Source organism: Streptococcus sp. HMSC074B11, assembly GCF_001808705.1.
Taxonomy (GTDB): domain Bacteria; phylum Bacillota; class Bacilli; order Lactobacillales; family Streptococcaceae; genus Streptococcus.
Window position 1 is genome coordinate 1 of sequence record NZ_KV794218.1, and the last position, 53859, is coordinate 53859.

Annotated in this window: 49 protein-coding genes, 1 tRNA gene, 1 other RNA gene and 5 pseudogenes; 50 read left to right on the forward strand and 6 right to left on the reverse strand. The window is 39.9% G+C overall.

What is annotated here, in order from left to right:
* The first annotated feature begins 34 nt into the window (after positions 1–34).
* From HMPREF2619_RS00005 to HMPREF2619_RS00020, 3 genes are all read left to right on the forward strand, one after another.
* Positions 35–108: transfer RNA gene (locus HMPREF2619_RS00005), tRNA-Asn, on the forward strand.
* Positions 109–1424: 1316 nt separating this feature from the next.
* Positions 1425–1661 (forward strand): sigma(X)-activator ComW, encoded by a 237-nt coding sequence (gene comW, locus HMPREF2619_RS00015; protein WP_070457893.1) that lies wholly within the window; start codon positions 1425–1427, stop codon positions 1659–1661.
* Between the two features lie 231 nt (positions 1662–1892).
* Positions 1893–3179 carry an adenylosuccinate synthase gene (locus tag HMPREF2619_RS00020; protein WP_070458011.1) on the forward strand — a complete coding sequence of 429 codons (1287 nt, stop codon included), beginning with the start codon at positions 1893–1895 and terminating at the stop codon, positions 3177–3179.
* A gap of 443 nt (positions 3180–3622) precedes the next feature.
* Here the strand turns inward: HMPREF2619_RS00020 and HMPREF2619_RS00025 are convergent, their stop codons facing one another.
* On the reverse strand, positions 3623–4162 hold the full coding sequence (locus HMPREF2619_RS00025; RefSeq protein WP_070457897.1) for a hypothetical protein: 540 nt from the start codon (positions 4160–4162) through the stop codon (positions 3623–3625).
* A 303-nt stretch (positions 4163–4465) separates the two neighbouring features.
* Here HMPREF2619_RS00025 and tadA point away from each other — a divergent pair, with 303 nt between their 5' ends.
* The 14 genes and pseudogenes from tadA (at position 4466) to HMPREF2619_RS00090 (ending at position 13768) form a co-directional block, all read left to right on the forward strand.
* The gene (tadA, locus tag HMPREF2619_RS00030) at positions 4466–4933 is read left to right on the forward strand and encodes a tRNA adenosine(34) deaminase TadA (RefSeq protein ID WP_070457900.1); all 468 of its coding nucleotides are present in this window, start codon (positions 4466–4468) and stop codon (positions 4931–4933) included.
* A gap of 32 nt (positions 4934–4965) precedes the next feature.
* Positions 4966–5063, forward strand: an RNA gene (gene ffs, locus HMPREF2619_RS00035) — signal recognition particle sRNA small type.
* 214 nt (positions 5064–5277) lie between these two features.
* A complete protein-coding gene (locus tag HMPREF2619_RS00040) occupies positions 5278–5721 on the forward strand; it encodes a dUTP diphosphatase (protein ID WP_000701981.1) in 444 nt (147 codons plus the stop codon).
* A gap of 1 nt (position 5722) precedes the next feature.
* A complete protein-coding gene (locus tag HMPREF2619_RS00045; RefSeq protein ID WP_070457903.1) occupies positions 5723–6262 on the forward strand; it encodes a histidine phosphatase family protein in 540 nt (179 codons plus the stop codon).
* A gap of 10 nt (positions 6263–6272) precedes the next feature.
* Positions 6273–6434, forward strand: a pseudogene (locus HMPREF2619_RS11085) (DNA repair protein RadA); the annotation flags it as partial.
* Positions 6430–6732, forward strand: a pseudogene (locus tag HMPREF2619_RS00050) (isochorismatase family protein); the annotation flags it as partial. The pseudogenes HMPREF2619_RS11085 and HMPREF2619_RS00050, both read left to right, overlap by 5 nt.
* 18 nt (positions 6733–6750) lie before the next feature.
* Positions 6751–7266 (forward strand): histidine phosphatase family protein, encoded by a 516-nt coding sequence (locus HMPREF2619_RS00055; RefSeq protein WP_070457906.1) that lies wholly within the window; start codon positions 6751–6753, stop codon positions 7264–7266.
* A gap of 10 nt (positions 7267–7276) precedes the next feature.
* Positions 7277–8641 (forward strand): DNA repair protein RadA, encoded by a 1365-nt coding sequence (gene radA / locus HMPREF2619_RS00060; protein ID WP_148130343.1) that lies wholly within the window; start codon positions 7277–7279, stop codon positions 8639–8641.
* Between the two features lie 71 nt (positions 8642–8712).
* Positions 8713–9408 (forward strand): TIGR00266 family protein, encoded by a 696-nt coding sequence (locus HMPREF2619_RS00065; RefSeq protein ID WP_070457909.1) that lies wholly within the window; start codon positions 8713–8715, stop codon positions 9406–9408.
* A 147-nt stretch (positions 9409–9555) separates the two neighbouring features.
* Positions 9556–10050, forward strand: coding sequence for a beta-class carbonic anhydrase (locus HMPREF2619_RS00070; protein ID WP_006147430.1), 495 nt, complete (start codon positions 9556–9558; stop codon positions 10048–10050).
* 216 nt (positions 10051–10266) lie between these two features.
* Positions 10267–11235: a ribose-phosphate diphosphokinase gene (locus tag HMPREF2619_RS00075; RefSeq protein WP_070457912.1), complete on the forward strand. Its 969-nt coding sequence runs from the start codon at positions 10267–10269 to the stop codon at positions 11233–11235.
* Positions 11236–11534: 299 nt separating this feature from the next.
* Positions 11535–12305, forward strand: coding sequence for an LPKTxAVK-anchored surface protein (locus tag HMPREF2619_RS00080; protein WP_070457915.1), 771 nt, complete (start codon positions 11535–11537; stop codon positions 12303–12305).
* Between the two features lie 74 nt (positions 12306–12379).
* On the forward strand, positions 12380–13195 hold the full coding sequence (srtB, locus tag HMPREF2619_RS00085) for a class B sortase, LPKTxAVK-specific (protein ID WP_070457918.1): 816 nt from the start codon (positions 12380–12382) through the stop codon (positions 13193–13195).
* A 135-nt stretch (positions 13196–13330) separates the two neighbouring features.
* Positions 13331–13768, forward strand: a complete 438-nt coding sequence (locus HMPREF2619_RS00090) for a CoA-binding protein (protein ID WP_070457923.1) — start codon at positions 13331–13333, stop codon at positions 13766–13768.
* 171 nt (positions 13769–13939) lie between these two features.
* On the opposite strand, the gene HMPREF2619_RS00095 is transcribed toward HMPREF2619_RS00090, so the two are convergent.
* The 3 genes from HMPREF2619_RS00095 to HMPREF2619_RS00105 form a co-directional block, all read right to left on the reverse strand.
* The gene (locus HMPREF2619_RS00095) at positions 13940–14950 is read right to left on the reverse strand and encodes a YeiH family protein (RefSeq protein WP_070457926.1); all 1011 of its coding nucleotides are present in this window, start codon (positions 14948–14950) and stop codon (positions 13940–13942) included.
* Positions 14951–15453: 503 nt separating this feature from the next.
* Positions 15454–15789 carry a type II toxin-antitoxin system RelE/ParE family toxin gene (locus tag HMPREF2619_RS00100; RefSeq protein WP_070457930.1) on the reverse strand — a complete coding sequence of 112 codons (336 nt, stop codon included), beginning with the start codon at positions 15787–15789 and terminating at the stop codon, positions 15454–15456.
* Positions 15779–16063, reverse strand: coding sequence for a type II toxin-antitoxin system RelB/ParD family antitoxin (locus HMPREF2619_RS00105; RefSeq protein ID WP_070457933.1), 285 nt, complete (start codon positions 16061–16063; stop codon positions 15779–15781). Before HMPREF2619_RS00105 ends, HMPREF2619_RS00100 begins: the two co-directional genes overlap by 11 nt.
* Before the next feature lie 692 nt (positions 16064–16755).
* Between HMPREF2619_RS00105 and HMPREF2619_RS00115 the strand changes: the two genes are divergently transcribed.
* The 26 genes and pseudogenes from HMPREF2619_RS00115 (at position 16756) to purB (ending at position 42592) form a co-directional block, all read left to right on the forward strand.
* Positions 16756–17925 carry a pyridoxal phosphate-dependent aminotransferase gene (locus HMPREF2619_RS00115; protein WP_070457939.1) on the forward strand — a complete coding sequence of 390 codons (1170 nt, stop codon included), beginning with the start codon at positions 16756–16758 and terminating at the stop codon, positions 17923–17925.
* On the forward strand, positions 17922–18692 hold the full coding sequence (recO, locus tag HMPREF2619_RS00120) for a DNA repair protein RecO (protein ID WP_070457941.1): 771 nt from the start codon (positions 17922–17924) through the stop codon (positions 18690–18692). Before HMPREF2619_RS00115 ends, recO begins: the two co-directional genes overlap by 4 nt.
* Positions 18689–19681: a phosphate acyltransferase PlsX gene (gene plsX / locus HMPREF2619_RS00125; protein ID WP_049530048.1), complete on the forward strand. Its 993-nt coding sequence runs from the start codon at positions 18689–18691 to the stop codon at positions 19679–19681. The genes recO and plsX overlap by 4 nt, the downstream gene beginning before the upstream one ends.
* 5 nt (positions 19682–19686) lie before the next feature.
* A complete protein-coding gene (locus HMPREF2619_RS00130; protein ID WP_000130002.1) occupies positions 19687–19923 on the forward strand; it encodes an acyl carrier protein in 237 nt (78 codons plus the stop codon).
* Positions 19924–20383: 460 nt separating this feature from the next.
* On the forward strand, positions 20384–20578 hold the full coding sequence (locus HMPREF2619_RS00135) for a class IIb bacteriocin, lactobin A/cerein 7B family (RefSeq protein ID WP_045762497.1): 195 nt from the start codon (positions 20384–20386) through the stop codon (positions 20576–20578).
* A gap of 27 nt (positions 20579–20605) precedes the next feature.
* Complete coding sequence (locus HMPREF2619_RS00140) at positions 20606–20806, forward strand: hypothetical protein (RefSeq protein ID WP_045762498.1); 201 nt, start codon at positions 20606–20608, stop codon at positions 20804–20806.
* An 8-nt stretch (positions 20807–20814) separates the two neighbouring features.
* Positions 20815–20982 carry a class IIb bacteriocin, lactobin A/cerein 7B family gene (locus HMPREF2619_RS00145; RefSeq protein ID WP_186821470.1) on the forward strand — a complete coding sequence of 56 codons (168 nt, stop codon included), beginning with the start codon at positions 20815–20817 and terminating at the stop codon, positions 20980–20982.
* A 3-nt stretch (positions 20983–20985) separates the two neighbouring features.
* A pseudogene (locus tag HMPREF2619_RS11530) lies at positions 20986–21188 on the forward strand (bacteriocin immunity protein).
* Positions 21189–21268: 80 nt separating this feature from the next.
* A complete protein-coding gene (locus HMPREF2619_RS00150) occupies positions 21269–21469 on the forward strand; it encodes a hypothetical protein (protein WP_070457948.1) in 201 nt (66 codons plus the stop codon).
* A 32-nt stretch (positions 21470–21501) separates the two neighbouring features.
* Positions 21502–21678, forward strand: coding sequence for a hypothetical protein (locus HMPREF2619_RS11305; protein ID WP_186821471.1), 177 nt, complete (start codon positions 21502–21504; stop codon positions 21676–21678).
* Positions 21679–21888: 210 nt separating this feature from the next.
* The gene (locus HMPREF2619_RS11310) at positions 21889–22044 is read left to right on the forward strand and encodes a hypothetical protein (protein ID WP_186821472.1); all 156 of its coding nucleotides are present in this window, start codon (positions 21889–21891) and stop codon (positions 22042–22044) included.
* Between the two features lie 223 nt (positions 22045–22267).
* Positions 22268–24421 carry a peptide cleavage/export ABC transporter ComA gene (gene comA / locus HMPREF2619_RS00155; protein ID WP_070457951.1) on the forward strand — a complete coding sequence of 718 codons (2154 nt, stop codon included), beginning with the start codon at positions 22268–22270 and terminating at the stop codon, positions 24419–24421.
* A 12-nt stretch (positions 24422–24433) separates the two neighbouring features.
* Positions 24434–25774 (forward strand): bacteriocin secretion accessory protein, encoded by a 1341-nt coding sequence (locus HMPREF2619_RS00160; protein ID WP_001190313.1) that lies wholly within the window; start codon positions 24434–24436, stop codon positions 25772–25774.
* Between the two features lie 168 nt (positions 25775–25942).
* The gene (gene purC, locus HMPREF2619_RS00165) at positions 25943–26650 is read left to right on the forward strand and encodes a phosphoribosylaminoimidazolesuccinocarboxamide synthase (RefSeq protein WP_070457953.1); all 708 of its coding nucleotides are present in this window, start codon (positions 25943–25945) and stop codon (positions 26648–26650) included.
* A gap of 63 nt (positions 26651–26713) precedes the next feature.
* Positions 26714–30439 (forward strand): phosphoribosylformylglycinamidine synthase, encoded by a 3726-nt coding sequence (locus HMPREF2619_RS00170; RefSeq protein ID WP_070457956.1) that lies wholly within the window; start codon positions 26714–26716, stop codon positions 30437–30439.
* Positions 30440–30607: 168 nt separating this feature from the next.
* On the forward strand, positions 30608–32050 hold the full coding sequence (purF, locus tag HMPREF2619_RS00175) for an amidophosphoribosyltransferase (protein ID WP_070457959.1): 1443 nt from the start codon (positions 30608–30610) through the stop codon (positions 32048–32050).
* A gap of 40 nt (positions 32051–32090) precedes the next feature.
* Positions 32091–33113: a phosphoribosylformylglycinamidine cyclo-ligase gene (gene purM / locus HMPREF2619_RS00180; RefSeq protein WP_070457961.1), complete on the forward strand. Its 1023-nt coding sequence runs from the start codon at positions 32091–32093 to the stop codon at positions 33111–33113.
* Positions 33113–33682 (forward strand): phosphoribosylglycinamide formyltransferase, encoded by a 570-nt coding sequence (gene purN, locus HMPREF2619_RS00185; RefSeq protein WP_070457964.1) that lies wholly within the window; start codon positions 33113–33115, stop codon positions 33680–33682. Before purM ends, purN begins: the two co-directional genes overlap by 1 nt.
* Positions 33683–34379: 697 nt before the next feature.
* The gene (gene purH, locus HMPREF2619_RS00195; RefSeq protein ID WP_070457970.1) at positions 34380–35927 is read left to right on the forward strand and encodes a bifunctional phosphoribosylaminoimidazolecarboxamide formyltransferase/IMP cyclohydrolase; all 1548 of its coding nucleotides are present in this window, start codon (positions 34380–34382) and stop codon (positions 35925–35927) included.
* A gap of 121 nt (positions 35928–36048) precedes the next feature.
* Positions 36049–37314 carry a phosphoribosylamine--glycine ligase gene (gene purD / locus HMPREF2619_RS00200; RefSeq protein ID WP_070457973.1) on the forward strand — a complete coding sequence of 422 codons (1266 nt, stop codon included), beginning with the start codon at positions 36049–36051 and terminating at the stop codon, positions 37312–37314.
* 60 nt (positions 37315–37374) lie between these two features.
* Positions 37375–37491 (forward strand): annotated as a pseudogene (locus HMPREF2619_RS11725) (phosphoribosylaminoimidazole carboxylase).
* Positions 37492–37521: 30 nt separating this feature from the next.
* Entirely contained in the window at positions 37522–38013 is a 492-nt protein-coding gene (gene purE, locus HMPREF2619_RS00205; protein WP_070457976.1) for a 5-(carboxyamino)imidazole ribonucleotide mutase, read from the forward strand.
* Positions 38000–39079 (forward strand): 5-(carboxyamino)imidazole ribonucleotide synthase, encoded by a 1080-nt coding sequence (gene purK, locus HMPREF2619_RS00210; protein ID WP_070457979.1) that lies wholly within the window; start codon positions 38000–38002, stop codon positions 39077–39079. Before purE ends, purK begins: the two co-directional genes overlap by 14 nt.
* 82 nt (positions 39080–39161) lie before the next feature.
* A complete protein-coding gene (locus tag HMPREF2619_RS00215; RefSeq protein WP_070457982.1) occupies positions 39162–40301 on the forward strand; it encodes a DUF262 domain-containing protein in 1140 nt (379 codons plus the stop codon).
* Positions 40298–41260, forward strand: a complete 963-nt coding sequence (locus HMPREF2619_RS00220; RefSeq protein WP_070457985.1) for a hypothetical protein — start codon at positions 40298–40300, stop codon at positions 41258–41260. Before HMPREF2619_RS00215 ends, HMPREF2619_RS00220 begins: the two co-directional genes overlap by 4 nt.
* 33 nt (positions 41261–41293) lie before the next feature.
* Positions 41294–42592, forward strand: coding sequence for an adenylosuccinate lyase (gene purB, locus HMPREF2619_RS00225; RefSeq protein ID WP_070457989.1), 1299 nt, complete (start codon positions 41294–41296; stop codon positions 42590–42592).
* A 46-nt stretch (positions 42593–42638) separates the two neighbouring features.
* Here the strand turns inward: purB and strH are convergent, their stop codons facing one another.
* A complete protein-coding gene (gene strH, locus HMPREF2619_RS00230; RefSeq protein WP_070457992.1) occupies positions 42639–46505 on the reverse strand; it encodes an LPXTG-anchored beta-N-acetylhexosaminidase StrH in 3867 nt (1288 codons plus the stop codon).
* A 271-nt stretch (positions 46506–46776) separates the two neighbouring features.
* Positions 46777–47493 (reverse strand): GntR family transcriptional regulator, encoded by a 717-nt coding sequence (locus tag HMPREF2619_RS00235; protein WP_070457995.1) that lies wholly within the window; start codon positions 47491–47493, stop codon positions 46777–46779.
* Positions 47494–47826: 333 nt separating this feature from the next.
* On the opposite strand from HMPREF2619_RS00235, the gene HMPREF2619_RS00240 reads away from it, so the two are divergent.
* The 7 genes and pseudogenes from HMPREF2619_RS00240 to HMPREF2619_RS00270 form a co-directional block, all read left to right on the forward strand.
* Complete coding sequence (locus HMPREF2619_RS00240) at positions 47827–49614, forward strand: glycoside hydrolase family 35 protein (protein WP_070457998.1); 1788 nt, start codon at positions 47827–47829, stop codon at positions 49612–49614.
* Positions 49611–50087: a PTS sugar transporter subunit IIB gene (locus tag HMPREF2619_RS00245; protein WP_070458000.1), complete on the forward strand. Its 477-nt coding sequence runs from the start codon at positions 49611–49613 to the stop codon at positions 50085–50087. Before HMPREF2619_RS00240 ends, HMPREF2619_RS00245 begins: the two co-directional genes overlap by 4 nt.
* Before the next feature lie 26 nt (positions 50088–50113).
* The gene (locus HMPREF2619_RS00250; protein WP_070458003.1) at positions 50114–51019 is read left to right on the forward strand and encodes a PTS mannose/fructose/sorbose/N-acetylgalactosamine transporter subunit IIC; all 906 of its coding nucleotides are present in this window, start codon (positions 50114–50116) and stop codon (positions 51017–51019) included.
* Complete coding sequence (locus tag HMPREF2619_RS00255; RefSeq protein ID WP_000185293.1) at positions 51006–51827, forward strand: PTS system mannose/fructose/sorbose family transporter subunit IID; 822 nt, start codon at positions 51006–51008, stop codon at positions 51825–51827. The genes HMPREF2619_RS00250 and HMPREF2619_RS00255 overlap by 14 nt, the downstream gene beginning before the upstream one ends.
* 3 nt (positions 51828–51830) lie before the next feature.
* On the forward strand, positions 51831–52235 hold the full coding sequence (locus tag HMPREF2619_RS00260; RefSeq protein ID WP_083279558.1) for a PTS sugar transporter subunit IIA: 405 nt from the start codon (positions 51831–51833) through the stop codon (positions 52233–52235).
* Between the two features lie 219 nt (positions 52236–52454).
* Entirely contained in the window at positions 52455–53621 is a 1167-nt protein-coding gene (locus HMPREF2619_RS00265) for an SIS domain-containing protein (protein WP_070458007.1), read from the forward strand.
* 10 nt (positions 53622–53631) lie between these two features.
* Positions 53632–53859 (forward strand): annotated as a pseudogene (locus tag HMPREF2619_RS00270) (tagatose-bisphosphate aldolase); the annotation flags it as partial.

Below are 53859 nucleotides of genomic sequence, written 5' to 3' on the forward strand. Positions count from 1 at the left end.
CCCCCTGTGAGATAAGGAAGTCGCTTAGCTTTAATCCGCCATAGCTCAGTTGGTAGTAGCGCATGACTGTTAATCATGATGTCGTAGGTTCGAGTCCTACTGGCGGAGTATGTAGACGTTCCGAGGAACGTCTTTTTTTTATCTTTCAGGGGTCATCTTGATCCTTTTTAATTTTGCTCTTTATTAATATTTAGTATCTTTTATAAGTTTGTTAGATTTGAGTTTTTTTAAGTAATTTTTATTCCTTTTAATAGGTCTTAAAAGATTTTCTAGGCATTCTATTTCTTTTATCAGCGATAGCTGATAAATAATGTTCAGAAATATTAGTAAAATCTATTTATTTCGGTTGTCCATTTTGTCTTAATAAGCCATTAGAATGTTCATTGAGCCCCCGTTGACCAGGACAATCTGGACCCGCAAAGAAAATATCAATGTCATGCGCATTGGAAATAGATTTCCAATTAGAAAATAATCAAAAGTTATAGACTTAAAAAGGTAGCTAGGGACTTGAGACAACCATTGATTAATAGAAGTCTCAATATCACTTGCTTTCTGTCCATTGGTTTTCAGTACGATGATGGTTTTGAACAGCGTTCTACTAAGGTAATAACTGCACTTTTGTGTTTTTCTCCCACAATTGTATCCCTTTTTAGATAACCGAATTCCGTCTTAAAATCGGGATAACTGTTTGCTCTCTAACGTAAATCTCTACGAAACGCTTGTTTTCCTTGTTTTTCGCTATGATCATTTGCTTTTCTGGAGGTCCTCTTTCTTAAAAATACCACGGTCTGCTAGTCGATAGAGAGTTCTCATAGAACAAGAAATCCTATCTAGATGAGCTCTGTTAATGATATCAAGGCTCCAGCTTCTAAATGAGTTTGAATAAAGTTTTTTTCTGCTTGCGAAAGACTTGTTTTATTCCTGCCACAGCGATTCTTATTGAATTTATATCGCTTATAGTAATCATAAGCAGAGTGCCCCTCTTTCAGATAGTTGATGACATTGTTGATTGTCTGTTTTGATCTTCCTAGTGAGTTCGCAATATCTAAAACTTTTATGTTTTCTTGAAAGTAAGCCTTTATCATTACGAGTTCGTTTGTGGTAAGATGTATATAGGTTATTTATGTTAGTTCCTATCAGACAAATGTGGTAGTTTATCTGAGCCTAACAAAAATGGCTTTTTCTGTCTAGTTTAATTTTACAAATTAGAATTATAAAGTATACTAGCATAATTCCTACAGTATTTTTTTCATTACAGAAATTTTAGATCTTTTTTTGAAATGTAGGATTGTCCACCTGATTTGTTAATTTTTTTATCTGTTATTTATTTGAATATTCATTATAGTACATGATAGAAGTATCTTCCCAGGTTCTTCTATTTTTTTGTTATACTCATTTTATCAATAGAAATGGAGTTAAATAAAATGATTGAACAGATTTATGAACAATATCTTGATTTTTATGATGTTATTGAAAAAGAATATAGTTATTTAGTAGATAATGATTTAGAATGGGAAGTTTTTCATCTTCGATTTTTACTCTATTATTTAGCTCGGTACAAGTTTGATATTATGCATCCTTTATTTTCTTACCACTATAGAGTTTGCTACCGTTTGTACATTGAACAGCTATTGATTTCAAATGACTGGGTTGGGGGATAATTTATAATTTTCATATTTCCGAACGATTTTATAGTTTTTTCTTTTCATAATATAAATTTACAATATTTTTTTAATATTAATTTTCTAATTTTCTCTAATTCCCTAATGTTTCTGGTCTTTGGTCTTGAAAAAATTGAGAATCTTTATTATAATAAATTGTAAGATATAATTGTAGGTGAGATTCCTGCCATGTATGTGAGAAAGGAAGAGCCTAAGGGCTCAGACAAGATTATGACTTCAGTTGTTGTTGTAGGTACCCAGTGGGGTGATGAAGGTAAAGGGAAGATTACAGACTTCCTTTCAGCTAATGCAGAAGTGATTGCGCGTTACCAAGGTGGTGATAATGCTGGTCACACAATTGTGATTGATGGAAAGAAATTTAAGTTGCACTTGATTCCTTCTGGAATTTTCTTCCCTGAAAAAATTTCTGTCATTGGGAATGGGATGGTTGTAAATCCTAAGTCACTTGTGAAAGAGTTGAGCTATCTTCATGATGAAGGTGTTACAACAGATAATCTACGTATTTCTGATCGTGCGCATGTTATTTTGCCGTACCACATCGAGTTAGACCGTCTGCAAGAAGAAGCTAAGGGTGAAAATAAGATTGGTACTACTATCAAGGGTATCGGACCAGCTTATATGGATAAGGCTGCTCGTGTTGGAATCCGTATTGCGGATCTTTTAGATAAAGATATTTTCCGTGAGCGATTAGAACGTAACCTTGCTGAGAAGAATCGTTTGTTTGAAAAATTGTACGATAGTAACCCTATTTCAATTGATGATATTTTTGAAGAATATTATGAGTATGGTCAACAAATTAAGCAATATGTCACAGATACTTCTGTTATTTTAAATGATGCGCTTGATAATGGCAAACGTGTCCTATTTGAAGGTGCCCAAGGTGTCATGCTAGATATTGACCAAGGTACTTATCCATTTGTTACGTCATCAAACCCTGTTGCTGGTGGTGTGACGATCGGTTCAGGTGTTGGTCCAAGCAAGATTGACAAGGTTGTAGGTGTATGTAAGGCCTATACAAGTCGTGTAGGAGATGGGCCTTTCCCAACTGAATTGTTTGATGAAGTGGGAGAACGCATTCGTGAAGTAGGTCATGAGTATGGTACGACAACAGGTCGTCCACGTCGTGTAGGTTGGTTTGACTCAGTTGTGATGCGTCATAGTCGCCGTGTTTCTGGAATTACGAATCTTTCTTTGAACTCTATCGATGTTTTGAGTGGTTTGGATACAGTTAAAATCTGTGTAGCTTATGATCTTGATGGTCAACGTATTGACTACTATCCAGCTAGTCTTGAACAATTGAAACGTTGTAAACCTATTTATGAAGAATTACCTGGTTGGTCAGAAGATATCACTGGAGTACGTACTTTGGAAGACCTTCCTGAAAATGCACGTAACTATGTTCGTCGTGTTAGCGAATTGGTTGGCGTTCGTATCTCTACTTTTTCAGTAGGTCCTGGTCGTGAACAAACAAATATTTTAGAAAGTGTTTGGTCATAAGAGATTTTTTAAGATTTGTTTAAGATAGTTCAGCTATACTATAGACAGTTACAAGAAGACCTCCTAACTTGTTGTAACAAATATCCTAAACTTTTCTTTTTCATAATAATCTCCCTATAAAGTCACCGCATTCGGTGGCTTTTTTTTTCAGTTGAAGAAAAAAACAGTGGGTATTAAGTCTCTAGATTAAGTCTTGATTTGGTAGCCCCAGATCTACGAGTTTTCAACATTTGGGTAAATTGCTTAAAGTTGTGAATTGAGAAAAGAAGTTTTGGTAAAAGAAGCTTTTTGAATTCTCAAATACCAACAAATCGTTCAATTTGCCATCACATCAAAGGCGCATAACTAAGAAAAAATGAGGTTGGGATTTCTGATCCCAGCCTCTTCAGTGAACTATTTTCTTGAGAATTTGTAAGTTAGACAAACTTGAATTTTTTTCTGAATCAGCTTACTTGATTATCTGATTTATCACTTTGAAATTGCTGTATTTCGTGCATAAAAGCATCTGCCTTTAGTTTAGCTGTGATGATACTGACACTTTTTAGCTTATTTATTTTTTTCCCATGTAATGCTACACAAATAGGATTTCTAATTTTTATGCTTAACTTTACGCAATTAAAAGGACGCTTTTTAATGGTTATTTGTTCGATATCTTGAAGTCCAAATTGATAATGTAATAGGCTGTGGCCTCTACTGCTATAGGTATAATACTGAACAATATTGTTTTTATAAATTTCTAATTTTACTCCATTTATGAAGAGATAATACCCCATAAACCATATAAGGAGGGAAGCATAAATCAGCGCTACTGCCATAACAATCTTGTCTGCAAAATCAGTATTGTAAGTCATCAGACGCTTCAGAATCCAGAGAATCATAACAGATATAGATATCATGGATGGTCCCCCTACTCTATTAAATGTATCTTTATATGGAAACATCAAGGTAAGTTTTGGTTCATCCTGTAAACATTCTAATTTCATTATTTACCCTTTCATCTTGTTTATTATTTAAATCTCAGTTTTTTCTTTTTTTGGAGAGTTATAATTAAAAATGTTCTAACAGAATTGGATATTCTGTGTCAATTGTTTCCATTACTCTCAGTTCATGATTTCTAATTTTACTCTTAATTTTGCCAGTATTATACTCTTTTTATAATATTATTTCTACTAACTAGAGATTGAATAATATCTAAAGTTAGTTACTGCAAATATTATAGAGCTCTTTTTTTGTCTAGGAAAACATGCTATAATGATAGAATTGATAAGCGTGAAAAGAGAGAAGCTATGGATTATACAGTTGAAGAAAAAGAAGTTTTTATGAGAGAGGCCTTAAAGGAGGCGGAGATTGCTTTAGAGCATGATGAAATTCCAATTGGTTGTGTAATTGTAAAGGATGGAGAAATCATTGGTCGGGGGCACAATGCACGTGAGGAGTTGCAACGTGCGGTTATGCATGCGGAGATTATGGCCATAGAGAATGCTAATGTAAGGGAAGAGAGCTGGCGTTTGTTGGATTGCACACTTTTTGTTACTATAGAGCCCTGCGTTATGTGTAGTGGGGCGATTGGGCTAGCTCGCATCCCAAAGGTGGTCTATGGAGCTAAAAACCAGAAATTTGGTGCAGCTGGAAGTCTGTATGATATTTTGACAGATGAGCGCCTCAATCATCGTGTAGAGGTTGAAACAGGGATTTTAGAGAGTGAATGTGCAGGCATTATGCAGGAATTTTTCAGAAATCGACGGAAAAAATAATTTCTCTTTTAAAATCTTTGGAAATGTGGTATAATAACTAATGGAGCAACAGTTCTGCGTGAAGCGGGTCAGGGGAGGAATCCAGCAGCCCTAAGCGATGTGAATTGTGTGCTCTTTTTTTGTGCTTTAAAGAAAATAGTTTAAGTATGGCGAAATAGGAATGAGTTTGTTAATAAAAGAGAAAATAAGGGGCATTTGAAATATATTTAAATTTTTTTGTATGATTTTATTGTTTGCTTTTTGATAGGACACTTTTCTTTTTTCATATAGAGGATTTTTCGTGCTTTTTTCGAATAAATAAGATAAAATAGCCTAGAATAAACGATAATAGAAAAGAGAAGATTATGAAAATTCGTGGTTTTGAACTAGTTTCTAGTTTTACAGATGAAAATTTGCTACCAAAGCGTGAGACAGCGCATGCGGCTGGTTATGATTTAAAGGTTGCGGAGCGTACAGTCATTGCACCAGGAGAAATCGTCCTCGTCCCAACGGGTGTTAAGGCTTATATGCAGCCGACTGAAGTGCTCTATCTTTATGACCGTTCATCAAATCCTCGTAAAAAAGGTTTGGTCTTGATTAACTCTGTGGGTGTCATTGACGGAGACTATTATGGCAATCCAGGGAATGAGGGACATATCTTTGCACAGATGAAGAATATTACAGACCAAGAGGTTGTTCTTGAAGTTGGGGAACGTGTGGTTCAGGCTGTCTTTGCACCATTTTTAATCGCAGATGGAGATGAGGCAGACGGAGTTCGTACTGGTGGGTTTGGATCAACTGGGCACTAAGATGAAGATTATCTTTGTACGTCATGGAGAGCCAGATTATAGTATGCTTGATAAACTTGAAAATCCGCAACTCTATAGTGGTTTTGGTCGTGATTTAGCACCATTGACAGGAAAAGGTCGCAGTCTGGCAAAAGAAGCTGCTAAAACTGCATGTTTTGGAAAGGCAGAGATTATTATTTCATCGTCTGTGACGAGGGCTTTAGAAACAGCACATTATATAGCAGTTGAAACAGGATTGGACTTATTTGTGGAGCCGTTTTTTCATGAGTGGCGTCCAGACTTAGATGGCACTAACTCTGATTTAACTAGTGTATTGGTAGCTCATGAATATTATCTAAAACATCAAGGAGGTTTATCTGAAGATTCTCCCTATCGCTATGAAACTGATCTAGAGATGCGTCATCGTTTTTTAAAAGCTTTGGAAAAATATAAAAATTATAAAACTATTATCATTGTAACTCACGGAATGCTCATGCGCCAATTTGTACCAGACGAGAAGATTGATTTTTGCCAAGTGATTGAATGTGAGATAGAGATATAGAAAGAGGTTTATTATCGCAAAGAAAAAGGCGACATTTTTGTGTCAAAATTGTGAATATAATTCCCCCAAGTATTTAGGGCGCTGTCCAAACTGTGAGTCTTGGTCTTCTTTTGTTGAGGAGGTTGAGGTTGCAGAGGTCAAGAATGCGCGTGTGTCCTTGACGGGGGAGAAAAGACAGAAAGAAGAAATTTGCGACCGGCTTGCTGCTTGTATCTTCTCGTATCTTTGAGAAGCGTCGGGCTTCTTGCTTTACTAATCCAGATTTAAAAGATTTTTTAGAGGAAAACGGTGCTAAAAGCATAGAGTTTATAGGGGTAGATGGCAATGGCTGTGTTAAGGCTTCCGTTTTGGCAGCTACCAAGGAGAATTATCAGGTTTCTGTCGATTTGTCTGCTGTCGGAGTTGCCAACCAGAAGAAATTCTCTAAAACACTGAAGCAGTGGCAAGATTACGGAATCAAGATTGGATAGTTTTATGGGGATCTTAATATGAAAATTATTTTTATCCGTCACGGGGAGCCAAATTACCGTGAGTTAGAGGAGCGTTCCTATACTGGATTCGGGATAGATTTGGCACCCTTATCTGAGAAAGGAAGACAACAAGCTCAGGAACTTTGCAAAAATCCTTTGTTTGGCTCAGCTGATATCCTGGTGTCTTCTGCAGTGACGCGAGCTTTAGAAACGGCTTTTTATGTATCCTGTGCTACTGGCCTTCCTTTGAGGGTAGAGCCATTATTGCATGAATGGCAGGTTTATGAAACAGGTATAGAGAACTTTGAAACAGCTAGATGTCTGTTTTTAGAAAACAAGGGGGAGTTGCTCCCAAATTCTCCTGTTCAATATGAGACAGCTGTAGAGATGAAGTCTCGTTTTCTAGAATGCATGGCTAAGTATCGGGAACATCAAACTGTGGTAGTTGTAGCCCATCGCATGCTCATGAGCCAATTTGTACCAGACGAGAAGATTGATTTTTGCCAAGTGATTGAATGTGAGATAGAGATTTAGAAAGAGGTTTATCATCGCAAAGAAAAAAGCGACATTTGTATGTCAAAATTGTGGATATAATTCCCCTAAATATCTGGGGCGTTGTCCTAACTGTGGATCTTGGTCTTCCTTTGTAGAAGAGGTTGAGGTTGCCGAGGTCAAAAATGCGCGTGTGTCCTTAACAGGTGAGAAAACCAAGCCTATGAAATTGGCTGAAGTAACTTCTATTAATGTCAATCGAACCAAGACTGAGATGGAGGAATTCAACCGTGTACTCGGTGGGGGTGTGGTACCAGGAAGTCTCGTCCTTATCGGTGGGGATCCAGGGATTGGGAAATCAACCCTTCTCTTACAAGTATCAACCCAGTTATCTCATGTGGGAACGGTTCTCTATGTCAGTGGGGAGGAGTCTGCTCAGCAAATCAAACTCCGTGCAGAGCGTTTAGGTGATATTGACAGCGAGTTTTATCTCTATGCAGAGACCAATATGCAGAGTGTACGGGCAGAAATAGAGAGAATTCAGCCAGATTTTCTCATCATCGACTCTATCCAGACCATCATGTCTCCTGAGATTTCTGGAGTTCAAGGTTCTGTGTCTCAGGTGCGTGAGGTGACTGCAGAACTCATGCAGCTGGCCAAAACCAATAACATTGCCATCTTTATTGTAGGGCATGTGACCAAGGAAGGAACCTTGGCGGGTCCTCGTATGTTGGAGCATATGGTGGATACGGTTCTTTACTTTGAAGGGGAACGCCACCATACCTTTCGTATCTTGAGAGCAGTCAAGAACCGTTTTGGCTCGACAAATGAAATTGGGATTTTTGAGATGCAATCAGGTGGCTTGGTTGAGGTGCTCAATCCGAGTCAAGTTTTCCTAGAAGAGCGTTTGGATGGAGCAACTGGTTCGTCTATCGTGGTGACTATGGAAGGGACGCGTCCGATTTTGGCGGAGGTTCAGGCTTTGGTAACACCGACCATGTTTGGAAATGCCAAGCGTACGACGACAGGCCTTGATTTCAATCGTGCTAGCTTGATTATGGCTGTTTTGGAGAAACGGGCAGGTTTGCTTCTCCAAAATCAGGATGCCTATCTCAAATCAGCTGGTGGTGTCAAATTGGATGAGCCTGCTATTGATTTGGCAGTTGCGGTTGCTATAGCTTCGAGCTATAAGGACAAGCCAACCAATCCTCAGGAATGTTTTGTAGGAGAATTAGGTTTGACTGGAGAAATTCGGCGTGTAAATCGTATCGAGCAGCGCATCAATGAAGCAGCTAAACTTGGATTTACAAAAATCTATGTACCGAAAAATTCCTTGACAGGAATCACTCCACCCAAGGAAATTCAGGTAATCGGAGTGACGACTATCGGAGAAGTCTTGAAAAAAGTATTTTCCTAATAGTCTTACTCAGTTTTAGATTGCAAAACACTTTATAGCCAATATTTATTAAAAACAAGGAGGAATTTCTGATGAAATTTTCTATGGATAGTCAAATACAATTTCCTTTGGTAGAGTTATCGCTCAACCAAGGAGAAACAGTCTTTATACAGCGCGGTAGCATGGTTTACCACACACCTAATGTCAGCCTCAATACCCAACTTAATGCCAGCGGTTCTGGTTTGGGACGTTTTGTCAAAGCCGTGGGACGTTCTATGGTTTCTGGTGAAAGTACTTTCATTACTCAAGCTATTGCAGAGTCTGACAACGGACATCTTGCTTTAGCACCAGATACTCCTGGTCAAGTGATTGCTCTTGAACTAGGTGAAAAGCAGTATCGATTGAATGATGGGGCTTTTCTAGCTCTTGATGGTACAGCTTCCTATACTATGGAGAGTCAGTCTATTGGTAAAGCTCTGTTCGGAGGGCAAGGCGGTCTCTTTGTGATGACTACCCAAGGCCAGGGAACTCTCTTGGCAAATGCTTTTGGCTCTATCAAGAAAATTGAGCTTCAAAACCAAGAAATAACTATTGACAATGCCCATGTGGTGGCTTGGAGTCAATCTTTGGACTATCATATCCACTTAGAAAACGGCTTCTGGCAGTCTATCGGTACAGGCGAAGGAGTGGTGAATACCTTCCGAGGAACTGGTGAGGTCTATGTACAAAGTCTCAATCTTCAAAGCTTTGCAGGCTCTCTTAACAAGTATATTCAAAAAGGTTCATAATAATAAAAAAACTAGGGCAGAAACCCAAGCTAGAAGCTGGATGTTTCTGTCCTGGTTTTTTAATAGGGAGGTTGACAGCTGACAAATACTCTTAAAAATGATAAGATAGGAGAAATGTTTGATTATCAAATTTTTAAGGGGGAAATCGTGTCGTATTTTGAACAGTTTATGCAAGCCAACCAGGCTTATGTTGCCCTGCATGGGCAGTTAAATCTGCCAATCAAGCCGAAAACCAGAGTAGCCATTGTGACTTGTATGGACTCACGTCTGCACGTTGCACAAGCTTTGGGGTTAGCACTTGGAGATGCTCACATTTTACGGAATGCGGGCGGTCGAGTGACAGACGATATGATTCGCTCACTCGTGATTTCTCAGCAACAAATGGGAACAAGAGAGATTGTAGTTCTTCATCATACAGACTGTGGTGCTCAGACATTTCAAAATGAAGAATTTCAAGAACATTTAAAAACAGAATTAGGGGTTGATGTCTCAGGTCAAGATTTTCTCCCATTTCAAGATGTTGAGGAGAGTGTTCGTGAGGATATGCAGTTACTTCGAGAATGCCCATTGATTCCAGATGATGTGGTTATTTCAGGGGCTGTTTATGATGTGGATACAGGAAGTATGAGAGAGGTATACTAACTTTTCATTTGTGAGTTCCTATCTTCCTATGAGATAGAATGTCTAAGTTGTCACATTTCAGCTTGAATATAAGGAATGTAAATGAGAACAAGACAAGGGGATAAATGTCCATTCTTGTCTTATTTTTTATTGAAAAATCAAGAAAAAAGCGCTACAATGGTAGTTGGAAAAATGTTGTGAAAAAACACAAGTGATACATAAATACTGGAGGAAATCATGTCTTTTTCTGATTTAAAGCTGTTTGCCCTTTCTTCAAATAGAGAATTGGCAGAGCGTGTGGCGCAAGAGATTGGGATAGAGTTGGGAAAATCGACTGTACGTCAATTTTCAGATGGAGAAATTCAAGTTAATATCGAAGAATCGATCCGTGGGAAACACGTCTTTATCCTACAATCAACTAGCTCACCTGTAAATGACAATCTGCTAGAAATTTTGATTATGGTAGATGCTTTGAAACGCGCCAGTGCAGAATCTGTCAACGTTGTTATGCCTTACTATGGCTATGCACGTCAGGATAGAAAAGCGAGAGCGCGTGAGCCAATCACTTCAAAACTTGTAGCAAATATGCTAGAAGTGGCTGGAGTGGATCGTTTGTTGACGATTGACTTGCATGCTGCACAGATTCAGGGATTTTTTGATATTCCTGTCGATCACTTGATGGGTGCTCCTTTAATTGCAGACTACTTTGAGCGTCGTGGCATGGTTGGTTCTGACTATGTGGTTGTCAGTCCAGACCATGGTGGGGTGACTCGTGCTCGTAAATTGGCAGAGTTTTTGAAAACTCCGATTGCCATTATTGATAAACGTCGTAGCGTGGACAAGATGAATACCAGTGAAGTGATGAACATCATTGGTAAGGTAGAAGGCAAGACTTGTATCTTGATTGACGATATGATCGATACAGCTGGAACTATTTGCCATGCGGCGGATGCTCTTGCAGAAGCTGGTGCTATCGAAGTTTACGCAAGCTGTACGCACCCAGTTCTTTCAGGGCCTGCTATGGATAATATCCAAAAATCAGCTATTAAAAAATTAGTTGTTTTGGATACTATCTACCTACCAGAAGAACGTTTGATTGATAAGATTGAGCAAATCTCTATCGCTCATCTCTTGGCAGATGCTATCATCCGTATCCATGAAAAACGTCCTCTATCTCCATTATTTAGTATTGAGAAAAAAATCTAACGAATTCGTTGGATCAGATAAAACTCCTAACAAAGTGATAGACCTTGTTGGGAGTTTTCTTAATTAGATCAGAAAAATGTGAAAATTTCACTAATTGTTCGTTTTTTAGTCCATTTTTTTCCTTAATCTTTCGAGAATATTGCTTGTTTTTTAAGAATATAATAAATTTTACTCGTTTTTTACCAGAAATTTTAAAAATACTTTAAGAAAAAGCTTGACAACTCAAATATATGTGATATAATTTGAGGTAATAAAGGTTATCCTTATAATTAAAATTAAAATTAAAGAGGAGATAAAACATGAAGAAAGTTTTATTGACATCAGCAGCAGTTCTTGCAGTATTCTCTGCAGCAGCTCCAGTTTTTGCACAAGGTGAAAACCCAAATGCTTCTAACCAATTGATCCAAAAGAAATATGTTTCTTGGCGTGATGCAGCAGATGAAGCTCAAAGACAAGTTGAACTTCATGCAGCTGACATTCAAGCAGAAGCAGAAGCTAGTGTAGAAGGATATGCTAAAGCACTTGAAACAGCTAAAGCTGAATTGGCAAAATTATCAGATTATTCTTACGCAAAACTCAAGGATAGTTATAAAGGAGATGGTGCTTCTTTAAAAGAATCTGATGTTGAATTCCAAGGTGGAAACAGCCAAGCTGTAGCTGCAAAACGTGAACAATTGCAAGAAAATGTTAATGCTGCTCAAAAAGCTTATGATAAAGCTTTGAAAGAAGCAGTTACTACTGTAACAAATAAATATCGTAAACATTTTGAAGAAGTTTACATTGCAGCTGCACAAGCACAAGGAAACTACTACAATGAGTCAGGTGTAGAAGCTAACCGTACAAATGAACAACGTATCGCTGATGACCAAGTAGCACAAGGTACAGCTGCGTCAGCTGCCCAAGCAGCAGCAGACCAAGCTGCAACTAAACCAGAAGATGGTAAACCAGGTGCTAAAGACCAAGCTAAAAAAGCAGACGAAGCTGCTAAAAAAGCAGGTGTAAATGCTAAAGCAGGCGCAAATGCTAAAGCAGGTCAAAAAGCCCTTCCAAAAACACACGCTGCTAAATAATTTTATTTAAAAAGTAGCCAATCACTGAAACTTGGTTTCAGTGATTTTTTTGGTAAAAAATGAGGGAGGAAAAGATGAGTAGACGTTCTACGACAAAGAAATCATCAATTACTAAAATAATTGCTTCAATCGTTGCAGTAGCTGTCGTTGCTTTGGGAGGCTTTTTTATCTATAAAAGTTTCTTAGCACCAAGTGGAGATAAGATAAAATCAGAACAAACTTATATTGCTAGTGATGAAGAAAAGGAATATCTTGCTAATAAATTTAAAGGCTTGCTCGCAACAAACTCTGAAACAGTTGGTTATGTCTATATTCCTGGTACACAGTTGGATGAACCAGTTGTTCAAACAACGGATAATGCGACTTATTTAGATAAGCGCTTTGATGGCGTTAACGAGCCCTTAATGGGGACAGTCTTTATGGACGCCGATAACAAGAAGGACTTTAGCGATCGATTGACTTGGTTATTTGGTCATGCTCGTGGTAGTAAAGTGGTTGACCACCGTATGTTTAAAGATGTAAATTACTTCAGTCGCCAAGAATATTTTGATGCACACCCTTATGTTGTCATTGAAACTCCAGAGAGAAAGTATTATTATGAAGCTGTTGCTATGATTATTGTTCCAGAAGAAACAGCTTTTTACCGTACTTCTTTTGATGATGATAAGGATTTCGAGAAACAGCTAGGCATTATTTATGATACTGCAGAGGTTAAGAAACCAAATGTTAAGGTATCAGCTAAGGATAAATATCTTGTTCTTTCTACTTGTCGTGAAGAAGATGATACGATTCGTGCCAATCTCTACCTTCGACAAATTCCTGACTCAGAGATGAGTGACTTTGTCAAACAACATGGAGAAAGTCTTCAGTATAAACCAACAAGAGAATAATCTTTAAATAAGATCTTTATGAATCCTCCTCAAATTAAATGAAATAGTTTAATTTTGGGAGGATTTTTTGATTTTATAGTAAATTTCTGCAAACCCTTTCAAAATATGCTATACTGATGAAAAAGGAGGATTTTTATGACTCAAGAATTTATCAATCCAAGTGATGGCGTAATTCGTCAGTATCTAGAAACCAGTAAAACTCTAGCAGTAGTGGGCTTGTCTGACCGTGAGGAGACAACTAGCAATAGAGTGACAAAGGAAATGCAGGCTCGTGGCTATAAAATCATACCAGTAAACCCTAAGGCTGCAGGTGGGGAAATCTTGGGAGAAAAGGCTTATGCCAGTCTAGCTGAGATTCCTTTCCCTGTAGATATCGTTAATGTCTATCGTCGTAGTGAGTTTCTACCAGATGTGGCACGAGATTTTCTCAAGGCTGATGCTAAGATTTTCTGGGCGCAACTAGGACTTGAAAGTCTAGAAGCGGAAGAAATCTTGCGTGCTGGAGGTTGCGATGATATCGTGATGAACCGTTGTATTAAGAGAGAACATACACGCTTAATTCTTGAACAATAAAAAGGTAGCTTGAGGGCTACCTTTTGTGTTATACTCAATGAAAATCAAAGAGCAAACTAGCCGCAGGCTGCTCAAAACACTGTTTTGAGGTTGTAGATAAGACTGACGAAGTCAGTCACATATATAATCCAAGGCGACGTTGACGTGGTTTGAAGAGATTTTCGAAGAGTATTAGAAAATACCGATGAGCGTTTGCATACCGAGACTAGTCAGGATAATGGCAATCCAGCAGAGGGCACCAAGAAGAATGGATTTACCGCTGGACTTAATCATAGCAATGAGATTAGTTTTGAGGCCGATAGCGCTCATGGCCATGATGATGAGGAATTTAGACAGTTGTTTGAGAGGTGCGAAGAAGCTACTACTGACACCGAAGGAAGTAAGGACGGTGGTTAGCAGAGAAGCTAGGATGAAGTAGAGAATGAAAACAGGGAAGATTTTTTTAAGTTTTACCCCTTGGTTGTTTCCTTGTTGACGACTTTGCCAGTAAGAGAGGAAGAGAGTGATAGGGATAATAGCTAGAGTACGGGTCAATTTGACAATGGTGGCAGCTTCGAGAGTATTGGACTGGTAAAGACTATCCCAGGCGCTGGCAGTGGCTGTTACAGAGGAAGTATCATTGACCGCAGTTCCTGCAAAGAGGGAGAAACCCTCGTTTGATAGGTGAAGCCAGGTTCCTAGGGTTGGGAAAATAAGTGCGGCCAGGACATTGAAGAAAAAGATAACGGAAATGGCTTGGGCGACTTCCTTTTCCTTGGCATGGATGACGGGAGCTGTCGCAGCAATGGCAGAACCGCCACAGATAGAGGAACCAACACCGATCAAGGTAGCTAGCTTTGTATCTAGGTCAAAAAAGCGCTGGAAGAGATAGGCAACAATCAAGGCTATAGAAATGGTGGATAGAATGACAGGGAGCGAAGATTTTCCTACTGCAAAAACTTGAGAGATATTGAGTCCAAACCCAAGCAAGATGACAGCGTACTGGAGTAATTTTTTAGAGCTGTAAGTTAAACCAGCATCCAGTTGTTTATAGGAAGTGAGAAAGGGGTGGAGAATCATGCCAATAAAGATGGCAAAGACAGGTGCCCCGACAACAGGCAAGAAGCTCCCTAAGGTCCAAGAGATGATGGAAATGATAAGACAGGCTAACAATCCTGTCCCATTTTTTGATAGAAATGACATAAAAACCTCCGAAAATAAGCACTTCTTATTATAGTCTTGTCTCGAAGAAAAGTAAAGAGAAAGTAAAGTTAAATAATTATTTGACAAGTTTCTCAAATTTATGTGATATTAGCTGTACAAGAACTGTAACGAAGTCTTGGCAAAAACAGAAATACCAGAGCTCCACCTCTGGTATTTCTGTTTGTCTAGTCATATTAAAACTAAACTCAGGTTATATTTTTTTGTCGCGCTTGTCTAGCCACTTTCTGACTATCCACTCAGAAATGACATTACCGATCTAGTAATCAATAATGGTGCTAGAATAGTTGTAACGAAGATTGGAAAAACCAATATATTACAAAAGTATACTCTATAATATTTAAATACTTATTAAATCAACGTTTCTAAAGGAAAAGTAGTTGTAAAATATTATATACAGCGTACTGTTAAACCAAGACGGTACCAAAAATTAAGGTTTCGGAGCTTATAAAATAAAGAAAAATGTCTCAATCAGTTGAGCTTTTTTAAGTACCATTTTGTAGCAAAGTGACGTAGTCGCTTTTTATGTGGAATAGGTGAGATAAAAAAACAGTGTTTCGTTTTTGGTCGATGAAGTAGAGTAAGACATACTGACCGATAATTTTTCCTCGTGTAGGGTACTTACTATTAATCTTTACACCAATTTTTTCATCGGCGTCAAAACCAGCCTCAGGAAAGACTTCTAAACTTTTTAAGCCATCTAAAATTTTACTCACAGTATTTTTAGCAGACTGAGGTGATAAAAGAACAGTAGTGATGTAATCATGGATACTGTCAATAGCTTGGCTCACTTCATCAGAAATAATTACTTTATAAGTCATAGCGTGCCCTCATACTGTCTAGGGAAGTCCCTTTTCCTGCTTCATATTCTCTTAAGGCTCGTTCGGATTGAGCTTGTAATTCCTCAATCAACTGTTCACGGTGTAAATCTTCTGCAGTCTTGATTGGCAAGTCCTGTTCGAGGACAATCTGCTCTATAAAAAGAGTGATAGCATCCGTCATGGTCATTCCTTTTTCCTTGATAATGGCTCTAGCTTGTTCCATTGCTAACTCATTGATTTTAAAATTGTATTGCTTAACAAGTGATGTAGTCATGGTATATCTCCGTTCTATATCGTGTATATCCAGTATATATTTTTTGAACTTTTTTTGCAAGAAAAAAATTCTTGAATATACTCCAAGAGTGAAACGAATAGGACCAGTGGTGGAGCGGGTTCTTTACAGCCTAAAGCTGAAGGTAGTGCCGAACCTGAAGCTGAATTATCGGTAACATTTAAGCAAACTGTTACCAGTCACCCGACATCATCTTATCCTTAGTTATAAGTTTAGGATAAATAAGAGAGAATATCGACAATAATTCTTATTACAACCATCTGTCCTGTACCTTTGTTTGATTTTCTTGTTTTTGAATAAATTGTCTGACTGTATCTTTCAAATGTTTCTGAAATTCAAGAATCTGACTAAATTCATTTAGACTAGCCTGATTATCTTCGTTTACTTTTTTTGTGACCTGATTTATATTGATTCCTATCCGATTTATTTCCTTACGCAACTTCTCAATACTCGTCGAAAATCTCCTAATACGTTGTCATCTTCGACTTACCTAACTTTAGTTATGCTTTCACCTCGATTCCTAGTTTCATGAGATTTTCATTGAGGATTCTAAAAACATAGTGTTGTAATGAATTTAAATGAACATACATCAGTTGCTTATGCTAGTGTGATTTTGCGGTCAGAGAGCTTTTGTAGTATAATAGACATATGTTCTTTAAGCAAGGAGGGTATCTATGGACTTAACCAAGCGATTTAATAAACAATTAGATAAGATTCAAGTTTCCTTGATTCGTCAGTTTGACCAGGCTATTTCAAAGATTCCTGGGGTTCTACGTCTGACATTGGGAGAGCCTGACTTTACAACTCCAGACCATGTCAAGGAGGCGGCTAAGCGAGCTATTGACCAAAATCAATCCTACTATACAGGGATGAGTGGTTTGTTGACCTTGCGCCAGGCAGCTAGTGATTTTGTAAGAGAAAAATACCAGCTAGACTATAATCCAGAGAATGAAATCTTGGTCACAATTGGTGCGACAGAGGCTCTATCAGCTACTTTGACAGCTATTTTAGAAGAGGGTGACAAGGTTCTCTTGCCAGCTCCTGCCTATCCTGGTTATGAACCAATTGTTAATCTAGTTGGTGCAGAGATTGTCGAGATTGATACGACTGAGAACGGTTTTGTCTTAACTCCTGAAATGCTGGAGAAGGCAATTCTGGAGCAGGGTGACAAGCTCAAGGCAGTCATTCTCAACTATCCAGCTAATCCTACAGGAATTACTTATAGTCGCGAACAGTTGGAAGCCTTGGCAGACGTTTTACGTAAGTATGAGGTTTTCGTTGTCTGTGATGAGGTCTACTCAGAATTAACCTATACAGGGGAAAATCATGTCTCTTTGGGAACAATGCTGAGAGATCAGGCCATTATCATTAACGGTCTATCCAAATCACATGCTATGACAGGTTGGCGTTTAGGCTTTATCTTCGCACCAGCAAACTTCACAGCTCAGTTAATCAAGAGTCACCAGTATTTGGTAACTGCTGCAAATACTATGGCTCAACATGCTGCAGTAGAAGCCTTAACAGCTGGTAAAGATGATGCAGAACCTATGAAGAAAGAGTATATCCAACGTCGGGACTACATTATCGAGAAAATGACTAATCTTGGTTTTGAGATTATCAAACCAGACGGTGCCTTTTATATCTTTGCTAAGATTCCAACAGGCTACAATCAAGATTCGTTTGCTTTTCTAAAAGATTTTGCTCACAAGAAGGCTGTTGCCTTTATCCCTGGTGCAGCTTTTGGTCAATATGGAGAAGGTTATGTGCGCTTGTCTTATGCAGCTAGCATGGAAATCATCAGAGAAGCTATGAAACGTCTTGAGGAGTACATGAGAGAAGCATGATTCAGTCTATTACGAGTCAGGGGTTGGTGCTCTACAATCGTAATTTTCGTGAGGATGACAAGCTAGTCAAGATTTTTACAGAGCAGGTCGGCAAGCGGATGTTTTTTGTCAAACATGCCGGTCAGTCTAAACTGGCTCCAGTTATTCAACCTTTGGTGCTGGCTCGTTTTCTTTTGCGAATCAATGATGATGGACTTAGTTATATTGAAGACTATCATGAGGTGATGACCTTTCCAAAAATCAATAGTGATCTCTTTGTCATGGCCTATGCGACCTATGTGGCAGCTTTGGCAGATGCTAGTTTGCAGGACAATCACCAAGATGCTCCCTTGTTTGCTTTTTTACAAAAGACTTTAGAGTTGATGGAAGAGGGGCTAGATTATCAAGTTTTGACCAATATTTTTGAAATTCAGATCTTGACCCGTTTTGGAATTAGTCTTAATTTTAATGAGTGTGTTTTTTGCCATCGGGTGGGTCAGGCCTTTGATTTTTCTTTCAAATATGGTGCTTGCTTATGTCCTGAGCATTACCATAAGGACGAGAAACGTTGTCATCTGAATCCAAACATTCCCTATTTGCTCAATCAATTTCAAGCTATCAACTTTGAGACTTTAGAGACTATTTCTCTCAAGTCTGAAATCAAGCAAGAATTGCGTCAGTTCATGGATCAAATTTATGAAGAGTACGTCGGAATTCACCTAAAATCAAAGAAATTTATTGATTCCCTAGCTGATTGGGGACAATTACTAAAAGAGGAAGACAAATGAAAAAAATCGCAGTAGACGCAATGGGTGGCGATTACGCACCTCAAGCCATCGTTGAGGGTGTCAATCAAGCTCTTGCTGACTTTTCAGATATTGAAATTCAACTTTACGGAGACGAAAGCAAAATCAAGCAATATCTAACAGCTACAGAACGCGTCAGCATTATCCATACAGATGAAAAAATTGATTCGGATGATGAACCGACAAAAGCCATCCGTAAGAAGAAAAATGCCAGTATGGTATTGGCTGCTAAAGCTGTCAAAGATGGTGAGGCTGATGCCGTGCTATCAGCAGGGAATACGGGTGCTTTGCTTGCGGCAGGATTTTTCATCGTTGGTCGCATCAAGAATATCGATCGTCCAGGGCTTATGTCAACCTTACCAACAGTTGATGGAAAAGGATTTGACATGCTAGACCTCGGTGCCAATGCAGAAAACACAGCCCATCACCTGCATCAATACGCCATCTTAGGTTCTTTCTATGCTAAAAATGTTCGTGGAATTGCAAAACCACGAGTTGGTTTGCTTAATAACGGGACAGAGAGTAGTAAGGGCGACCCGCTTCGCAAGGAAACTTATGACTTGCTAGCAGCTGATGAGAGTTTGAACTTTGTCGGTAATGTGGAAGCGCGTGATTTGATGGAGGGTGTTGCAGATGTTGTCGTGGCAGACGGTTTCACGGGAAACGCTGTGCTAAAATCCATCGAAGGAACAGCCATGGGAATCATGGGCTTGCTTAAAAATGCTATTACAGGTGGTGGACTTCGAGCAAAACTTGGTGCTCTTCTTCTTAAGGATAGTCTTAGAGGTTTGAAAAAGCAACTCAACTATTCAGATGTTGGGGGGGCCGTCTTGTTTGGTGTTAAGGCGCCGGTTGTTAAGACTCATGGCTCAAGTGATGCCAAGGCTGTGTATAGTACGATTCGTCAGATTCGTACTATGCTAGAAACAGACGTAGTTGCTCAAACTGCGCGTGAATTTTCAGGAGAATAATATATATGACAGATAAAGAAATTTTTGACCGTGTCGTGACCATTATCCAAGAACGTCAAGGGGAAGACTTCGTAGTAACAGAAGCCTTGAGTTTGAAGGATGATTTAGATGCTGATTCGGTAGATTTGATGGAATTCGTACTAACCATTGAGGATGAATTCGGAATCGAAATTAGTGATGAAGAAATCGACCACCTCCAAAGTGTAGCAGATGTATTGAAAGCCATTAAAGATAAAATCTAACATAAAGCAACATGCAAGTCATGTTGTTTTTTTGTTTCTCGAAAAAAGATAAGATTTTGAAGTTTTATAGTCGAGTTTACGAATAAAAAGATGAGAACAAAAAAGGAGGATTGCTGATGTATGTGACAGGTCTTTATCCGTGGTTGATCAAGTGGTTTTTAAAATAAATTTGACTTAGTTGTTTATTTTAAAATTATTTTATCGAATAGATAAGTAAGAAGAATAGGAAAGGAGTTTGATTAATGTATTTACCAATTTTACTTCCATGGTTTATCAAATGGTATTTTAAATAAATTAAATTTATTCATTCATTTTAAAATGATTTCTTGAATAGATAAGTGAGAAGAAAAGGAAGGAGAATAGAAATGATTATTTCAGTTATTTATCCAATTTGGCTTTTAAAATGGTTTAAAGGTTAAAAATCACAAACAAAAAACTATAAAAATAAAGGAGAAAACAAATGACAAACTTTGACAAAATGGAACAGAACTTTGCAGCTCTTACGGAAGAAGAGCTGATGGAAGTGGATGGGGGAGCACTGCCTCTTGTACTCGCTGGAGTATCTATTTGGAAGGTAGGTGCGGCAGTAGCAGGTGGAGCAACAGCGCTTTTTGCTGGAGGAGCAGCTTTGGGGTATTATGCAAATAGACCATAATCTGATTGTAGTCAGAGAGGCATTTCTATGTTTTTAAAAAAAGAAGTGATATTATTAGGGGTATTGTTATCGCTACGTATTATTTTTACTATTGTTCAAATTTTAATTGACTATAAAATATTACCTGGACAGTATAGTGTAAATTTTATGGATATTTCAGAAGTATTTACCTATCCAATACTCATTTTAATCATTTATATAGCAATAAAATATAATACAAAGGAGTAATGATGAACATGAACTTAGAACAATTTTATCAATTATCTGACGATGAATTAGTGAGAACAAAAGGTGGTTTTGGTCTTGCGGAAGCAGTTGGGATTGCAGGAGTACTGAATGCTGCTGTACAAATTTTTAATGCTGGTTACAAATTTGGTTCAGATTTTGCTCGTCGTGGGCGTTAGATAATGAACAATCGCAACACTGATCTCAATACATTGTTGCCATAGTTCCTTTGGTGGCAATAGGTCTCAATCTCGTGCTTCATGTAATTCGTACAGGTTCTTTATTATCCTTTGATTGGAAATGGTATTTAGTTGGATTGATTGCCTCAGGCTATTTTGGGATTTTTTGCAAGGATTTGTCAAAATATAATCCAAACTATAAATGATGAATCTGAATGAAAAGGATTTTGTCCGTGTGAATGGCGGAAAAACTCTGTCATTTTTGTCAGATAAATAGGAGTCTGCTATGAAAAAATTTTTATTGGGATTTGCTGAGGGATATTTTATCGTGTCAGTCATTATCTACATTGTAACGTATTTGATTTTGAAAAAACCGATCAATACCTTGTTTTATCCAGAAATCTATCCGATTCTACTTGGTCTGTTTTATGTAGGGTATAAGTGTAGTTCAGAAAATAAAAATGATCTATTTGAAACTAATCATTAAGTTGAACTAAAAAGGAATAAAAGTGAACTTGTATGAAAAATCTAAAAAATGTAATGGGAGCCTTTTTAATTATTTTTGGAGTGCTTTGCATATTAGGAGACTTAAATGTAATTACCTTTAATGTTGAAAAATATTTCCAATCAGAGTTATTTGTTCCGATGCTTATTTTGATGATGAGTTATTTAGATTCAGGTAAAGACAAGGTTTAAATAGAACTATTATTAGTATGTGGCAAATGCTATTGAATAATCATCTTTTAGTTGTTATCAATGAAATAGGAACTAAAAAAGAATGGAGAAATAAATGAATATCTCAGAAGAATTTGCGGCTATCATTATATCAGCCTCAGGAATAGTAGGACTTTTGGTTGGAGTAGCTATTGGATTAGCTAGTATTATTTAAAAAGGAGTAGATGAAAGATGAAGAAACTGAGTAAAAAATTTGCTATTATGACAGAGGAAGACTTGGCTGTAACTAAGGGAGGTTTCATTGCTAGTGCTTCCACGGCGATTGCTTGGGGAGTTTTAGGAGGAACTTCTTATATGTTTGGGCGTTATTTAGGAAGTAGACGTTAATTTAAAAATTTGTGGCAAATCGTAAAAAAATTGGAAAAGGTAAGAAATATTAATCATTATATTTTCTAGGTAGGACGTTTCTTCTACCTATTTTTATTTAGGAAAAAGTGCCGTTCAGGTGCAGTTATTGTTTTTTTAGAAATAATTTTCTTTTTGCTTCTTTGTTTGGATAAAATAATCTTACAAAGTTTTCTTTGGAGATTGTTAGGAAAAGGAGTAGAATATGAAATTTAGTAAACGGCATTATCGTCCTCAGGTAGACCAGATGGACTGCGGTGTGGCTTCATTAGCCATGGTCTTTGGTTATTATGGTAGTTATTATTCTCTGGCTCACTTGCGAGAGTTGGCCAAGACGACCATGGATGGGACTACGGCTTTAGGCTTAGTCAAGGTTGCAGAGGAAATTGGTTTTGAGACGCGAGCAATAAAGGCGGACATGACCTTGTTTGATTTGCCGGATGTAACCTTTCCTTTTGTGGCTCATGTGCTTAAGGAAGGAAAATTGCTCCATTATTATGTAGTGACTGGGCAGGACAAGAACAACATTCATATCGCTGATCCAGATCCTAGTGTTAAGCTGACCAAGATTTCTCGTGAACGCTTTGCCAAGGAGTGGACAGGAATCACTATTTTTATGGCACCATCTCCGACTTATAAGCCTCATAAGGAACAAAAAAATGGTCTGCTTTCCTTTATCCCTATATTAGTGAAACAGCGAGGTTTGATTGTTAATATCGTTTTGGCGACCCTCTTGGTGACCTTGATTAACATTGTGGGTTCTTATTATCTGCAGTCTATCATTGACACTTATGTACCAGATCAGATGCGCTCGACACTGGGAATTATTTCGATAGGGCTAGTCATCGTTTATGTCCTTCAGCAAATCTTATCTTATGCCCAGGAGTATCTCTTACTTGTTTTGGGGCAACGCTTGTCGATTGACGTGATTTTATCCTACATCAAGCACGTTTTTCATTTACCTATGTCCTTTTTTGCGACACGACGGACAGGGGAAATCGTGTCTCGTTTCACGGATGCAAATAGTATCATCGATGCGCTGGCTTCGACCATTCTGTCAATCTTTTTGGATGTATCTACTGTCTTGATTATTTCAGTAGTTCTATTTTCGCAGAATAGCAATCTCTTTTTCATGAGTTTACTAGCCCTTCCTATCTACACAGTGATTATCTTTGCTTTTATGAAGCCCTTTGAAAAGATGAATCGGGAAACTATGGAAGCCAATGCGGTTCTGTCTTCTTCTATCATTGAGGACATCAATGGTATTGAGACCATCAAGTCCTTAACTAGTGAAAGTTCACGCTACCAAAAGATTGACAAGGAATTTGTAGATTATCTGAAAAAATCTTTTACTTACAGTCGAGCAGAAAGTCAGCAAAAGGCTCTGAAAAAGCTTGCCCAACTCTTGCTCAATGTTGCCATTCTCTGGATGGGGGCTCTCCTAGTCATGGATAATAAGATGAGTTTGGGCCAGTTGATTACCTATAATACCTTGCTTATTTACTTTACAAATCCTTTGGAGAATATCATCAATCTGCAAACCAAGCTTCAGACAGCGCAGGTTGCCAATAACCGTCTCAATGAAGTTTATCTGGTTACATCTGAGTTTGAGGAAAAGAAAACAGTCTCAGATTTGAGCTTGCTGCAAGGAGATATGACTTTCAAGCAGGTTCACTACAAGTATGGCTATGGTCGAGATGTCTTGTCGGACATCAATCTAACCATTCCGCAAGGCTCTAAAGTGGCTTTTGTGGGAATTTCAGGATCGGGTAAGACGACCTTGGCTAAGATGATGGTTAATTTTTACGATCCAAGTCAGGGGGAGATTAGTCTGGGTGGTGTCAATCTCAATCAGATTGATAAAAAGGCTCTGCGCCAGTATATCAACTACCTGCCTCAGCAGCCCTATGTTTTCAATGGAACGATCTTGGAGAATCTTCTCCTCGGAGCTAAGGAGGGGACGACCCAGGAGGATATCTTGAGAGCAGTGGAGTTGGCAGAGATTCGGGAGGATATTGAGCGCATGCCACTGAATTACCAGACAGAATTGACTTCGGATGGATCGGGCATTTCAGGTGGTCAACGTCAGAGGATCGCTCTGGCGCGTGCTCTCTTGACCGATGCGCCTGTCTTGATCTTGGATGAGGCGACCAGCAGTCTGGATATTTTGACCGAGAAGCGAATTGTCGATAATCTGATGACTTTGGATAAGACCTTGATTTTCATCGCCCACCGCTTGACCATTGCTGAGCGGACAGAGAAGGTTGTCGTTTTGGATCAGGGAAAGATTGTCGAAGAGGGTACACATATGGAATTACTGGCTCAGGGTGGTTTCTATGCCCACTTGGTGAATAGTTAGAGAGGAGAAAAGATGCAATCAGAATTTTTAGAAAGTGCTGAGTTTTACAATCGTCGTTACCATAATTTTTCTAGTTATGTGATTTTTCCAAGTTTTATCTTGTTTTTGTTCCTGATCGTTTTTTCAATCTTTGCCCAAAAGGAGATAAGCTTGACAGCTGGAGCTACGGTAGAACCTGCTCGTATCATTGCTACCATTCAGTCTAGTAGTAATAGTAAGATTGTGGCGAATCATTTGGCTGAAAATAAGTTTGTCAAGCAAGGGGATCTTCTCGTTCAATACCAAGAGGGAGCAGAAGCCGTTCAGGCTGAGAATTATGCCAGTCAGTTGGAAATGCTCAAGGATCAGAAGGTTCAACTGGAGTATTTAAAAGCAAGCCTTCAAGCAGGAAGTGATCAATTTCCAGAAGCAGATAAATTTGGCTATCAGCATAGTTTTTTAGATTATCTAAATCAAGTTGCTAGTTTACGGAGTCAGGTTGAGCAACAAAATGCTAGTATATCATCTCAAAATGCAGCAGCCAGTGGTAGTCAGGCAGAATTAGGCAATCTCATCGGAGAAACCCAGTCCAAAATTAAAGAATATCAGCAAGCCAAGTCTGCTATTCAGGGTGATGGACACTTAGAGAGTGATCATCCAGCTTATGCTATTTATCAGTCGACAAAGGAGCAAGGATCGGAAACCAAACAGCAGGCCTTATCTCAGCTAGATGCTCAAATCACTCAGTTGGAGTCAACTCTTGCAGGTTATCGAGTACAGTATGCAGGTTCAGGAGCCCAGCAAGCTTATGCATCTGGATTGGGAAGTCAGTTGGAGTCATTAAAATCTCAGCAACTAGCCAAGGTAGGCCAGGAATTAACGCTCTTGGATCAGAAAATTCTTGAAGCGGAGTCGGGTAAAAAGATTCAAGGGAATCTTTTAGAGAAGGAGAAAATTACAGCAACAGAAGATGGTGTTCTACATTTGAATCCTGAGCATAGTCGATCTACCATCATTCCAGAAGGAACTATCCTCGCTCACCTTTTTCCGCAGTTGGCTAGAGAGAGGAAGGCAAAACTGACAGCTTATATCAGTTCTAAGGAAGTGGCTGGTCTCAAGCCTGGAAATGAGGTACGATTTACAACGGTAACGGATGCCAATAAGCAGCTAGTATTGACATCCAAGATTACGAATATCGATACCAGTGCGACTCAGACAGAAAAGGGCAATTTCTTTAAATTAGAGGCAGAGACGGATTTGAATGCTGAACAAGCAGAAAAACTTCGTTATGGACTTGAAGGTCGTTTGACTATGATTACAGGTAGGAAGAGTTTTTTACGCTACTATCTTGATCGTTTTTTGAAACAAGAATAAAGTTCTCATTTTAACTCAATTCAATCTTAGAAAATCGCAAATGAAAATTCGTTTGCGATTTTTCTGTACTTTTTCAGATATGATATCAAATATAGTTCGTGAAATATTTGATTTTTGGTGTCTGTTGTGTTAGAATGATGTAAAGTAATACGAAAGGCGAACAAGAAAATGTCCAGTAAACTTATTTATACGGGAAAAGCTAAAGATATCTATACTACAGAAGACGAAAATGTGATTAAGTCGGTCTACAAGGACCAGGCAACCATGCTGAATGGAGCTCGCAAAGAGACCATTGAGGGTAAAGGTGTGCTGAATAATCAGATTTCGTCTCTTATTTTTGAAAAATTGAATGCGGCTGGTGTGGCGACACACTTTCTCGAACGTATTTCTGACACAGAACAACTCAACAAGAAAGTGACAATCATTCCTTTGGAGGTTGTTCTTCGTAACGTGACTGCGGGTTCTTTCTCAAAACGTTTTGGTGTGGAAGAAGGTTTGAATCTGGAAACTCCAATCGTTGAATTTTACTACAAGAACGATGATTTGGATGACCCATTCATCAATGATGAGCATGTGAAGTTCTTGGATATTGCCAATGATGAGCAAATTGTTTATATCAAGGAAGAAACGCGTCGTATCAATGAATTGCTGAAAGATTGGTTTGCACAAATTGGTCTTCGCTTGATTGACTTCAAATTGGAATTTGGTTTTGATAAGGACGGTAAGATTATCTTGGCAGATGAATTCTCACCAGACAACTGCCGTCTTTGGGATGCGGAAGGTCATCACATGGATAAAGATGTTTTTCGTAGAGATTTGGGCAGTTTAACGGATGTTTACAAGGTCGTTTTAGAAAAATTGCAGGGCTTGAAGTAACTTGTTTGAAACGGAAAACCTTCGTCTTCGATAACCTATTTTAATAGAAATAAAGGAAATAAAATGGATAAACGTATTTTCGTTGAGAAAAAAGCTGATTTTCGTGTGAAATCGGACTCATTAGTAAAAGAATTGCAGCATAATCTTCAGTTGAAAACGTTGAATGATCTTCGAATCGTTCAGGTTTACGATGTCTTTAATTTGGCAGAGGACTTGTTTGCGCGTGCGGAAAAACATATCTTCTCTGAACAAGTGACCGATACTGTTTTGGACGAGGCTGCGGTTAAGGCTGATCTTGAGAAGGTTGCTTTCTTTGCTATCGAAAGTTTGCCGGGTCAATTTGACCAACGTGCGGCATCTTCACAAGAAGCTTTGCTGTTGCTTGGTAGTTCAAATGATGTAACAGTTAATACAGCGCAACTTTACTTGGTTAACAAGGATATTGATGCGAATGAGTTGGAAGCTGTCAAAAATTACCTCTTGAATCCAGTGGATTCTCGTTTCAAAGATATCACTGTTGGCATTGCGAAGCAGGATTTCTCTGAGTCTGACAAGACCATTCCAAACTTGGATTTCTTTGAAAGCTATACAGCAGAAGATTTTGCTAAGTATAAGGCTGAGCAAGGCTTGGCAATGGAAGTGGATGACCTTCTCTTCATTCAAGATTACTTCAAATCTATTGGACGTGTGCCAACTGAGACTGAGTTGAAGGTTTTGGATACTTACTGGTCTGACCACTGCCGTCACACAACTTTCGAAACTGAGTTGAAAACCATCGACTTCTCAGCTTCTAAATTTGAAAAACAATTGCAGGCGACTTATGACAAGTATATTGCCATGCGTTATGAGTTGGGACGCACAGAAAAACCTCAAACCTTGATGGATATGGCGACTATTTTTGGTCGCTATGAGCGTGCCAATGATCGTTTGGACGACATGGAAGTGTCTGATGAAATCAATGCCTGCTCTGTTGAAATTGAAGTGGATGTTAATGGTGTCAAAGAACCATGGCTCCTCATGTTCAAAAACGAAACTCATAACCACCCAACTGAAATTGAACCATTTGGTGGGGCAGCTACTTGTATCGGTGGTGCCATTCGTGATCCATTGTCAGGACGTTCATACGTTTATCAAGCCATGCGTATCTCAGGTGCTGGTGATATCACAGCTCCAATTTCAGAAACTCGCGCTGGTAAATTGCCACAACAGGTGATTTCTAAAACAGCGGCTCACGGTTATTCTTCATACGGTAACCAAATTGGTCTTGCAACAACTTATGTTCGTGAATACTTCCACCCAGGTTTCGTCGCTAAGCGTATGGAGCTAGGTGCAGTTGTCGGTGCGGCTCCTAAGGAAAATGTTGTCCGTGAAAAACCTGAAGCAGGTGATGTGATTATCTTGCTTGGTGGTAAGACTGGACGTGACGGTGTCGGTGGTGCGACAGGTTCTTCTAAAGTTCAAACGGTTGAATCTGTTGAAACAGCTGGTGCTGAAGTTCAAAAAGGGAATGCCATCGAAGAACGTAAGATTCAACGTCTTTTCCGTAATGGAGAAGTGACACGTCTAATCAAGAAATCAAATGACTTTGGTGCTGGTGGTGTCTGTGTGGCTATCGGTGAATTGGCAGATGGTCTTGAAATTGATCTAGACAAAGTACCATTGAAATACCAAGGTTTGAACGGTACAGAAATTGCTATCTCTGAATCTCAGGAACGTATGGCCGTAGTGGTTCGTCCAGAAGATGTAGATGCTTTCGTTGCTGAATGTAATAAAGAAAATATTGACGCGGTTGTCGTTGCGACAGTGACTGAGAAACCAAACCTTGTCATGCACTGGAATGGTGAAACAATCGTTGATTTGGAACGTCGTTTCCTTGATACAAACGGTGTGCGCGTAGTTGTAGATGCTAAGGTGGTTGACAAGGATGTCAAGCTTCCAGAAGAACGTCAAACATCTGCTGAAACCCTTGAGGCTGATACTCTTGAAGTCTTGGCTGACCTTAACCATGCAAGTCAAAAAGGTTTACAAACCATCTTTGATAGCTCAGTTGGTCGTTCAACAGTTAACCACCCACTTGGTGGTCGCTACCAAATCACACCAACTGAAGCTTCTGTACAGAAATTGCCAGTTCAACATGGCGTGACTACAACTGCTTCTGTTATGGCGCAAGGGTTCAATCCTTATGTAGCAGAATGGTCTCCATACCATGGTGCTGCTTATGCGGTTATCGAAGCAAGCGCTCGTTTGGTTGCTGCTGGTGCCAACTGGTCTAAGGCTCGTTTCTCTTATCAAGAATACTTCGAGCGTATGGATAAACAAGCAGAGCGTTTTGGTCAACCAGTAGCTGCTCTCCTTGGATCCATTGAAGCTCAGATTCAACTTGGTTTGCCATCTATCGGTGGTAAAGACTCTATGTCTGGTACTTTTGAAGAATTGACGGTACCACCAACCTTGGTTGCTTTTGGGGTAACAACTGCAGATAGCCGCAAGGTACTTTCTCCGGAATTCAAAACTGCTGGTGAAAATATTTACTACATCCCAGGTCAAGCTTTGGCACAAGAAATTGATTTCAATCTCATCAAGTCTAACTTTGCTCAATTTGAAGACATCCAAGCTGACCATAAAGTCACATCTGCATCAGCTGTCAAATATGGTGGTGTGGTTGAAGCTCTTGCTCTTGCAACATTTGGTAACCATATTGGTGCCACTGTAACCCTTGAAAATCTTGAGACTGCCTTGACAGCTCAATTGGGTGGATTCGTCTTCACATCTCCTGAAGACATTGCAGGTGTTGCCAAGATTGGACGAACAGTAGCTGACTTTACACTTTCTGTCAATGATGTAACGCTTGATGGACACAAGCTTGACAGTGCCTTCCAAGGTAAATTGGAAGAGGTTTACCCAACGGAATTTGCACAAGCAACTGAGTTGGAAGAAGTACCTGCTGTGGCATCTGATGCTGTGATCAAAGCTAAAGAAACAGTTGAGACACCAGTGGTTTACATCCCGGTGTTCCCAGGAACTAACTCGGAGTATGACTCCGCTAAGGCCTTTGAAAAAGAAGGTGCAACAGTCAACTTGGTACCATTTGTCACACTGAATGAAGAAGCCATTGTCAAGTCGGTTGACACCATGGTTGACAACATCGAAAAAGCCAACATTATCTTCTTTGCAGGTGGCTTCTCAGCAGCGGATGAACCAGATGGATCTGCTAAATTTATCGTTAATATCTTGCTTAACGAAAAAGTGCGTGCAGCCATTGATAGCTTCATCGAAGGTGGTGGTTTGATTATCGGTATCTGTAACGGATTCCAAGCTCTTGTCAAATCAGGTCTTCTTCCATACGGTAACTTTGAAGATGCAAGCAGTACCAGTCCAACCCTCTTCTACAATGATGCTAACCAACACGTGGCTAAGATGGTTGAAACACGGATTGCCAACACGAACTCGCCATGGCTTGCTGGAGTGGAAGTTGGTGACATCCATGCCATTCCAGTATCACACGGTGAAGGTAAGTTTGTCGTGACTGCTGAGGAATTTGCGGAGCTCCGTGATAATGGTCAAATCTTTAGCCAATACGTTGACTTCGAAGGAAAACCAAGCATGGATTCAAAATACAATCCTAACGGATCTGTCAATGCGATTGAAGGTATCACAAGTAAGAACGGTCAAATTATTGGGAAGATGGGGCACTCAGAACGTTTCGAAGACGGTCTCTTCCAAAATATTCCAGGAAATAAAGACCAATATCTCTTTGCATCAGCGGTTAAATACTTTACTGGGAAATAGGCTTTGCAGATTTTCTAATAGATAAGCATCAGTAAATGTAAAATCAAGTAGATGCAACTTGCGATAATTGCAAATGATTTGTTGTTGCGAGTGAAACGAGCTTCTACCGTATCATTCCGCTCTAGTATCGTTAAGGAATGATGCAGAAATGAAAATTAGGTATATAAAATGACATACGAAGTAAAATCTCTTAATGAAGAATGTGGTGTTTTTGGTATCTGGGGTCACCCAGACGCTGCCAAATTGACCTATTTTGGACTCCATAGTCTTCAGCACCGTGGTCAGGAGGGGGCAGGAATCCTCTCCAATGACAAAGGGAAATTGAAGCGTCATCGTGATATGGGGCTTTTATCAGAAGTCTTCAAAAATCCTGCGAATTTGGATAAATTGACAGGAACTGGAGCGATTGGACACGTGCGTTATGCGACTGCGGGAGAAGCTTCTGTAGACAATATCCAACCTTTCCTCTTTCGCTTTCACGATATGCAGTTTGGTTTGGCTCATAATGGGAATTTGACCAATGCAGAATCTCTCAAGAAAGAATTGGAACAAAGAGGAGCAATCTTTAGCTCGACTTCTGATTCAGAAATCTTGGCTCACTTGATTCGCCGTAGCCACAATCCAAACCTGATGGGTAAAATTAAGGAAGCCCTCAGTCTTGTTAAAGGTGGTTTTGCTTATCTCTTGATGTTTGAAGATAAGTTAATTGCAGCGCTTGATCCAAACGGGTTCCGTCCTCTGTCAATCGGGAAAATGGCTAATGGAGCAGTAGTGGTTTCATCTGAAACCTGTGCCTTTGAAGTAATCGGTGCTGAGTGGATTCGCGATGTGAAACCAGGCGAAATTGTCATCATTGATGACAATGGCATCCAGTATGACAGCTATACAAACGATACTCAGCTGGCAATCTGTTCCATGGAGTATATCTACTTTGCCCGTCCCGACTCTAACATCCACGGAGTCAATGTTCATACGGCACGTAAGCGAATGGGAGCTCAATTGGCACGTGAATTCAAGCATGAAGCTGATATCGTAGTTGGGGTACCAAACTCCTCACTCAGTGCCGCTATGGGTTTTGCGGAAGAATCTGGTCTGCCAAATGAGATGGGTCTCATCAAGAACCAATATACGCAACGGACCTTTATCCAGCCGACTCAAGAATTGCGCGAGCAAGGGGTTCGGATGAAATTGTCTGCCGTTTCTGGTGTCGTTAAAGGCAAACGCGTGGTCATGATTGATGATTCGATTGTACGAGGAACAACATCACGTCGCATTGTCCAACTCTTGAAAGAAGCGGGGGCATCAGAAGTACACGTTGCCATTGGTAGTCCTGCTCTTGCCTATCCATGTTTCTACGGGATTGATATCCAGACACGTCAGGAGCTGATTGCGGCCAATCATACGGTCGAAGAGACTCGCCAAATCATTGGTGCGGATAGTCTGACTTATCTTTCTATTGATGGCTTGATTGATTCTATCGGCATCGAAACAGATGCGCCAAATGGCGGTCTCTGTGTCGCTTACTTTGACGGTGACTACCCAACGCCTCTCTACGACTATGAAGAAGACTATCGTAGAAGTTTGGATGACAAGATCAGTTTTTACAAATAGACGGCTAAAGACTCTCGATTAAAGAAAAGGAATGAATAAAATGACAAATAAGAATGCATACGCTCAATCAGGTGTGGACGTTGAAGCGGGTTATGAGGTTGTAGAACGAATCAAAAAACACGTAGCACGTACAGAGCGTGCGGGTGTTATGGGAGCTCTTGGTGGTTTTGGTGGCATGTTCGACCTTTCAAAAACAGGTGTTAAAGAGCCAGTTTTGATCTCAGGAACAGATGGTGTCGGAACTAAACTTATGCTTGCTATCAAGTACGACAAGCACGATACTATCGGTCAGGACTGTGTGGCTATGTGTGTCAACGATATCATCGCTGCAGGGGCAGAGCCTCTTTACTTCTTGGACTATATCGCAACTGGGAAAAATGAACCAGCTAAGCTAGAACAAGTGGTTGCTGGTGTGGCTGAAGGTTGTGTACAAGCCGGTGCAGCCCTTATCGGTGGTGAAACGGCTGAAATGCCTGGCATGTACGGCGAAGACGACTATGACTTGGCTGGTTTCGCAGTCGGTGTGGCTGAAAAATCTCAAATCATCGACGGCTCAAAAGTAGCTGAAGGGGATGTGATTCTGGGGCTTGCTTCAAGCGGTATCCACTCAAACGGTTACTCACTCGTGCGTCGTGTCTTTGCTGATTACACAGGTGAAGAAGTTCTCCCAGAACTTGAAAGCAAAAAACTTAAAGACGTTCTTCTGGAACCAACTCGCATCTATGTTAAGGCTGTCTTGCCACTCATTAAAGAGGAATTGGTGAATGGTATTGCCCACATCACAGGTGGTGGTTTCATCGAAAATGTGCCACGGATGTTCACTGATGATTTGGCTGCTGAAATTGATGAAAGCAAAGTGCCTGTTCTTCCAATTTTCAAAGCTCTTGAAAAATATGGCCAAATCAAACATGAAGAGATGTTTGAAATCTTCAATATGGGGATTGGTCTCATGCTTGCGGTGAAGCCAGAAAATGTGGAACGTGTCAAAGAACTTCTTGACGAACCTGTTTATGAAATTGGTCGGATTGTCAAGAAGACAGATGCAAGTGTGGTGATAAAATAATGGCTAAAAAAATTGCTGTTTTTGCTTCTGGAAATGGTTCAAACTTTCAAGTCATTGCAGAGCAATTTCCAGTTGAATTTGTCTTTTCAGATCACCGGGATGCCTATGTACTTGAGCGTGCAGAAAAGCTAGGGGTTTTATCTTATGCCTTCGAACTCAAAGAGTTTGAGAACAAGACAGACTACGAAGGAGCCATTGTCGAGCTCTTGGATGAACACCAGATTGACTTGGTTTGTCTCGCAGGTTACATGAAAATCGTCGGTCCAACCTTGTTAGCAGCTTATGAAGGCCGTATCATCAATATTCACCCAGCTTATCTCCCTGAATTTCCAGGCGCTCATGGTATTGAGGATGCTTGGAATGCAGGCGTTGACCAGTCTGGTGTGACCATTCACTGGGTGGATTCGGGTGTGGACACTGGTAAGGTTATCAAACAAGTCCGAGTGCCACGCTTTGAAGGTGATACCCTTGATACTTTCGAAACTCGCATCCACGCAACAGAGTACAAACTTTATCCAGAGGTGTTGGAACTTTTGGGAGTGGAGAGGAAAGAAAGAAATGCTAAGTAAATATTATTTTGAGTTATCGAACGAAGTAAAAAATATAAGCAAGTATTCTAACAAAGAGGAAAAAAGTAAATACCCTAAATGGTATCGGTTGAAAAGAATATTTTATATATCTATTATACTACTATATATATTATATATATTGTTTATATTATCTCCACTGATTTTAAAAAATATTTATTGGTATTGGGTGATAATCTCGTTTTTAGCAATCGATCTTATTACTCTAGTTATAACTACATTCTTTATATTTCGAGAATCTAAAAGAGTTCCCAATATTTACGCAACTAGGTCAGAGAAATTAAAAGAATATATCATAAAAAATTTTTCTGAAAGTCCTCTAAATGCAGTCGAAAGTTTAATAGAAGAATGTCGGGAATTTATAGAAAATCGCCAAAGAAGATTTTCTACAATTTCGAAGGCGTTATCAGTTACACTATCGATTGCAATTTTACCAGTACTGAATGTTAATTTAAAATTCTTCTTCAGTGGTAATTTATTTGACGAGATACAAAAGGATACAAAGAGTGCAGCTATATTAATAGGATTATTACTTATTGTATTGTTTATTATTTTATTCTTTATTTGGTTGTGGGATATCATAATATATGATCTACCATTTGGGGCAAATGGACGCAATATAAATCAATTAAAATTATTAATAGAAGTAAGGTATTTAATGTATAAAGGAAAAACTAACATGACTAAACGTGCACTAATTAGTGTTTCAGACAAAGCGGGCATCGTTGAATTTGCCCAAGAACTTAAAAAACTCGGTTGGGATATCATCTCAACAGGTGGAACTAAAGTTGCCCTTGACAATGCTGGGGTAGATACCATTGCCATTGACGATGTGACTGGTTTTCCAGAAATGATGGACGGTCGTGTCAAGACCCTCCACCCAAATATCCACGGTGGTCTCCTCGCTCGTCGTGACCTCGATAGCCACCTAGAGGCTGCCAAGGACAACAAGATTGACTTGATCGACCTTGTGGTGGTAAATCTTTATCCATTCAAGGAAACCATTCTCAAACCAGACGTGACTTATGCGGATGCCGTTGAAAACATCGATATCGGTGGTCCATCAATGCTTCGTTCAGCAGCTAAAAACCACGCTAGCGTAACGGTTGTGGTAGATCCTGCTGACTATGCGGTTGTTTTGGACGAATTGGCAGCAAACGGCGAAACAAGTTACGAAACTCGTCAACGTTTGGCAGCTAAGGTTTTCCGTCACACTGCGGCTTATGATGCCTTAATCGCAGAATACTTCACAGCTCAAGTAGGGGAAAGCAAACCTGAAAAACTCACTTTGACCTATGACCTTAAGCAACCAATGCGTTACGGTGAAAACCCTCAACAAGACGCAGACTTCTATCAAAAAGGTTTGCCAACAGCTTACTCAATTGCTTCAGCTAAACAGCTTAACGGTAAAGAATTGTCATTCAACAATATCCGTGATGCTGATGCCGCTATCCGTATCATTCGTGATTTCAAAGATCGTCCAACCGTTGTGGCTCTCAAACACATGAACCCATGTGGGATCGGTCAAGCTGATGATATCGAAACTGCTTGGGACTACGCTTATGAGTCTGACCCAGTTTCTATCTTCGGTGGTATTGTCGTTCTCAACCGTGAAGTAGATGCTGCGACAGCTCAAAAAATGCACGGTGTTTTCCTTGAAATCATCATTGCACCAAGCTATTCTGACGAAGCACTTGAAATCTTGACGACTAAGAAGAAAAACTTGCGTATCCTTGCCTTGCCATTTGATGCTCAAGACGCTAGCGAAGCAGAAGCAGAATACACAGGTGTTGTTGGTGGACTCCTTGTTCAAAACCAAGACGTGATCAAAGAAAGCCCGGCAGACTGGCAAGTGGTGACTAAACGCCAACCAACTGAGACAGAAGCGACAGCCCTTGAGTTTGCTTGGAAGGCTATCAAGTATGTCAAATCAAATGGTATCATCGTGACCAATGACCACATGACACTTGGTGTTGGCCCTGGTCAAACCAACCGTGTAGCTTCTGTTCGTATCGCTATTGATCAAGCTAAAGACCGTCTGGATGGCGCTGTTCTTGCTTCTGATGCCTTCTTCCCATTTGCGGATAACGTGGAAGAAATTGCCAAAGCAGGTATTAAGGCCATCATCCAACCGGGTGGATCAGTCCGTGACCAAGAATCCATCGAAGCTGCAGATAAATACGGCTTGACTATGGTCTTCACAGGCGTGAGACATTTTAGACATTAAGAAAACGAAAGGGAAGAAAACAGTTTCTTTCCTTTTTTGCTTAAAAAAGCTTAACGAAACAAGATTAAAACGAACGTTTATGATATAATGTTAGTAAATAATTCGCAAAAGAGGTTGAGAGATGAAACTGTTAGTTGTTGGCTCAGGTGGTCGTGAGCACGCGATTGCCAAAAAGTTGTTGGAGTCTAAAGACGTTGAGCAGGTTTTTGTGGCTCCTGGGAATGATGGGATGACTTTAGACGGACTTGATTTGGTAAATATCTCTATTTCCGAACATTCTAAGCTGATTGACTTCGCAAAAGCAAATGACATTGCTTGGACCTTTATTGGACCGGATGATGCCCTTGCAGCTGGTATTGTAGATGATTTCAATGCAGCTGGTCTCAAAGCTTTTGGTCCGACTAAAGCTGCAGCTGAGCTGGAGTGGTCTAAGGATTTTGCTAAGGAAATCATGGTCAAATACGACGTTCCGACAGCAGCCTATGGGACTTTTTCAGATTTCGAGGAAGCTAAGGCTTACATCGAGGAAAAAGGAGCTCCAATCGTCGTCAAGGCAGATGGTTTGGCCCTTGGGAAAGGTGTCGTTGTTGCGGAGACAGTTGAGCAAGCAGTTGAAGCCGCTCATGAGATGCTTTTGGACAATAAATTCGGTGATTCAGGCGCGCGCGTGGTCATCGAGGAATTCCTTGACGGGGAAGAGTTCTCTCTCTTTGCCTTTGTCAATGGTGATAAGTTCTACATTATGCCAACGGCACAGGACCACAAACGTGCCTACGATGGCGACAAAGGCCCTAACACTGGCGGGATGGGTGCCTATGCGCCAGTTCCTCACTTGCCACAGAGCGTGGTTGACACAGCGGTTGACACTATTGTCAAGCCAGTTCTTGAAGGAATGATCAAAGAAGGTCGTCCTTACACTGGTGTCCTTTACGCTGGACTTATCTTGACAGCTGATGGCCCTAAAGTCATCGAATTCAACTCACGTTTTGGTGATCCTGAAACGCAAATCATCTTACCTTGTTTGACATCTGACTTTGCAGAAAACATCACTGACATTTTGGATGGCAAAAAGCCAGCCATCACTTGGACGGACAAGGGTGTGACACTAGGTGTGGTTGTAGCCTCAAATGGCTATCCACTTGCTTATGAGAAGGGTGTCAAACTTCCAGCCAAGACAGAGGGCGACATCATCACTTACTATGCTGGTGCTAAATTCGCTGAAAATGGTCAAGACCTCCTCTCAAACGGCGGACGCGTCTATATGCTCGTCACAACAGCAGACACCGTCAAAGACGGCCAAAACATTATCTACAACGAACTCAACAAACAAAACACAGAAGGCTTGTTCTACCGAAATGACATTGGTAGCAAGGCTATAAAAGATTAAAAGATATTATAGTTGTCATGGCGAGCGAAAGCGAGCCAATGAGCGACAATCACCGCCGTTGTGAAAGAACGATTGGATTATAAGCCAATCGTTCAGGGAAATCGGAAGACTTAAGGCTTCCGATTTAGGCATGAGACACCTTTGGTGGCTGCTGCCGTCCCTCACAACCTAAGGTGATTGTCAAAAAAGGAAGAAAAAGGAAAAATTATGACTAAACCAGTAATTTCCATCATCATGGGCTCAAAATCCGACTGGGCAACCATGCAAAAAGCCGCTGAAGTCCTTGACAACTTCGGTGTTGCTTACGAAAAGAAAGTTGTTTCCGCACACCGTACACCAGACCTCATGTTCAAACATGCGGAAGAAGCACGTAGCCGTGGCATCAAGATCATCATCGCAGGTGCGGGTGGTGCAGCTCACTTGCCAGGGATGGTCGCTGCTAAGACTACACTTCCAGTCATTGGTGTGCCCGTCAAATCACGTGCGCTTAGCGGTGTGGATTCTCTCTACTCTATCGTTCAGATGCCAGGTGGGGTACCTGTCGCAACCATGGCTATCGGTGAGGCTGGAGCGACTAACGCGGCCCTCTTTGCCCTCCGTCTCCTCTCAGTAGAAAACCAGGCCATTGCAGATGCGCTTGCTAACTTTGCTGAAGAACAAGGAAAAATCGCAGAGGAGTCTACAAATGAGCTCATCTAAAACAATCGGAATTATTGGTGGCGGTCAGCTTGGTCAGATGATGGCCATTTCTGCTATCTACATGGGTCACAAGGTTATCGCGCTGGATCCTGCAGTGGATTGTCCAGCCTCTCGCGTGGCGGAAATCATCGTGGCTCCTTATAATGATGTGGATGCCCTTCGTCAGTTAGCAGACCGATGTGATGTCCTCACTTATGAGTTTGAAAATGTCGATGCTGACGGCCTTGACGCTGTTATCAAAGAAGGACAGCTCCCGCAAGGAACCGACCTACTTCGCATCTCCCAAAACCGTATTTTTGAAAAAGACTTTCTTTCCAATAAGGCACAAGTCACTGTGGCACCATACAAGGTTGTGGCCTCAAGCCAAGACTTGGCAGATATCGACCTCTCTAAAAACTATGTTCTCAAGACTGCGACCGGTGGCTACGATGGCCATGGTCAAAAGGTTATTCGTTCAGAAGAAGACTTGGAAGAAGCCTATGCACTAGCTGATTCAGCAGACTGTGTTTTGGAAGAATTTGTCAACTTTGACCTTGAGATTTCTGTCATCGTGTCAGGTAATGGCAAGGATGTGACAGTCTTCCCTATTCAGGAGAATATCCATCGTAACAACATTCTTTCAAAAACCATTGTGCCTGCTCGCATTTCTGATAGTTTGGCTGAGAAAGCCAAGGCCATGGCAGTGCGAATTGCAGAACAGCTTAACTTGTCTGGAACTCTCTGCGTGGAAATGTTTGCGACTGCTGACGACATCATTGTCAATGAAATTGCGCCACGTCCACACAATTCAGGTCATTACTCGATTGAGGCCTGCGACTTCTCCCAGTTTGACACCCATATCTTGGGCGTTCTCGGAGTACCACTCCCAGCAATTCACCTTCATGCTCCTGCTGTTATGCTCAATATTCTCGGCCAGCATGTTGAGGCTGCTGAAAAATATGTCACAGAAAATCCAAGCGCCCACCTCCACATGTATGGTAAAATAGAAGCGAAGCACAATCGCAAGATGGGACATGTGACTTTGTTTAGTAGTGTGCCGGATGAGGTGGAGGAGTTTGAGGAGTAAAAAATAGGTGTAGACAGTGTTATGTTAGATTTTCGGGATAGGTAGAAATTGCTTATTAAAGTTTTTTAAGGAGGTTTATGAAGTGGGGAAAAAAGAAACTGGAATAGAGGAAGTTGAGATTCAATCTGATGATCTATCAAGTATTGATGATACTGTTTTTAAAATTAGGTATTGGAATACAACATATACATTCGAGAGAATAGCTCAGCTTTACAGAAAGGAAAAGTTTGTTATTCCTGATTTACAAAGAGCATACGTTTGGACACAGGATATGGCATCGAGATTAATCGATTCTATTTTACTAGGAATACCCTTACCTAATTTCTTTATTTATAAAAATGAAGATGATACAAATGATATTATAGATGGTTTGCAAAGAATTATTACAATAGCAACCTTTATGAGTGAAGAAAAATTACCTGATAAAAAAATAATGTTCAAACTAAGTAACAATAATTCAGTCAGCTCCAAATGGCGTGGGAAATCATTTAGTGAGTTAACGCCAGAAGAGCAGGATAGACTGAGAGACGGTGAAGCGAATATTGTTTTTTTCGAACAACGCTATCCATCTACAAGAAAAAACGACATAAAAAAACATGTGTTTGAAAGAATAAATACTGGTGGTGTTAAGTTAACTTCTCAAGAAATAAGAAATGCTTTATACCCAGGTCCTTTGATGGAAAGGATTAAAGAGTTATCTTTTAAATGGAGAATGCTTGAAAAGCGTTTTACTGAAAAAGATTATAAGAAGTATAAAATAGATGAGCTGATTTTACGTATTGTTTCAATAGATAGTATTGTGAGCAATGATTATGAAGGATTGATAAAGAACGATCTTGGAGAAATTGTCCGTGCTAAAATTTCAAGTTCTATTATCTTGAAAAATCAAATTGACTGTTTTATGGAAAAATATCAAAATGGATATAAGGAACTTAATGTTTTTGAAGAGGCATTGGAAAGATATTATTCAGAAGAATACCCTAATTTTTTAGGTCGAAACAAACATAATATAAATTCGGTGTATGCTGAGACTGTATTTGTACTGCTTATGGCATCAATTAGAGGTGAAGTAAATCTTGATTTTTCTGAAGGAAATTATTGTCAGATAAAGGAACTGAGCTCAGAGAAAAAGTTGCCCTTTACTCGTAGAACAACAAATATAGATAATTTAAAAAAACGTCTTGATATATTTAAAGAAATATTGAGCGAGGGGCTGAGATGAGGCGGTTTTTTGTAAGATTACCTAGCTATCTTGGAGAAGATATTCGTTACATATTGACTGAATTTGAGAGATTAGAAATGCAGCTAACGGAGATGGAAGAAGAGTATAGTATTGAAAAACGCCATCTAATTCTCCTTATCGCAACATTTACTGAACAATCACTAAAATTGTTTAGGGATAATATTGTAAATGTCGATGAAGACATTCCTGAACATATTAAACAATATTTTCGAATAAAAAATGAAAAAGAACCTCTGTATGTAAAAAAGGATAGTGGAGATTCTATTTTTAAAAGTTTTGGTTTAAATGTAGAGAGTATTACAGCAAAAAAAATTAATCAAAAAAAACGAATAAGTTTTTTTGAAGGCCAACAGGATTTAGATGATTTCGAGACAATAATTAACAAGAATAGAAATATGGCTGCACATGAAACACAGCCAAACTTTACATTGGATTTTATTAAGATAAAAAAATTTTATGATTATTGTTTGTTATTTTTAGAACATTATTATCAACAGTTGGAGTCAATTATAAGTAATAGTAATGAAAATAGTATTTTTTTCTCTATAGAAAGATATATGGAATACTTTGTGAACGAATTTACCGAGGGGGTTGAAATGTTTTATTTAAAAAACAAACCTTCGATAAATATAAATTCAAAGGTTAAGGAACAATTCTCAAAAGATGAGTGGGAGATAGTTTTTAAACAATTTCTTATGATGCATGATTCCAAGAAGGCAAATAATAACTTCCTAAAGTCAGATATTCCAGTGTCGCAATTTACAACGTTATCTCAAGACTTAATGAGGCCTAAGAGGGAATGGGGAATGTTAGGTGGTCAAGATGCTATGCTATCAAAGTGTTCTCAGTTAGCAGGTATGGCAGAAGATAACAGAAAATTTATAAAATTTCCGATCAAAATAAAAGACAAAGAAATATTTTTTGGTAGAACAAGATAAGAAATATTTTATAGAATATTAAGGAGAAACAACATGATCGAACGTTATTCTCGCCCTGAGATGGCGAACATTTGGACTGAAGAAAATAAATACCGTGCTTGGCTTGAGGTGGAAATCTTGGCTGACGAAGCATGGGCTGAATTGGGAGAAATCCCTAAGGAAGATGTGGCTTTGATTCGTGAAAAAGCGGACTTTGACATCGACCGTATTTTGGAAATCGAGCAGGAGACTCGCCACGACGTGGTTGCCTTCACACGTGCGGTTTCTGAGACTCTTGGTGAAGAACGCAAGTGGGTTCACTATGGTTTGACATCTACTGACGTGGTGGATACTGCCTATGGTTACCTCTACAAACAAGCCGACGACATCATCCGCAAGGATCTTGAAAACTTCCTCAATATCATCGCTGATAAAGCGAAAGAACACAAGTTCACTATCATGATGGGGCGTACCCACGGTGTGCATGCTGAGCCGACAACTTTTGGTCTTAAATTGGCCACTTGGTACAGCGAAATGAAACGGAATATCGAGCGTTTCGAGCATGCGGCTGCTGGTGTGGAAGCTGGTAAGATTTCTGGTGCGGTTGGTAACTTTGCCAACATCCCACCATTCGTTGAAAAATACGTCTGCGATAAATTGGGTATCCGTGCCCAAGAAATCTCTACACAGGTGCTTCCTCGTGACCTTCACGCTGAGTACTTTGCAGTTCTTGCTAGCATCGCAACTTCTATCGAGCGTATGGCGACTGAGATTCGTGGTCTTCAAAAATCAGAACAACGTGAAGTGGAAGAGTTCTTTGCCAAAGGTCAAAAAGGGTCTTCAGCAATGCCTCACAAACGCAACCCTATCGGTTCTGAAAACATGACGGGTCTTGCGCGTGTGATCCGTGGTCACATGGTCACAGCTTATGAAAATGTGTCACTCTGGCACGAGCGTGATATCTCTCACTCATCAGCTGAGCGCATCATCGCACCAGATACAACCATCTTGATTGACTATATGCTCAATCGTTTTGGAAACATCGTTAAGAACTTGACAGTCTTCCCAGAAAACATGATCCGCAACATGAACTCTACATTTGGTTTGATCTTCAGCCAACGTGCTATGCTGACTTTGATTGAAAAAGGCATGACGCGTGAGCAAGCTTACGACCTTGTTCAACCAAAGACTGCCCAATCATGGGATAACCAAGTTGACTTCAAACCACTTCTCGAAGCAGATCCAGAAGTGACTTCACGTCTCACTCAAGAAGAAATCGACGAAATCTTCAACCCAACTTATTACACTAAACGTGTTGATGAAATTTTCGAACGCATCGGTTTGGGTGACTAATGATCACAATAAAAAGCGAGACTTTTGTCCCGCTTTTTATTTGTGCTTAATCTTTTTTCTTGCTAAGTCCGTAAGCTGTGAGAGCAGTCATAAGACCAGTAGCAATCAACCATTCTGAACCTTGGCTTCCTGTTTCAGGAAGTTTATTTTCTTTTGCTACAGGAGCTGGGCCTTGAGGAAGAGCTTTGTTTTCCTCAGCAGGAACAGATGCTGGAGCTGGTTCATTTGGAATTTCTAGTTTTGGTTTTTCTTCCGCAACAGGAGCTGGCACATTTGGAATCTTGAGTGCTGGTTTTTCTTCAGCGATAGCTGCTTGACCATGTTCATCGCCGACGTGAGTGACAGGGTTGCCAACTTCGATCACTTGAGCGACTGGTTCTTGAGCGACAACACTAGTAACCAATGTTTTAACTTCAGTTCCATCAGCAGCAGTAGTCACAGAGTAAAAATGGCTACGACGACCGTTGACACCTGCAGTTACTAGACGAGTTTGTCCCTTAGGTAGTGAAGGAGTCTCGCGAGTGATGGTTGTAAATGGAATTTCTTCATCTTCGATGACTACACGAGGTTTATTTACAACAGGAGCTTGACCTTTTTCGTCTCCTACATGTGTTGTTAATGTTCCAACTTCGACAACTTGATTAACAGCTTCTTTCGTTACTTGTCTTTCAAGAACTGTTTCTGTTTGCTTGCCATTCTCAGTCACAACTGAAAGATAGATAGTCCGTTCACCTTTGACACCTTCAGTGATGACTTTCTCTTTTCCTGCTGGTAGGTTAGGATTTTCTTTCTTAACAATCTCAAACGGAATTTCTTCTGTCTTAACTAGAAGCTCTGGTCGGTTTTCAACTGTAGCAGCAGTTTCACTCTCATCAAGGCTTCCTGAGTGAGTTGCAGCTGGTTTAAGACCTAGTCTAGCTACTTTAAGATTAGCTACAAGTGCATCCAACTCAGCTTGTTTATTACGGTTAAGATTGTAGTTAAGAGCTTCTTTAGCAACTTTGAGAGCGTCTAGGCTTTCTGTGCTATATCCTTCTAAGTTTTCAGGGATTTGAGCAAGTTCTTCGCGTAGTGCTTTGTAGTCAGCACGGAAGTAGTCTTTGTTGTGATCTGCAAAAGCAGTCATAAGTTCAAAGATTTCTTCTTCCTTGTATTCAGCGCTTGGTCTATCAGCCCAAATAGCTAGCATACTACCAATCGTAGGTAGATCAACTTCAGGATATTTAGTTGATGCTAGTTGGTTAAATGGAGTTTTTTCAGTATTTTCAATAGCTTTCTTGAGGAAGCCACCGCCATCTTCTGGTTTTTGACCGAGAATGTAGTACCAATCTCCATTCGTGTTAAGGAATTTATAGCCTTTGCTTGCTAGGTATTGAGGAGACGCAAGGTTGTAACCCCACCATCCTTTAGACCAGTAAGAGATGATAACGTCTTTATCAAACTCAACATCATCCTTGTCTTCGTAGTAGAAGCCATCGTTAAAGGCCATTGGTTGCAAGCCTTTTTCTTTAGCCATGGCAGCTAGGCTATTAGAGTATTCAGCAAATTTGACGTAGAGACCATACCACTTGAGGTAGTACCACCCTTGAGCATTGGTAGCATCGTTAGCATACTCATCTGTACCATAGTTAAAGATTTTAGTCTTGCCTGCAAAGAAGTCCATGTACTTACCGATAAGGGCTTTTGTAAAGTTCATTGCTTCTTTGTTTTCAAGGTCCATAGTTGTTTTTGAAACCTTGTCAAAGTTGGCTTGAGGGTTTGCGATGCCTAATTTTTCCATAGCGACAAGCATAGCATCCATGTGACCTGGGCTATTGATAGCTGGGATCAATCCAATCCCTTTGTCCTTAGCATACTGGATAAGCTCAGTGATTTCAGCTTGGTTCAAAGTAGTTCCATTAGGATCGTCGTAGTAAGATTTTGTTCCTTCGATGATGGCCTTTTTCACATCGTCGCTTGCATAAGTCTTGCCGTTTGCTGAGATACTCATATCATCAAGTAGGAAGCGAAGTCCATCGTTTCCAAGGAGCAAGTGAAGATCAGAGTAACCGAGTTCGCTGGCTTTATCTACGATGCGTTTAAGTTGGTCTAGCGTGAAGTATTTACGTCCAGCATCGATAGAGATTACCTTGTTCTTAGCTAGTTTTTCAACTTCGCGTTTAGCATCTTCTTCTTTTTGAGCTTCTGGAGTGAAGGTCAAGTTGCTAACAGCTTCTTGGAGTTTTGCAATCGCTTGATCAATAGTATCTTGTTGAGCACGGCTAAGGTTGCTATCGAGAGCACGGATGGCTTTTTCAGCTTCTTTAACGGCTGCAATACTTTCTTCTGTGTAGCGAGTAAGGTCTGTTGGAACTTCTTTCAGAGCTTGTTCAGCAGACTCGTAGTCAGCAGCGAAGTATTCAGCATTTGAGTTTGCGAATTGACGCATGAGTTTGAAGAGACGAGATGGAGAGTAGCGAGCAGATGGAGTATCAGCCCAAGCAGCTACCATACCACCGATAATAGGAACGTCAGCTCCTTCTGTTTTTGGTACAGAAGTAATCGGTGTGCTCTTAATACCGTTCAATCCTTGGTCCAGGTTGTACCAACCTTGTCCGTCGGCATTACGGCCGAGAACGTAGTACCAAGCATCGTTAGTATTGAGGATTTCGTGTCCTTTTTCAGCTAGTAATTTAGAAGAAGCGACATCGTAACCGCCCCAGCCACCAGTCCACATAGAGACGATGATGTCCTTGTCAAAGGTACCAAAACTTGTATCGCTATTATAGTAGATACCGTCGTTGAAGGCCATAGGTTTTAGACCGTGAGATTTGACGATACGAGCTAGGTCATTAGCATAGGCGATGAATTTGTCATAGCCCTTGTCTGGGAATCCATCTTCTGGATACCATTTATAGGCTTGAAGAACGCTCCATCCTTTAGCATCCGTAGCATCGTTAGCGTACTCATCCAAACCGATGTTGAAGATTTCAGACTTACCAGCAAAGTAGCCTGCATACTTGTCAATCAAAGCTTTTGTGAAGGCAACTGCTTTTTCATTGTCAAGGTCGACAGTACGTGCTGATTCTTTACCAAAATAGTTAAAGTTAGGCTTTTCAATACCCAGTTCTTTCATGGCATTGAGGATAGCGTCCATGTGACCAGGACTGTTAACAGATGGGATAAGTCCAATACCTTTATCTTTAGCATAGTTAATCAAGTCGGTCATTTGGCTTTCAGTTAGATGATTGCCGTTTGGATCGTTGTAGTAGGCATTTGTTCCATTTTCAATAGCACGTTTGACATCATCGCTTGCATAAGTCTTGTCCCCTACAGTTAGAGACATATCATCAAGCATAAAGCGCAAGCCATCATTGCCGACTAGGAGATGAAGATCAGTGTAGCCATAGTGTTTGGCTTTGTCGATGATTTCTTTCAGTTGTTCAGGAGAGAAGTATTTACGCCCTGCATCGATTGAAACGATTTTCTTTTTAGCCAGTTTTTCATTGACTTGAGCTGCTCTCTCTGTGGTGACTGCAGGAGCTTCAACTTTAGCAATTTCTTTGCTTTCTACCTTTTCTGGTTCTGGCTGCTTAGCTTCTTCAGTTACTTCTGGTTTTGCTGGAGTTTCTTCGGTTGCAACAGTTTTTTCTACGACAGGTGCAGGAGTAGCTTCAACTTTTGGTGCTTCAGTGTTTGTTACTGGAGTTGCTGGAGCTACGGCTTCTGGTGTAGGACCAGTTTCAAGTTTTTCTTCGCTAGCCTGTGGAGACGATTCACCTGTAGCTTGGATAGTAGGTTGATTCTCTGTTGTAGTAGGTACGACTCCATCAGCGGCAACAGCTTGCGCATGAAAGGCAAAGCCGATCAAGACAGAAGCTGCTCCGATTGCGTATTTACGAATAGAGAAACGCTGTTTATTTTCTGGTTTCATTAAATAACCTCCTAATTTATTGTTTTGGTAGCGTTTTCACAAACTGATTCCATTGTATTATCTGAAACTAGTAAAGTCAAGTATTTTAATAAAATACCTATAAAAAATATAAGAAGTTATTTAATTTGAACTAATTTTCAATTTTTACTCTGTTTTTAGTAAAATTTCTCCAAATTATAGTTTAAAGTCATTTGATATTTCCTACTAAAAGCTAGCGTGCTATAATGAAAAACAGAAAAGCCTGAAACGATTGTCTCAGACTTTTTAATGTTTAGTGATCGCGATCACATGAGATAAATTTAATCTTATAGAAATCAGAACGTTTGTAAGTTTCAATGTATTCCAACACTTGGCCAGTTGACTCAAGTTTAGTTGTCTTGGTTTGGAGAACAGTTGGGAACTGAGCGTCGATTCCTAGGATAGAAGCAGCATGTTCTGGAGTTGGAAATACAATTTCATTGATTTCTTCAAAATGCTCGTCATTCATGTGAATGTGGTAGTCCAATTTGAAACGATTATAGATAGAACTATAGTATTCAAGATTTGGATAGTTTGCATTGATGTATTGTTCAGGGATATAAGATGTGTGGTAGATATAAGTAACACCGTTAGATTCACGGATACGTTCGATTTTGTAATAAAATTGATCGCCACGCAATCCCAATTTTTCTAAGTAGTAAAGATCGTTACCGCGTTCAATGGAAAGAACAGTGACTTTATCGTCCTTGGTTTCAAAAATTTCTACATCAGAAAATTCTACGAGTTTGTGCTTGCGAGCGCGAGCCACAAAGGTTCCCTTTCCTTGTTGGCGGACAATATAACCGTCTTTAGCAAGGTCGTTTAAGGCGCGAACAACAGTGATTGAACTTACGTCATACATTGCAATCAATTCTGCTTCAGTGTAGAACTTGTCGCCACTTGCAAATTGACCTGAAATGATTTTGTTTTTCAATTCATCTTTGATATATTGATACTTTGGAATTGCCATATTTTCACCTCATTTTTTCCTTCTCCATCTTCGATTTTACCATAAATAGTTTGAAAATGATAGTAAATAATGTAAAAAAATAAAATAATAAAATAATATTCTAAGTGATTGACTTACATATTATTTACGGTTATAAACTCATACATTTATGCTATCTAGATCGAAAATATTTAAGAAAAAAATTTTTTTACAAGAATTTTAGAAAACAATTCAGTAAAAAAAAGAAAAATTTTAAATAATTTTCGAAAAATCTATTGACAAGATGGATTCATTAGTTTATCATTTAATATAACAACAAATGAAAGCGCAAACGGAAAAGTATGGGGTGGTAAAATGACAAGGTTTAAAATTGAGGATGATTTTTACCTAGATGGGGAACCATTCAAAATTTTATCTGGTGCCATTCATTATTTTAGAATTCCTGAAGAAGACTGGTATCATTCATTGTACAATCTCAAGGCTTTAGGTTTTAACACTGTTGAAACATATGTCGCTTGGAATTTACATGAACCAACTGAGGGAAACTTCAATTTTGAAGGCAATCTTGATATTGAAAAATTTCTTCAGACAGCTCAGGACTTAGGCTTGTATGCTATTGTTCGACCATCTCCCTTTATCTGTGCAGAGTGGGAATTCGGTGGTTTACCAGCTTGGCTTTTAAATAAAGACATGCGAATCCGTTCCTCTGATCCAGCCTTTATAGAAATGGTAGGACGCTACTATGATCATTTACTTCCACGTCTTGTTTCAAGATTGTTGGATAATGGTGGTAACATCCTCATGATGCAGGTTGAAAATGAGTACGGTTCATACGGTGAGGACAAAACCTACTTGCGTGAGATTCGCCGATTGATGGAAGAACGTTCAGTGACTTGTCCGCTCTTTACATCTGATGGTCCATGGCGAGCAACTCTGAAAGCTGGTACCTTGATTGAAGATAATCTCTTTGTGACAGGGAACTTTGGTTCAAAAGCTAACTTTAACTTCTCGCAAATGCAAGAGTTCTTTGATGAGTATGGCAAGAAATGGCCACTCATGTGTATGGAATTCTGGGATGGATGGTTTAACCGATGGAAAGAACCAGTCATCACGCGTGAGCCAGAGGAGTTAGCAGAAGCCGTACATGAGGTACTAGAGCAAGGCTCTATCAACCTTTACATGTTCCACGGTGGAACCAACTTTGGATTTATGAATGGTTGTTCAGCTCGAGGAACTATTGATTTACCACAAGTAACATCTTATGATTATGACGCTCTCCTTAATGAAGCTGGCAATCCAACTGCTAAATACATGGCAGTTAAGAAAATGATGGCAACTTACTATCCTGAGTATCCACAATTAGAACCGCTTTACAAAGAGAGTATGGAAGTTGAAAACATTCCACTGGTTGAGAAAGTTTCTCTGTTCGAAACCTTGGATAGCCTAACAAGTCCAACTAAAAGTCTCTATCCTAAGAAAATGGAAGAGTTGGGACAAAGTTACGGTTATCTACTCTATCGTACAGAATCTAGTTGGGATGCAGAAGAAGAACGTATTCGTATCATTGATGGTCGAGACAGAGCTCAGCTATTTGTAGATGGTAAATGGGTTACAACTCAGTACCAGACAGAAATTGGTGAGGACATCTTCTATCAAGGAGAAAAGAAAGCGCTCTCTCGTTTTGATGTCCTGGTAGAAAATATGGGGCGTGTCAATTACGGACATAAGTTCCTAGCAGATACACAACGAAAAGGGATTCGTACAGGTGTCTGCAAAGACCTACACTTTATGCTGAACTGGGAACACTATCCGCTTCCACTAGATAATCCTGAAAAGATTGATTTCTCAAAAGGATGGACAGAAGGACAACCTGCCTTTTACGCCTATGACTTTGAAGTTGGGGTGCCAAAGGATACCTACTTAGACTTATCTGAGTTTGGTAAAGGGATTGCCTATGTCAATGGCCGTAATCTAGGACGTTTCTGGAATGTTGGTCCAACCTTATCGCTTTATATTCCGCACAGCTATCTCAAGGAAGGTGCTAACCGCATCATTATCTTTGAAACTGAAGGGGAGTATAAAGATCACATACATTTAACTCGTAAACCTACACTAAAACATATAAAGGGGGAAAATTTATGACAATTGTAGGATGCCGTATCGATGGACGTTTGATCCACGGACAAGTAGCAAACCTTTGGTCTGCTAAACTTAATGTTTCACGTATCATGGTCGTTGACAATGAAGTTGTTAACAACGATGTTGAAAAGAGCGGATTGAAGCTTGCAACACCACCAGGTGTAAAACTTAGCATTTTGCCAGTTGAAAAAGCTGCAGCCAATATCCTTGCTGGTAAATACGATAGCCAACGTCTTTTGATTGTAGCACGCAAACCTGACCGTTTCCTCGGTTTGGTAGAAGCAGGTGTGCCACTTGAAACTGTCAATGTCGGCAACATGTCTCAAACACCAGAAACACGTGCGATCACACGTTCTATCAACGTTGTAGATAAAGACGTGGAAGATTTCCACAAATTGGCGGAAAAAGGTGTTAAACTTACTGCTCAAATGGTTCCAAATGATCCAGTTTCAGACTTTTTGAGCTTATTAAAATAGGAAAAAATTTTTAGGAGGTCATTGTTATGATACAATGGTGGCAAATTTTACTTCTCACTTTGTACTCAGCTTATCAAATCTGTGATGAGTTGACGATCGTTTCTTCTGCAGGTTCCCCTGTATTCGCTGGTTTCATTACTGGTTTGATCATGGGAGATTTGACAACTGGTTTGTTTATCGGTGGTAGCTTGCAGTTGTTCGTACTTGGGGTAGGTACCTTTGGTGGTGCTTCTCGTATCGACGCAACTTCTGGTGCGGTTCTTGCGACTGCTTTCTCAGTTGCACAAGGAATTGATACAGCACTTGCGATTACAACAATCGCTGTGCCAGTAGCAGCACTTTTGACTTACTTCGACGTACTTGGTCGTATGACTACTACATTCTTCGCTCACCGTATTGATGCTGCGATCGAACGCTTTGACTACAAAGGAATCGAACGCAACTACCTTCTTGGTGCGCTTCCATGGGCTGCTTCTCGTGCCCTTCCAGTCTTCTTTGCCCTTGCTTTTGGTGGTGCCTTCGTACAATCAGTAGTAGACTTAGTTGAAGCTTACAAATGGGTTGCAGATGGTTTGACACTCGCAGGTCGTATGCTTCCAGGTCTTGGATTCGCTATCTTGCTTCGTTACCTTCCAGTTAAACGTAACCTTCACTACCTTGCTATGGGATTCGGTTTGACAGCTATGTTGACTGTACTTTACTCATACGTAACAGGTCTTGGTGGAGCAGTTGCTGGTCTCATTGGCACTCTTCCTGCTGACGTTGCTGAAAAAATTGGCTTTGCAAACAACTTCAAAGGCTTGTCTATGATCGGTATCTCTATCGTAGGTATCTTCCTTGCGGTGCTTCACTTCAAAAATAGCCAAAAAGTAGCTGTAGCAGCACCTTCTACACCATCAGAAAGTGGGGAAATTGAAGATGACGAATTCTAATTACAAACTAACAAAAGAAGATTTTAATCAAATTAACAAACGTAGCTTGTTCACTTTCCAATTGGGATGGAACTACGAACGTATGCAAGCATCAGGTTACCTTTACATGATCTTGCCACAATTGCGTAAAATGTATGGAGATGGAACTCCTGAGTTGAAAGAAATGATGAAAGTTCATACTCAATTCTTCAACACTTCACCATTCTTCCACACAATCATCGCTGGTTTTGACCTTGCCATGGAAGAAAAAGATGGCGTTGGCTCAAAAGATGCGGTTAACGGTATCAAGACAGGTTTGATGGGACCATTCGCTCCTCTTGGAGATACTATCTTTGGTTCACTTGTTCCTGCTATCATGGGATCTATCGCTGCAACAATGGCTATCGCTGGCCAACCTTGGGGTATCTTCCTTTGGATCGCAGTTGCAGTAGCGTATGACATCTTCCGTTGGAAACAATTGGAATTTGCATACAAAGAAGGGGTTAACCTTATCAACAACATGCAAAGCACTTTGACAGCTTTGATTGAAGCTGCATCTGTACTTGGTGTGTTCATGATGGGTGCTCTTGTAGCAACAATGATCAACTTTGAAATTTCATACAAATTGCCAATCGGTGAAAAGATGATTGACTTCCAAGACATCTTGAACTCAATCTTCCCACGCTTGCTTCCAGCAATCTTCACTGCCTTCATCTTCTGGTTGCTTGGTAAGAAAGGTATGAACTCTACAAAAGCTATCGGTATCATTATCGTGCTTGCCTTGGCTCTTTCTGCCTTTGGTAAATTTGCACTTGGAATGGGCGCATAATTTATGACTAAATCATTGATTTTAGTGAGTCACGGTCGTTTCTGTGAAGAACTTAAAGGTAGCACAGAAATGATTATGGGTCCACAAGAAAATATTCATACAGTAGCTCTTCTTCCAGAAGATGGACCAGAAGATTTCACTGCGAAATTTGAAGCTGCTGTCGAAGGTTTGGATGATTTCCTAGTCTTTGCGGACCTCCTTGGTGGAACACCATGTAACGTGGTGAGCCGTCTGATTATGGAAGGTCGCGACATCGAACTTTATGCAGGAATGAATCTTCCAATGGTGATTGAATTTATCAATGCGAGTCTAACTGGCGCTGATGCAGATTATAAAAATCGTGCTTCAGAGAGCATTGTCAAAGTTAATGATTTATTGGCAAGCTTCGAGGACGATGAAGATGAATAATACTCTTCATAAATCAAATTCAAACCACGTCAGCTTCGTCTTGCCGTACTCAAGTACAGCCTGCGGCTAGCTTCCTAGTTTGCTCTTTGATTTTCATTGAGTATAACATGTGATTGCGTTAAAACGTTAAATCATCTTATAGAAAATATACATGGGAATGGGAGCAGCTCCCATTCCCATGTTTTCAATCATGAAACAATATTAGATTAGAGGTTTTCAATGCTAGATTATACAAAAGAAGATTTGCTTGAGTTGGGAGCAGAAATCACAACTCGCGAAATTTACCAACAACCAGACGTTTGGAAAGAAGCTTTTGAAGCTTATCAAGCACGACGTGATGAAATTTCAGCCTTCTTACAAGGAATTGCTGACAAACATGACTACATCAAAGTTATCCTTACTGGTGCTGGAACTTCTGCTTATGTAGGTGATACTCTGGTTCCTTACTTTAAAGAAGTTTATGATGAACGTAAATGGAATTTCAATGCTATCGCGACAACTGATATCGTAGCAAACCCACAAACTTATTTGAAAAAAGATGTGACAACTGTTTTGGTATCATTCGCGCGTAGCGGGAACTCACCTGAGAGTGTGGCAACAGTTGACTTGGCCAAGGCTTTGGTTGATGAGCTTTATCAAGTGACCATCACATGTGCAGCTGAAGGGAAATTGGCTCTCCAAGCGCATGGTGATGACCGCAACCTCTTGCTCTTGCAACCAGCTGCTTCTAACGATGCTGGGTTTGCCATGACTTCAAGCTTCACTTCAATGATGTTGACCGCACTGTTGGTATTTGATCCAACAGACTTTGCTGTTAAAGCTGAACGTTTCGACGTTCTATCTAGTTTAGCTCGCAAAATTCTTGACAATGTGGCAGATGTCAAAGAGTTGGTTGACCTAGACTTTAACCGAGTGATTTATCTAGGTGCAGGTCCATTCTTTGGTCTGTCTCATGAAGCACAGCTTAAAATTTTGGAATTGACTGCTGGTCAAGTAGCGACTATGTATGAAAGTCCAGTTGGCTTCCGTCACGGTCCAAAATCTCTTATCAACGAAGATACAGTCGTTTTGGTATTTGGTACTACAACAGATTACACTCGTAAATATGACTTAGACTTGGTTCGCGAAGTTGCTGGCGACCAAATTACTCGTCGAGTTGTTCTCTTGAGTGATCAAGCCTTCGGACTTGAAAATGTTAAGGAAGTAGCACTTGGATGCGGTGGGGTTCTGAATGATGTTTACCGTGTCTTCCCTTACATCGTTTATGGTCAGTTATTTGCTCTCTTGACTTCACTTAAAGTTGGTAACAGACCAGATACACCATCACCTACAGGTACAGTTAACCGTGTTGTTCAAGGTGTCATTATTCACGAATTTGAAAAATAAGGAAGAATCTATGAGTAAATTAACATTAAGTCCAAATAAACTTGCTTGCATGCAAAAACTCTCAGACGAGAATGGTATCATCTCAGCTCTTGCTTTTGACCAACGTGGTGCTTTGAAACGCCTCATGGCTCAATACCAAACAGAAGAGCCAACAGTAGCTCAAATGGAAGAACTTAAAGTCTTGGTAGCGGATGAATTGACAAAATACGCTTCATCTATGCTTCTTGACCCTGAATAC

Coding starts and splice junctions, on each gene's coding strand:
- comW (WP_070457893.1), top strand. CDS start 1,425: ATGATTGAACAGATTTATGAACAATATCTTGATTTTTATGATGTTATT.
- HMPREF2619_RS00020 (WP_070458011.1), top strand. CDS start 1,893: ATGACTTCAGTTGTTGTTGTAGGTACCCAGTGGGGTGATGAAGGTAAA.
- HMPREF2619_RS00025 (WP_070457897.1), bottom strand. CDS start 4,162: ATGAAATTAGAATGTTTACAGGATGAACCAAAACTTACCTTGATGTTT.
- tadA (WP_070457900.1), top strand. CDS start 4,466: ATGGATTATACAGTTGAAGAAAAAGAAGTTTTTATGAGAGAGGCCTTA.
- HMPREF2619_RS00040 (WP_000701981.1), top strand. CDS start 5,278: ATGAAAATTCGTGGTTTTGAACTAGTTTCTAGTTTTACAGATGAAAAT.
- HMPREF2619_RS00045 (WP_070457903.1), top strand. CDS start 5,723: ATGAAGATTATCTTTGTACGTCATGGAGAGCCAGATTATAGTATGCTT.
- HMPREF2619_RS00055 (WP_070457906.1), top strand. CDS start 6,751: ATGAAAATTATTTTTATCCGTCACGGGGAGCCAAATTACCGTGAGTTA.
- HMPREF2619_RS00065 (WP_070457909.1), top strand. CDS start 8,713: ATGAAATTTTCTATGGATAGTCAAATACAATTTCCTTTGGTAGAGTTA.
- HMPREF2619_RS00075 (WP_070457912.1), top strand. CDS start 10,267: ATGTCTTTTTCTGATTTAAAGCTGTTTGCCCTTTCTTCAAATAGAGAA.
- HMPREF2619_RS00080 (WP_070457915.1), top strand. CDS start 11,535: ATGAAGAAAGTTTTATTGACATCAGCAGCAGTTCTTGCAGTATTCTCT.
- srtB (WP_070457918.1), top strand. CDS start 12,380: ATGAGTAGACGTTCTACGACAAAGAAATCATCAATTACTAAAATAATT.
- HMPREF2619_RS00090 (WP_070457923.1), top strand. CDS start 13,331: ATGACTCAAGAATTTATCAATCCAAGTGATGGCGTAATTCGTCAGTAT.
- HMPREF2619_RS00095 (WP_070457926.1), bottom strand. CDS start 14,950: ATGTCATTTCTATCAAAAAATGGGACAGGATTGTTAGCCTGTCTTATC.
- HMPREF2619_RS00100 (WP_070457930.1), bottom strand. CDS start 15,789: ATGACTTATAAAGTAATTATTTCTGATGAAGTGAGCCAAGCTATTGAC.
- HMPREF2619_RS00105 (WP_070457933.1), bottom strand. CDS start 16,063: ATGACTACATCACTTGTTAAGCAATACAATTTTAAAATCAATGAGTTA.
- HMPREF2619_RS00115 (WP_070457939.1), top strand. CDS start 16,756: ATGGACTTAACCAAGCGATTTAATAAACAATTAGATAAGATTCAAGTT.
- recO (WP_070457941.1), top strand. CDS start 17,922: ATGATTCAGTCTATTACGAGTCAGGGGTTGGTGCTCTACAATCGTAAT.
- plsX (WP_049530048.1), top strand. CDS start 18,689: ATGAAAAAAATCGCAGTAGACGCAATGGGTGGCGATTACGCACCTCAA.
- HMPREF2619_RS00130 (WP_000130002.1), top strand. CDS start 19,687: ATGACAGATAAAGAAATTTTTGACCGTGTCGTGACCATTATCCAAGAA.
- HMPREF2619_RS00135 (WP_045762497.1), top strand. CDS start 20,384: ATGACAAACTTTGACAAAATGGAACAGAACTTTGCAGCTCTTACGGAA.
- HMPREF2619_RS00140 (WP_045762498.1), top strand. CDS start 20,606: ATGTTTTTAAAAAAAGAAGTGATATTATTAGGGGTATTGTTATCGCTA.
- HMPREF2619_RS00145 (WP_186821470.1), top strand. CDS start 20,815: ATGAACTTAGAACAATTTTATCAATTATCTGACGATGAATTAGTGAGA.
- HMPREF2619_RS00150 (WP_070457948.1), top strand. CDS start 21,269: ATGAAAAAATTTTTATTGGGATTTGCTGAGGGATATTTTATCGTGTCA.
- HMPREF2619_RS11305 (WP_186821471.1), top strand. CDS start 21,502: ATGAAAAATCTAAAAAATGTAATGGGAGCCTTTTTAATTATTTTTGGA.
- HMPREF2619_RS11310 (WP_186821472.1), top strand. CDS start 21,889: ATGAAGAAACTGAGTAAAAAATTTGCTATTATGACAGAGGAAGACTTG.
- comA (WP_070457951.1), top strand. CDS start 22,268: ATGAAATTTAGTAAACGGCATTATCGTCCTCAGGTAGACCAGATGGAC.
- HMPREF2619_RS00160 (WP_001190313.1), top strand. CDS start 24,434: ATGCAATCAGAATTTTTAGAAAGTGCTGAGTTTTACAATCGTCGTTAC.
- purC (WP_070457953.1), top strand. CDS start 25,943: ATGTCCAGTAAACTTATTTATACGGGAAAAGCTAAAGATATCTATACT.
- HMPREF2619_RS00170 (WP_070457956.1), top strand. CDS start 26,714: ATGGATAAACGTATTTTCGTTGAGAAAAAAGCTGATTTTCGTGTGAAA.
- purF (WP_070457959.1), top strand. CDS start 30,608: ATGACATACGAAGTAAAATCTCTTAATGAAGAATGTGGTGTTTTTGGT.
- purM (WP_070457961.1), top strand. CDS start 32,091: ATGACAAATAAGAATGCATACGCTCAATCAGGTGTGGACGTTGAAGCG.
- purN (WP_070457964.1), top strand. CDS start 33,113: ATGGCTAAAAAAATTGCTGTTTTTGCTTCTGGAAATGGTTCAAACTTT.
- purH (WP_070457970.1), top strand. CDS start 34,380: ATGACTAAACGTGCACTAATTAGTGTTTCAGACAAAGCGGGCATCGTT.
- purD (WP_070457973.1), top strand. CDS start 36,049: ATGAAACTGTTAGTTGTTGGCTCAGGTGGTCGTGAGCACGCGATTGCC.
- purE (WP_070457976.1), top strand. CDS start 37,522: ATGACTAAACCAGTAATTTCCATCATCATGGGCTCAAAATCCGACTGG.
- purK (WP_070457979.1), top strand. CDS start 38,000: ATGAGCTCATCTAAAACAATCGGAATTATTGGTGGCGGTCAGCTTGGT.
- HMPREF2619_RS00220 (WP_070457985.1), top strand. CDS start 40,298: ATGAGGCGGTTTTTTGTAAGATTACCTAGCTATCTTGGAGAAGATATT.
- purB (WP_070457989.1), top strand. CDS start 41,294: ATGATCGAACGTTATTCTCGCCCTGAGATGGCGAACATTTGGACTGAA.
- strH (WP_070457992.1), bottom strand. CDS start 46,505: ATGAAACCAGAAAATAAACAGCGTTTCTCTATTCGTAAATACGCAATC.
- HMPREF2619_RS00235 (WP_070457995.1), bottom strand. CDS start 47,493: ATGGCAATTCCAAAGTATCAATATATCAAAGATGAATTGAAAAACAAA.
- HMPREF2619_RS00240 (WP_070457998.1), top strand. CDS start 47,827: ATGACAAGGTTTAAAATTGAGGATGATTTTTACCTAGATGGGGAACCA.
- HMPREF2619_RS00245 (WP_070458000.1), top strand. CDS start 49,611: ATGACAATTGTAGGATGCCGTATCGATGGACGTTTGATCCACGGACAA.
- HMPREF2619_RS00250 (WP_070458003.1), top strand. CDS start 50,114: ATGATACAATGGTGGCAAATTTTACTTCTCACTTTGTACTCAGCTTAT.
- HMPREF2619_RS00255 (WP_000185293.1), top strand. CDS start 51,006: ATGACGAATTCTAATTACAAACTAACAAAAGAAGATTTTAATCAAATT.
- HMPREF2619_RS00260 (WP_083279558.1), top strand. CDS start 51,831: ATGACTAAATCATTGATTTTAGTGAGTCACGGTCGTTTCTGTGAAGAA.
- HMPREF2619_RS00265 (WP_070458007.1), top strand. CDS start 52,455: ATGCTAGATTATACAAAAGAAGATTTGCTTGAGTTGGGAGCAGAAATC.